Annotated in this window: 57 protein-coding genes and 1 tRNA gene (2 of these 58 cut by a window edge); 42 read left to right on the top strand and 16 right to left on the bottom strand. The window is 60.8% G+C overall.

Going from position 1 to position 55,605, the window contains the following annotated elements:
• Both IMX17_RS14215 and IMX17_RS14210 read left to right on the top strand, forming a co-directional pair.
• On the top strand, positions 1-1,160 hold the 3' portion of the coding sequence (locus IMX17_RS14215) for an MFS transporter (protein ID WP_182265077.1). Its footprint begins 16 nt before the window's first position; only the last 1,160 of its 1,176 coding nucleotides appear in the window; the start codon falls outside the window, past its left edge; it ends in the stop codon at positions 1,158-1,160.
• A gap of 241 nt (positions 1,161-1,401) precedes the next feature.
• Complete coding sequence (locus tag IMX17_RS14210) at positions 1,402-2,196, top strand: endonuclease/exonuclease/phosphatase family protein (RefSeq protein ID WP_025160092.1); 795 nt, start codon at positions 1,402-1,404, stop codon at positions 2,194-2,196.
• A 52-nt stretch (positions 2,197-2,248) separates the two neighbouring features.
• On the opposite strand, the gene mltD is transcribed toward IMX17_RS14210, so the two are convergent.
• Positions 2,249-3,631, bottom strand: a complete 1,383-nt coding sequence (gene mltD / locus IMX17_RS14205; RefSeq protein WP_033650995.1) for a murein transglycosylase D — start codon at positions 3,629-3,631, stop codon at positions 2,249-2,251.
• Positions 3,632-3,702: 71 nt separating this feature from the next.
• Entirely contained in the window at positions 3,703-4,458 is a 756-nt protein-coding gene (gene gloB, locus IMX17_RS14200) for a hydroxyacylglutathione hydrolase (RefSeq protein WP_193549873.1), read from the bottom strand.
• Between the two features lie 44 nt (positions 4,459-4,502).
• Here gloB and IMX17_RS14195 point away from each other — a divergent pair, with 44 nt between their 5' ends.
• The gene (locus IMX17_RS14195; RefSeq protein ID WP_046897628.1) at positions 4,503-5,222 is read left to right on the top strand and encodes a class I SAM-dependent methyltransferase; all 720 of its coding nucleotides are present in this window, start codon (positions 4,503-4,505) and stop codon (positions 5,220-5,222) included.
• Here the strand turns inward: IMX17_RS14195 and rnhA are convergent.
• Positions 5,219-5,686: a ribonuclease HI gene (rnhA, locus tag IMX17_RS14190; protein WP_193549872.1), complete on the bottom strand. Its 468-nt coding sequence runs from the start codon at positions 5,684-5,686 to the stop codon at positions 5,219-5,221. The two genes, IMX17_RS14195 and rnhA, sit on opposite strands and share 4 nt — an antisense overlap.
• Positions 5,687-5,758: 72 nt before the next feature.
• Here rnhA and dnaQ point away from each other — a divergent pair, with 72 nt between their 5' ends.
• Positions 5,759-6,502 (top strand): DNA polymerase III subunit epsilon, encoded by a 744-nt coding sequence (gene dnaQ / locus IMX17_RS14185; RefSeq protein ID WP_046897630.1) that lies wholly within the window; start codon positions 5,759-5,761, stop codon positions 6,500-6,502.
• Positions 6,503-6,646: 144 nt separating this feature from the next.
• Positions 6,647-6,723 (top strand) — tRNA-Asp (locus tag IMX17_RS14180).
• A 105-nt stretch (positions 6,724-6,828) separates the two neighbouring features.
• Here the strand turns inward: IMX17_RS14180 and IMX17_RS14175 are convergent.
• The gene (locus IMX17_RS14175) at positions 6,829-9,069 is read right to left on the bottom strand and encodes a TonB-dependent siderophore receptor (protein ID WP_193549871.1); all 2,241 of its coding nucleotides are present in this window, start codon (positions 9,067-9,069) and stop codon (positions 6,829-6,831) included.
• A gap of 229 nt (positions 9,070-9,298) precedes the next feature.
• On the opposite strand from IMX17_RS14175, the gene IMX17_RS14170 reads away from it, so the two are divergent.
• Complete coding sequence (locus IMX17_RS14170; protein ID WP_042783720.1) at positions 9,299-10,177, top strand: siderophore-interacting protein; 879 nt, start codon at positions 9,299-9,301, stop codon at positions 10,175-10,177.
• Between the two features lie 48 nt (positions 10,178-10,225).
• On the opposite strand, the gene hpxZ is transcribed toward IMX17_RS14170, so the two are convergent.
• From hpxZ to IMX17_RS14150, 4 genes are read right to left on the bottom strand one after another with little or no spacing between them, the layout of a single operon-like run.
• Complete coding sequence (gene hpxZ / locus IMX17_RS14165; protein WP_046897633.1) at positions 10,226-10,615, bottom strand: oxalurate catabolism protein HpxZ; 390 nt, start codon at positions 10,613-10,615, stop codon at positions 10,226-10,228.
• A 3-nt stretch (positions 10,616-10,618) separates the two neighbouring features.
• A complete protein-coding gene (locus IMX17_RS14160) occupies positions 10,619-12,013 on the bottom strand; it encodes an AtzE family amidohydrolase (protein WP_182265074.1) in 1,395 nt (464 codons plus the stop codon).
• Positions 12,010-12,201 (bottom strand): oxalurate catabolism protein HpxX, encoded by a 192-nt coding sequence (gene hpxX, locus IMX17_RS14155; protein ID WP_033634115.1) that lies wholly within the window; start codon positions 12,199-12,201, stop codon positions 12,010-12,012. Before hpxX ends, IMX17_RS14160 begins: the two co-directional genes overlap by 4 nt.
• Positions 12,202-12,225: 24 nt before the next feature.
• Positions 12,226-13,812: a gamma-glutamyltransferase family protein gene (locus IMX17_RS14150; RefSeq protein WP_046897635.1), complete on the bottom strand. Its 1,587-nt coding sequence runs from the start codon at positions 13,810-13,812 to the stop codon at positions 12,226-12,228.
• Between the two features lie 142 nt (positions 13,813-13,954).
• Here IMX17_RS14150 and IMX17_RS14145 point away from each other — a divergent pair, with 142 nt between their 5' ends.
• The 7 genes from IMX17_RS14145 (at position 13,955) to hpxK (ending at position 20,392) form a co-directional block, all read left to right on the top strand.
• Entirely contained in the window at positions 13,955-14,794 is an 840-nt protein-coding gene (locus tag IMX17_RS14145; RefSeq protein WP_182265134.1) for a MurR/RpiR family transcriptional regulator, read from the top strand.
• Between the two features lie 216 nt (positions 14,795-15,010).
• Positions 15,011-15,802, top strand: coding sequence for a transporter substrate-binding domain-containing protein (locus IMX17_RS14140; protein WP_046897636.1), 792 nt, complete (start codon positions 15,011-15,013; stop codon positions 15,800-15,802).
• A gap of 12 nt (positions 15,803-15,814) precedes the next feature.
• Entirely contained in the window at positions 15,815-16,480 is a 666-nt protein-coding gene (locus tag IMX17_RS14135; protein WP_046897637.1) for an amino acid ABC transporter permease, read from the top strand.
• Complete coding sequence (locus tag IMX17_RS14130; protein WP_033634111.1) at positions 16,480-17,136, top strand: amino acid ABC transporter permease; 657 nt, start codon at positions 16,480-16,482, stop codon at positions 17,134-17,136. Before IMX17_RS14135 ends, IMX17_RS14130 begins: the two co-directional genes overlap by 1 nt.
• Positions 17,117-17,860 (top strand): amino acid ABC transporter ATP-binding protein, encoded by a 744-nt coding sequence (locus tag IMX17_RS14125; RefSeq protein WP_033641954.1) that lies wholly within the window; start codon positions 17,117-17,119, stop codon positions 17,858-17,860. The genes IMX17_RS14130 and IMX17_RS14125 overlap by 20 nt, the downstream gene beginning before the upstream one ends.
• 46 nt (positions 17,861-17,906) lie before the next feature.
• Complete coding sequence (locus tag IMX17_RS14120; RefSeq protein ID WP_046897638.1) at positions 17,907-19,151, top strand: alanine--glyoxylate aminotransferase family protein; 1,245 nt, start codon at positions 17,907-17,909, stop codon at positions 19,149-19,151.
• Positions 19,148-20,392: an allantoate amidohydrolase gene (gene hpxK, locus IMX17_RS14115; protein WP_193549870.1), complete on the top strand. Its 1,245-nt coding sequence runs from the start codon at positions 19,148-19,150 to the stop codon at positions 20,390-20,392. Before IMX17_RS14120 ends, hpxK begins: the two co-directional genes overlap by 4 nt.
• Here the strand turns inward: hpxK and IMX17_RS14110 are convergent, their stop codons facing one another.
• Positions 20,393-21,166 (bottom strand): amidohydrolase, encoded by a 774-nt coding sequence (locus IMX17_RS14110; RefSeq protein WP_193549869.1) that lies wholly within the window; start codon positions 21,164-21,166, stop codon positions 20,393-20,395.
• Positions 21,154-22,314 (bottom strand): pyridoxal phosphate-dependent aminotransferase, encoded by a 1,161-nt coding sequence (locus IMX17_RS14105; RefSeq protein WP_182265071.1) that lies wholly within the window; start codon positions 22,312-22,314, stop codon positions 21,154-21,156. Before IMX17_RS14105 ends, IMX17_RS14110 begins: the two co-directional genes overlap by 13 nt.
• A gap of 164 nt (positions 22,315-22,478) precedes the next feature.
• Here IMX17_RS14105 and IMX17_RS14100 point away from each other — a divergent pair, with 164 nt between their 5' ends.
• From IMX17_RS14100 to IMX17_RS14090, 3 genes are read left to right on the top strand one after another with little or no spacing between them, the layout of a single operon-like run.
• On the top strand, positions 22,479-23,093 hold the full coding sequence (locus tag IMX17_RS14100; protein ID WP_046897642.1) for a methylthioribulose 1-phosphate dehydratase: 615 nt from the start codon (positions 22,479-22,481) through the stop codon (positions 23,091-23,093).
• Complete coding sequence (gene mtnC / locus IMX17_RS14095; protein ID WP_046688277.1) at positions 23,090-23,779, top strand: acireductone synthase; 690 nt, start codon at positions 23,090-23,092, stop codon at positions 23,777-23,779. The genes IMX17_RS14100 and mtnC overlap by 4 nt, the downstream gene beginning before the upstream one ends.
• Positions 23,776-24,318: an acireductone dioxygenase gene (locus IMX17_RS14090; protein ID WP_033641961.1), complete on the top strand. Its 543-nt coding sequence runs from the start codon at positions 23,776-23,778 to the stop codon at positions 24,316-24,318. The genes mtnC and IMX17_RS14090 overlap by 4 nt, the downstream gene beginning before the upstream one ends.
• A 16-nt stretch (positions 24,319-24,334) precedes the next feature.
• Here the strand turns inward: IMX17_RS14090 and mtnA are convergent, their stop codons facing one another.
• Positions 24,335-25,363 (bottom strand): S-methyl-5-thioribose-1-phosphate isomerase, encoded by a 1,029-nt coding sequence (mtnA, locus tag IMX17_RS14085; protein WP_046897643.1) that lies wholly within the window; start codon positions 25,361-25,363, stop codon positions 24,335-24,337.
• Positions 25,364-25,509: 146 nt separating this feature from the next.
• Here mtnA and mtnK point away from each other — a divergent pair, with 146 nt between their 5' ends.
• The 10 genes from mtnK to IMX17_RS14035 all read left to right on the top strand — a co-directional run bounded on the left by mtnK (position 25,510) and on the right by IMX17_RS14035 (position 34,706).
• The gene (mtnK, locus tag IMX17_RS14080; protein ID WP_193549868.1) at positions 25,510-26,709 is read left to right on the top strand and encodes an S-methyl-5-thioribose kinase; all 1,200 of its coding nucleotides are present in this window, start codon (positions 25,510-25,512) and stop codon (positions 26,707-26,709) included.
• A gap of 507 nt (positions 26,710-27,216) precedes the next feature.
• Positions 27,217-27,519: an urease subunit gamma gene (locus tag IMX17_RS14075; protein ID WP_025160087.1), complete on the top strand. Its 303-nt coding sequence runs from the start codon at positions 27,217-27,219 to the stop codon at positions 27,517-27,519.
• Positions 27,520-27,568: 49 nt separating this feature from the next.
• Complete coding sequence (locus IMX17_RS14070) at positions 27,569-28,015, top strand: urease subunit beta (protein WP_182265068.1); 447 nt, start codon at positions 27,569-27,571, stop codon at positions 28,013-28,015.
• Between the two features lie 3 nt (positions 28,016-28,018).
• Positions 28,019-29,734 (top strand): urease subunit alpha, encoded by a 1,716-nt coding sequence (locus tag IMX17_RS14065; protein ID WP_042783732.1) that lies wholly within the window; start codon positions 28,019-28,021, stop codon positions 29,732-29,734.
• Positions 29,735-29,746: 12 nt separating this feature from the next.
• Positions 29,747-30,343 (top strand): hypothetical protein, encoded by a 597-nt coding sequence (gene ureE / locus IMX17_RS14060; RefSeq protein WP_049189018.1) that lies wholly within the window; start codon positions 29,747-29,749, stop codon positions 30,341-30,343.
• Positions 30,340-31,026, top strand: a complete 687-nt coding sequence (locus tag IMX17_RS14055; protein WP_046897648.1) for an urease accessory protein UreF — start codon at positions 30,340-30,342, stop codon at positions 31,024-31,026. Before ureE ends, IMX17_RS14055 begins: the two co-directional genes overlap by 4 nt.
• A gap of 19 nt (positions 31,027-31,045) precedes the next feature.
• Positions 31,046-31,681, top strand: coding sequence for an urease accessory protein UreG (gene ureG, locus IMX17_RS14050; protein ID WP_033641969.1), 636 nt, complete (start codon positions 31,046-31,048; stop codon positions 31,679-31,681).
• On the top strand, positions 31,678-32,625 hold the full coding sequence (locus IMX17_RS14045) for an urease accessory protein UreD (protein ID WP_193549867.1): 948 nt from the start codon (positions 31,678-31,680) through the stop codon (positions 32,623-32,625). The genes ureG and IMX17_RS14045 overlap by 4 nt, the downstream gene beginning before the upstream one ends.
• 19 nt (positions 32,626-32,644) lie before the next feature.
• Positions 32,645-33,622: an urea transporter gene (gene yut / locus IMX17_RS14040; RefSeq protein ID WP_193549866.1), complete on the top strand. Its 978-nt coding sequence runs from the start codon at positions 32,645-32,647 to the stop codon at positions 33,620-33,622.
• A gap of 40 nt (positions 33,623-33,662) precedes the next feature.
• Positions 33,663-34,706, top strand: coding sequence for a HoxN/HupN/NixA family nickel/cobalt transporter (locus IMX17_RS14035; RefSeq protein ID WP_193549865.1), 1,044 nt, complete (start codon positions 33,663-33,665; stop codon positions 34,704-34,706).
• Between the two features lie 73 nt (positions 34,707-34,779).
• On the opposite strand, the gene IMX17_RS14030 is transcribed toward IMX17_RS14035, so the two are convergent.
• A complete protein-coding gene (locus tag IMX17_RS14030; RefSeq protein WP_193549864.1) occupies positions 34,780-34,932 on the bottom strand; it encodes a Hok/Gef family protein in 153 nt (50 codons plus the stop codon).
• Positions 34,933-35,216: 284 nt separating this feature from the next.
• On the bottom strand, positions 35,217-37,673 hold the full coding sequence (fadE, locus tag IMX17_RS14025; protein ID WP_193549863.1) for an acyl-CoA dehydrogenase FadE: 2,457 nt from the start codon (positions 37,671-37,673) through the stop codon (positions 35,217-35,219).
• A 246-nt stretch (positions 37,674-37,919) separates the two neighbouring features.
• On the opposite strand from fadE, the gene lpcA reads away from it, so the two are divergent.
• Both lpcA and IMX17_RS14015 read left to right on the top strand, forming a co-directional pair.
• The gene (gene lpcA / locus IMX17_RS14020) at positions 37,920-38,501 is read left to right on the top strand and encodes a D-sedoheptulose 7-phosphate isomerase (protein ID WP_004930220.1); all 582 of its coding nucleotides are present in this window, start codon (positions 37,920-37,922) and stop codon (positions 38,499-38,501) included.
• A gap of 102 nt (positions 38,502-38,603) precedes the next feature.
• Complete coding sequence (locus IMX17_RS14015) at positions 38,604-39,407, top strand: class II glutamine amidotransferase (protein ID WP_019454310.1); 804 nt, start codon at positions 38,604-38,606, stop codon at positions 39,405-39,407.
• On the opposite strand, the gene dpaA is transcribed toward IMX17_RS14015, so the two are convergent.
• Positions 39,342-40,109: a peptidoglycan meso-diaminopimelic acid protein amidase gene (dpaA, locus tag IMX17_RS14010; RefSeq protein ID WP_046897653.1), complete on the bottom strand. Its 768-nt coding sequence runs from the start codon at positions 40,107-40,109 to the stop codon at positions 39,342-39,344. The two genes, IMX17_RS14015 and dpaA, sit on opposite strands and share 66 nt — an antisense overlap.
• A 553-nt stretch (positions 40,110-40,662) precedes the next feature.
• On the opposite strand from dpaA, the gene IMX17_RS14005 reads away from it, so the two are divergent.
• Genes IMX17_RS14005 through nqrM form a run of 8 tightly spaced genes read left to right on the top strand, consistent with a single transcriptional unit; the run spans position 40,663 to position 47,772 of the window.
• Positions 40,663-42,012 carry a Na(+)-translocating NADH-quinone reductase subunit A gene (locus IMX17_RS14005; RefSeq protein ID WP_046897654.1) on the top strand — a complete coding sequence of 450 codons (1,350 nt, stop codon included), beginning with the start codon at positions 40,663-40,665 and terminating at the stop codon, positions 42,010-42,012.
• Positions 42,013-42,015: 3 nt separating this feature from the next.
• Positions 42,016-43,257 (top strand): NADH:ubiquinone reductase (Na(+)-transporting) subunit B, encoded by a 1,242-nt coding sequence (locus tag IMX17_RS14000; RefSeq protein ID WP_015376730.1) that lies wholly within the window; start codon positions 42,016-42,018, stop codon positions 43,255-43,257.
• On the top strand, positions 43,247-44,041 hold the full coding sequence (locus tag IMX17_RS13995; protein ID WP_015376731.1) for a Na(+)-translocating NADH-quinone reductase subunit C: 795 nt from the start codon (positions 43,247-43,249) through the stop codon (positions 44,039-44,041). The genes IMX17_RS14000 and IMX17_RS13995 overlap by 11 nt, the downstream gene beginning before the upstream one ends.
• Positions 44,034-44,663: an NADH:ubiquinone reductase (Na(+)-transporting) subunit D gene (locus tag IMX17_RS13990; RefSeq protein WP_004930232.1), complete on the top strand. Its 630-nt coding sequence runs from the start codon at positions 44,034-44,036 to the stop codon at positions 44,661-44,663. The genes IMX17_RS13995 and IMX17_RS13990 overlap by 8 nt, the downstream gene beginning before the upstream one ends.
• 6 nt (positions 44,664-44,669) lie before the next feature.
• Positions 44,670-45,266, top strand: coding sequence for an NADH:ubiquinone reductase (Na(+)-transporting) subunit E (nqrE, locus tag IMX17_RS13985; protein ID WP_004930235.1), 597 nt, complete (start codon positions 44,670-44,672; stop codon positions 45,264-45,266).
• 15 nt (positions 45,267-45,281) lie between these two features.
• Entirely contained in the window at positions 45,282-46,505 is a 1,224-nt protein-coding gene (gene nqrF, locus IMX17_RS13980) for an NADH:ubiquinone reductase (Na(+)-transporting) subunit F (protein ID WP_193549862.1), read from the top strand.
• Positions 46,506-47,537: an FAD:protein FMN transferase gene (locus tag IMX17_RS13975; RefSeq protein WP_046897655.1), complete on the top strand. Its 1,032-nt coding sequence runs from the start codon at positions 46,506-46,508 to the stop codon at positions 47,535-47,537.
• A 7-nt stretch (positions 47,538-47,544) separates the two neighbouring features.
• Positions 47,545-47,772 carry a (Na+)-NQR maturation NqrM gene (gene nqrM / locus IMX17_RS13970; protein ID WP_004930244.1) on the top strand — a complete coding sequence of 76 codons (228 nt, stop codon included), beginning with the start codon at positions 47,545-47,547 and terminating at the stop codon, positions 47,770-47,772.
• 32 nt (positions 47,773-47,804) lie between these two features.
• Here nqrM and IMX17_RS13965 read toward each other — a convergent pair whose 3' ends face one another.
• Positions 47,805-48,701 (bottom strand): glycerophosphodiester phosphodiesterase family protein, encoded by an 897-nt coding sequence (locus tag IMX17_RS13965; RefSeq protein WP_193549861.1) that lies wholly within the window; start codon positions 48,699-48,701, stop codon positions 47,805-47,807.
• Between the two features lie 183 nt (positions 48,702-48,884).
• Here IMX17_RS13965 and dinB point away from each other — a divergent pair, with 183 nt between their 5' ends.
• Positions 48,885-49,946 (top strand): DNA polymerase IV, encoded by a 1,062-nt coding sequence (gene dinB, locus IMX17_RS13960; RefSeq protein WP_033641978.1) that lies wholly within the window; start codon positions 48,885-48,887, stop codon positions 49,944-49,946.
• A gap of 42 nt (positions 49,947-49,988) precedes the next feature.
• Here dinB and pepD read toward each other — a convergent pair whose 3' ends face one another.
• Complete coding sequence (gene pepD / locus IMX17_RS13955; protein ID WP_193549860.1) at positions 49,989-51,449, bottom strand: beta-Ala-His dipeptidase; 1,461 nt, start codon at positions 51,447-51,449, stop codon at positions 49,989-49,991.
• Positions 51,450-51,788: 339 nt separating this feature from the next.
• On the opposite strand from pepD, the gene gpt reads away from it, so the two are divergent.
• The 5 genes from gpt to proA form a co-directional block, all read left to right on the top strand.
• Positions 51,789-52,247, top strand: coding sequence for a xanthine phosphoribosyltransferase (gene gpt, locus IMX17_RS13950; RefSeq protein ID WP_033651025.1), 459 nt, complete (start codon positions 51,789-51,791; stop codon positions 52,245-52,247).
• A gap of 141 nt (positions 52,248-52,388) precedes the next feature.
• Positions 52,389-53,636, top strand: coding sequence for an esterase FrsA (gene frsA / locus IMX17_RS13945; protein WP_049241373.1), 1,248 nt, complete (start codon positions 52,389-52,391; stop codon positions 53,634-53,636).
• Positions 53,637-53,696: 60 nt separating this feature from the next.
• Complete coding sequence (crl, locus tag IMX17_RS13940) at positions 53,697-54,098, top strand: sigma factor-binding protein Crl (RefSeq protein ID WP_033651027.1); 402 nt, start codon at positions 53,697-53,699, stop codon at positions 54,096-54,098.
• A 116-nt stretch (positions 54,099-54,214) separates the two neighbouring features.
• A complete protein-coding gene (gene proB / locus IMX17_RS13935; protein WP_193549859.1) occupies positions 54,215-55,318 on the top strand; it encodes a glutamate 5-kinase in 1,104 nt (367 codons plus the stop codon).
• A gap of 9 nt (positions 55,319-55,327) precedes the next feature.
• A protein-coding gene (gene proA / locus IMX17_RS13930) for a glutamate-5-semialdehyde dehydrogenase (protein ID WP_193549858.1) crosses the window boundary here: on the top strand, positions 55,328-55,605 show its beginning. It continues 976 nt past the right edge of the window; the window shows 278 of its 1,254 coding nt (coding positions 1-278); its start codon is at positions 55,328-55,330; its stop codon lies off the right edge, out of view.

Here is a 55,605-nt window from a genome sequence, read left to right as displayed (position 1 = left end):
TTGCCTTAACCATCAGCGCTTTTGCTATCGGCACGACCGAGTTCGTGATTGTCGGGTTGATCCCGACTATCGCGGAACAGCTTGGGGTGACCGTGCCGTCCGCTGGATTGCTGGTGACTATCTATGCCCTCGGCGTGGCCATTGGCGCGCCGGTGCTGACGGCCCTGACCAGCCGCATACCGCGCAAACTGCTGCTGGTTGGCCTGATGGTGCTGTTCACTCTCGGCAACCTGCTGGCCTGGCAGTCACCCAGCTATGAATCGCTGGTAGTGGCTAGGTTGTTGACCGGCCTGGCGCACGGCGTGTTCTTCTCTATCGGCTCCACTATCGCCACTAGCCTGGTGGCGAAAGAGAAGGCTGCCTCCGCCATCGCCATCATGTTTGGTGGCCTGACGGTGGCGCTGGTGACCGGCGTACCGTTGGGGACGTTCATCGGCCAGCAGTTTGGCTGGCGTGAGACCTTCCTGGCCGTTTCTCTGATTGGCGCTGTCGCCACGCTGGCCAGCGTTATTCTGGTACCGAGCAATATCAAGAACCAGGGCAGTGCAGGCGTGCGGGAACAGCTGAAAGTGCTGACTCATCCTCGTCTGCTGCTGATTTACGCGATTACCGCATTGGGGTACGGTGGGGTCTTTACGACCTTTACCTTCCTTGCGCCGATGATGCAGGAACTGGCCGGCTTCTCTGCTCCGACCGTGAGCTGGATACTGTTGGCTTATGGCGTCGCGGTGGCGGTGGGTAACATCTGGGGAGGCAAGCTGGCCGATCGTCATGGGGCCGTGTGTGCGCTGAGCTTTATCTTTGCCGCGCTGGCCGTTTTGTTGCTGGTGTTCCAGTTTACCGCCAGCCACAGTATTGCCGCTTTGCTGACGGTGATTGTGATGGGCGTGTTCGCTTTCGGCAACGTGCCGGGGCTGCAGGTGTATGTGGTGCAGAAAGCCGCGCAATACACGCCAAGTGCGGTGGATGTGGCGTCCGGTCTCAACATCGCGGCGTTCAACATCGGCATTGCGCTCGGCTCGGTGATTGGCGGCCAGACCGTTGCCTCACTGGGGCTGGCGCAGACCCCCTGGATTGGCGCGTTGATCGTGGTGGTTGCATTGTTACTGGTTAGCTTTAGCGGTCGCCTGGATAAAAAGTCTCAGCTGCAAACGGCTTAATACGTAAAACCCTTGCTGCCTGGCCCGCATTTTGCGGGCCTTTTCGCATTTTTCACCTATTACCCCTCACCTTTACACAGCTATACCGTCAGAAGATTGAAATCGCTGCAGGCGGCCCCTATAACTGAAAAGGTGATGCCCGCAAAAGCCATGCCCTCTATGCAGGGTAGGCGTATAATCAATTCATCGTTGGCGAGTGTTCATCGCCAGTTTTCATGTTAATGGGTAATAGGCGAATCGCGTGCCGAAACGAACTTATGCAATGAGGTATGTTGCAGGTCAGCCAGTTGAGCGAATCTTTCCTGGTGCCGTTAACCAGCCGTTGCCGCCAGGGGCGGCGCTGCCGACGACCGGCGCCCTGCGCGTCATGGTATGGAATATTTTCAAACAGCAGCGAGCCGACTGGCTTTCGGTGCTGAAAAACCATGGCAAAGACGCGCAGCTGGTATTGTTGCAAGAGGCGCAAACCACGCCGGAGCTGGTGAGCTATGCGACCGCCAACTATCTGGCGGCCGATCAGGTGCCAGCCTTTGTCTTGCCGCAGCATCCTTCCGGCGTGATGACGCTGGCTGCCGCTCATCCTGTTTACTGTTGCCCGCTGCGCGAGCGAGAGCCGCTGCTGCGGCTTTCCAAGTCGGCCCTGATCACCGTTTATCCGCTGTACAACGGCGAGCTGTTGATGGTGGTGAACATCCATGCGGTGAACTTTAGCCTGGGCGTCGACGTCTACAGCAAGCAGTTGGGGCCGATAGGCGAACAGATCGCCAGTCACCGGGGGCCGGTGATTATGGCGGGGGATTTCAACGCCTGGAGCCGCAAGCGCATCAATGCACTGTATGACTTTGCCGGAGAGATGGCGCTGCGCGAGGTGAGTTTCACCGACGACCATCGCCGCAAGGCCTTCGGTCGTCCACTGGATTTCGTATTTTACCGCAATCTGGGAGTGGTGGAGGCGTCGGTGCTGGTGACCAGTGCGTCGGATCACAACCCGCTGTTGGTGGAGTTTCATCCGGAAAAAGACTCGCCGGTATGGTGAATCGCAGCTAATAAAAAAGCACCCCGAAGGGTGCTTTTTTTGTGCCGAACATTTAAGTATCCGGCGTCATCTTGTTACCGACAAACAGGGTCAGCTTCAGACCTGGCTGCAGGTTGCCTTTGGCGAGCGTTGAATTCCAACGCATCACGTCGTTAATATCGACGCCGTGACGACGTGCGATACTGGCGAGCGAATCACCTTTACGAACCTGGTAGGTGATACTGCTGTTACTGCCAGTATTGCTGGCCACTTGCAGGGTTTGCCCAACTTTTAAGGCGCTCTTGGCGCGTAAGTTGTTCCAACTCTGCAAATCGCTGGTCTTAACGTTCAGCCGCTTGGCTATGGCCGATAAGGTGTCGCCGGAGCGCACTTTATACGAACTGCCACCGGACAAACCGCTGTTCTTCGCCAACTGCGTCGTTGGCTGAGTCACGGCGATCTGGCCATCGGCCAGCGAGTCTTTCAGCTGATCGGCATGCCCTTTGGGAACCATGATGTAATGGGGGCCGTTGGGTGCCGTAACGCCTTTTTTGTAGCCTGGGTTATACGCTTTCATCTTGGTGACTGAAAGCCCAGCCATCTCAGCCGCCTGAGTTAGCTGGATCTGCTGCCCGACATCGATACGCGCCAGCGCACGGGTTTCATCCGTTTTCGGGAGTTTCACGCCGTACTTCTTGCTGTTCTTGATGATGTCGCTCAGCGCCAGCATTTTCGGGACATAGATTGACGTTTCACGCGGAAGCGACAATGCCCAGAAATTGGTTGGCTTACCCTGGCGTTTGTTTGCCTTCACCGCTTGCATCACGCGGCCTTCACCACTGTTATAGGCGGCTACGGTCAGTAACCAGTCGCCGTTAAACATGCGGTTCAAGCGCTGCATCATGTTAAGCGCAGCGGTTGTCGAGGCGACGACATCGCGTCGACCGTCATACCACTGATTGTTTTTCAAACCATAATTGCGACCCGTTTGCGGCACGATTTGCCATAGCCCTGCGGCGTTGGCACTTGACGTGGCGTGTGGGTCAAAAGCGCTCTCCACTATGGGTAGCAGTACCAGTTCCATCGGCATATTACGTTTCTTAATCTGCCCGACTATCCAGTACATGTACGGCTCTGCCCGTAATGTTACATCGTGGAGATAGCTCTTACTTTTTAAGTACTTTCTTTTCTGATCACGGATCCGGGAATTTTCCGGAACCTCCATCTTCAGCTCGTCGCTAATGAAGTTCCACAGGTCCTGTTGCGCGGCGGGACTGTTGTTATCCAACCACCGCGCCGAGCTCGCTCGGCCATTACCTGTGTACTCTCCTGCTTCACCATCTTGACCAGCCGAAGACAAACTCTGTGCATGCTGTTCTGGCGCCGGTGCGTCCTGCCTGGACGACTGGCAACCCACTAGCAAGACCGAGGCGAGAAATATCGCTTTAGCCTTCATGTGTGTGTCAATGTAGTTGCTTAAAAGACGAGCAATAATACTTTGCTTCGCCAAATAACACAACTAAAAGCTTAGAAGTTATCTTTCCGCAGGCGTAATTCGGAAAAAACTGAATGAAGGCTTTCCGGTGGTGAATTAAAGCCTAATTTCTTTTGTAAATCAGCGTCATGGCAACGTAAAAACAGGTTAATTTTGCGCTCTAATTGCAACGTGGTCGGCACGCTAGCTTGGCCTTTTGCCCTTAACGCTTCAACATGTTGTTGATATGTTTCAATCTCTCGATCTTCCGGCAAAATAGCCCGCGCAAACTTAAGATTTGAAAGAGTATATTCATGCGCGCAGCAAATTAAGGTGTTATCGGGAAGTTGCGCGAGTTGTTGAAATGAGTCGTACATTTGTTTTGCGGTGCCTTCAAACAGCCTGCCGCAGCCGGCGGAGAAAATGGTGTCGCCGCAGAACAGATAAGGGGCACTATAGAATGCCACATGGCCCAGCGTATGGCCGGGAACGGCGATAGTCCTGTATTGGCGGCCATCGATATCAAAGGTGTCGCCGTCATGGACGATGTGGTTGGCGCCTTTGCCAGCGGTTTCCTGCGGCCCGTAGACCGCAAGATCCGGGTATTGCGCGACAATCTGCGCCACGCCGCCGACGTGATCGTGGTGGTGGTGGGTCAGCAGGATCGCCGACGGCGCCAGCTGCAGGCGTTGCAGCGCCTCGAGCACCGGCCGCGCTTCACCCGGATCGACGATAATGCAGCGCCCCTGCCGGTCATCCAATAACCAAATGTAATTGTCCTGGAAGGCGGGAATGCTGATAAGATTCATGGTGTACCTCTCGTTGGCAACGGCTTGAAAGAAGATAATAAATCATGAAACCAGCCCATACTCTACAAAAGCTCACCGGCCCGCAGTCCTGGGCTGAGCTGCCGTGGGGGGAGTACTATCGTGAAGCGCTCGAGCGGCAGTTGCAACCCTGGTGGCCCAAGCTGTTCGGTTTCCATCTGCTGAAGATGGGCATGCTCAGCGCCGAGCTGGCCACGGATAAATGCGCAATCTCCCATCAGGTCAACGTAGGGCTGGAGGGGGAAGGGCTGCAGGTGATCGCCGACGCCTATCAACTGCCGTTCGCCGCCAAGTCGGTGGATGCCTGCCTGTTGGCGCATACGCTGTCCTACGCGGACGATCCGCACCGCATGCTGCGTGAGGTGGACAGGGTGTTGATCGACGACGGCTGGCTGGTTGTCAGTAGCTTCAATCCGTTCAGCCTGCTGGGATTGGGCAAGCTGGCGCCCGGGTTGCGTCGTCGCCAGCCCTATGTCAGCCGCATGTTTACCCAGATGCGGCTGCTGGATTGGCTCAGCCTGCTGAATTACGAGGTGTTGCACCAGGCGCGTTTTCACGTACTGCCGTGGCACCGCAAGGGCGGCAAGTTTTTATGCACCCATTTGCCGGCGCTGGGCTGCATGAGCGTGATTGTGGCGCGCAAGCGCACTTTGCCACTGACGCCCACGCCGATGAAACTGGGGGCGAGAAAGCCGTCTCTCAGCCGCGCGGTGGGCGCGACCAAGAGCTATCGCAAGCTGCCTTAGGCTTCCGGTTGGTAGCCGATGTCATCCTGCGTCGGTTTACCGGCCGCTTCGCGCGCCAGCACGTCGCAGCGTTCGTTCTCCGGGTGGCCGGCGTGGCCCTTGACCCATTCCCATTTCACCTCGTGGCGCTGAATGGCTTGATCCAGCCGCTGCCACAGATCGACATTCTTGACCGGTTTTTTGTCGGCGGTTTTCCAACCGCGTTTCTTCCAGTTATGGATCCAGCTGGTAATGCCCTGGCGCACGTACTGGCTGTCGGTGCTGAGCGTCACGGCGCAAGGCACCGTCAGCGCTTCCAGCGCCACGATCGCCGCCATCATTTCCATGCGGTTATTGGTGGTCAGGCGAAATCCTTCGCTGAAGGTTTTTTCCGTCTGCTTATAGCGCAGTATCGCGCCGTAGCCACCGGGGCCAGGGTTGCCAAGGCAGGAGCCGTCGGTGAAAATTTCTACCTGTTTGAGCATCTCTGGTAGACTCTTCCTATCAGTTTTATAAAAGCCAAGTCTGACATAAACGAGCGCTGTGAGCACTGCAATATGATCTCTACAACCACCAGACAGATTGTCCTCGATACCGAAACCACCGGTATGAACAAGCTTGGGGTGCACTACGAAGGGCACCGCATCATCGAAATCGGTGCGGTGGAAGTGATTAACCGCCGCCTGACCGGGCGCAACTTCCACGTATACATCAAGCCGGATCGGCTGGTGGATCCGGAAGCGTACGGCGTACACGGCATCAGCGACGACTTCCTGGCCGACAAACCGACCTTCGATCAGGTTGCCGACGAATTCCTCGACTTTATCCGCGGCGGCGAGCTGGTGATCCATAACGCGGCGTTCGATATCGGCTTTATGGATCACGAATTCCGCATGCTGCAGCAGGGGATCCCGAAGACCGAGACCTTCTGCACTATCACCGACAGCCTGATGATGGCGCGCCGCCTGTTCCCGGGCAAGCGCAACAACCTCGATGCCTTGTGCAGCCGCTATGAGATAGACAACAGCAAGCGTACGCTGCACGGCGCATTGCTCGATGCCGAGATCCTGGCGGAAGTCTATCTGGCGATGACCGGCGGTCAGACGTCGATAGCGTTCCAAATGGAAGGCGACACCCAGCAAAACGATGCCGCGCAAGAAATACAGCGTATCGTCCGCCCGGCCACGGCGATGAAAGTGGTCTACGCCAGCGACGAAGAAATGCAGGCGCACGAGGCGCGTCTGGATCTGGTGGCGAAGAAGGGGGGCAGCTGCCTGTGGCGTGGGGCGCCGGCGGAATAACGGCGTTTTTGCACGAAAAAAACGCACCGGGCGACCCTTCGTTGAAAAACTGTGCAAACGGTTCATTTGCGGAGAAAAAGGCGTTGACGGAACCGCGAGGCGTCCGTAATATGCGCCTCGTTCCCCCGCAAGAGGGAATGGCGCGGAGCGGTAGTTCAGTTGGTTAGAATACCTGCCTGTCACGCAGGGGGTCGCGGGTTCGAGCCCCGTCCGTTCCGCCACTATTCAGAAGCACTGAGTTAGCGATAACTCAGGGCTTCGTCGTTTCCGCTCTCGGCAAAACGGTGCGGCCCAGGGAACGGGGCCGGCAGACCGGCCCCTTATCCTCAGAACAACACCGAGTAATTCAAACCGAAGGTGCGTCCGCGGCCTTTATAGCTGTAAAGCTCAGGCGAGCCGTAGGTCGGGCTGTACAGGATCGGCGCGCGTTGGCCCCAAACGGTGGTGTACTCCTTGTCCAGCAGGTTTTCCACGCTGAAGCTGACTTTCCCCACCGGCAGGGCATAGCTGCCGAGGAAATCGAGGGTGTTGTAGCCATCTATTTTGCGGCCTTGGGTGGAGTTGGCCTTGGTGTAATCGCCGTCGTCCGACACGTCGAAGGTTTGCTGCGACTGCAAGCGCAGATTCCAGTCGCCCGGCGCCCAGCCGACGTAAGCGGTGACTTTCGATGGGCTGGCGGTATCGACCACCAGCTTCTTCCATTCGCCGTTGACCTTGGTTTCAGAACGGATGAAGTTGAAGTTGGTGCCGGCGCTCCAGTCGCTGTCTTCGAAGAAGTAGTCCACCGCACCTTCCAGCCCATAGATGCGCCGCTTGTCCGCATTGACGTTAATGGTCATGTCGGTTTTGTTGATGGCGATGCTCTTGTCGGACAACGAGTAGTAGGCGGCGATTTGCGTGCGCAGGTTATCGCCGGTATAGCGCCAGCCCAGCTCGTAGGCGTTGACCTTGATGCCTTCCAGCTTGGAATCGCCGACGTTGACGCTCTTCAGTAACTGGTAATGGCCGCCGTTCAACGCGTAGGTGCCGTTGCCGTAATACTTGCCCGGATCCGGGATCTCGAAGCCCTGAGAGAAGTTGAACCAGGTTTGCTGACGCTCGGTCAAGTGCGCCAACAGACCGGCGTTGAACAACGCATTGTTGTAGTCGGTTTTCCCTCCTGGGATGGCGTCGGCAGAGGCGGCGGCGCCGGTGGCGATCGCCTGCTGCTGGTTATAGCCGACGAAGTCGTCGATCTTGTTTTCGGTGTACTGGTAACGCACGCCGCCGCTCAGGGTGAAGATGGGATTGATGTCGTAACTGGCCTGCAGGAACGACGCCAGGTTGCTGGTGGTATAGCTCGGGTAGCGGCCGGTGCCGTAAGCGTTCTCCAGCGTCATGCCGCCGGACTGTTGGGCCTTCGCCAGGTTGAAGAACTGCTGGTTGGCGTTGAAGCTTTCATGCTCGGCGTCGATGCCGTAAGTCAGCGTCAGCGCGTCTACAGGTTTGCTGTTTAACGTCAGTTTGCCGCCGTAAAAATCGGTTTTTTGCTGCGAAGCGCCAATGCTGCTGACGTAATAGTTCGGCGCTTTGCCCGCCAGCGTTGGGAAGGGGTAGAAGGTCAACGTTTCGTCGCGGTAGTAGACCTGCGCCACCAGATCCTGGCCGAGGAAATCGGTGTTGGAATATTGCAGGTTGATCAGGTGGCGCTCGGTGCCGGGGATGCGATCGGAGTTTAAGTTACCGCTGTTGTACGCCTTGGCGTTGCCGGTCACCGCCGCGAAGTTTTCCCCCAGAAACAGGCCGTGATCGCCGTCGGACTGGCTTTTGTAGTATTGGGTGGTCAACTGCAGCTGTTGATGATCGTCGATGTTGAGGGTGCCGGTGCCCATCACATCGAGGCGATTGGAATACTGCAGGCCGGTTTGAGTATTGTCGATCAGCACCTCGTTGCCTTTGCCGTCGTACCAGCCGCCGTAACGCTGGTAAGAAACGGACAGGCGCCCCGAGGCGTTGTCGTTGCCGCCGCTGACCGCCGCCGCTACGTTCTCGTCGTGATCGTTATGGCCGCCGAAACCGGTTTTGCCGCCGACCTGCAATTCGACCTGCTGCTCTTTCTGTCCTTTCTTGGTCACGATATTGATCAGGCCGCCGGTGCTGCCGCCGCCGTACAGTGCGGTCGCGCCGGAAATCACCTCAATATGGTCGATATTGAACGGGTCGATCGAATCCAACTGGCGGCTGTCGCTGCGCGACGAGTTCAGGCGTACGCCGTCGATCATCACCATCATCGAACGGCCGCGCATATTCATGCCGTAGTTGGTGCGGCCCTGGCCGCTGACGTCCATGCCGGGGATCAGCTGCGCCAACATGTCCTTGATCTCTTTGCCGCCCTGGACTTGCTGTTCGATCTCCTGACTTTCGATCACCCATGTCGTCTGCGCCATTTCCGCCGCGCTGCGGTGCGAACGGCTGGCGGAGACGACCACCTGCTCTTCGCTGCCGTTTTTCTGATCTTCTGCCCAGGCCGGCGGCGCAAGCAACGCCAGCAGACATGGGTTTAATACCCAAAGAGGTTTGCGTTTCATCGTTATTTCCCAGGTGATATTGTCGTTACGTTGTTTTTTGAGAATGCTTCTTTTATCAATAACGTTTCTTGTTATCAATAAAATCATGATATGATTTTTTGCGATGCATTAACGTAATTAATTAGTTTTATTAACATTTATCCGCTGCGCGATCGCGCGGCCACGCCGCCAACACGGCAGCCGATCGGTCATACGTAAAAGCGACAGCCGTTGCCGGAGAGTCGAGAACATGTCCGCCAGCTACAGAATTTTTGATATCACCCTGAAAAGCAAAACGCTGATTTCGCCCTCGCTGCTGCGCTGCGTATTTGAAGGTGCGGATGTTCATCGCATGAAGCTGGAAGCGCCTGACCAGCGCATCAAACTGCTGTTCCCGGCGGCGGACGGCAAGATCACGCCGTTGGCCAACGGCCCGGATTGGTACGGCGATTACATGGCGCTCCCCAAAGAACAGCGTCCGGTAATGCGCACCTATACGCTGCGTGCGCTGCGCCGCGAGCAGAATCAGATGGACGTCGAGTTCGTGCTGCATGGCGTGAACGGCCCGGCTTCAGCCTGGGCGACCCATGCCGAACCCGGAGACACGATTCAAACGGTCGCCCCCAACGGTGACTTCGACGGCGACAGCGGCGGTTACGAATGGGCGCCGCCGGCGCAGTTGCAACAGGCGTTGCTGATCGCCGATGAGACGGCGGTGCCGGCGGCGATGGCGATTCTGGAACAGCTGGCGCAGCAGGCCAATCCGCCGCGGGTGCAGGCATTTTTTGAGGTGCCGGTGGCGGCGGATTGCCTGGATTTGGCGCATTTCCCGTTCGCCGACGTTTATTGGCTGCCGCGCGACGTCGGCCGCCAGCTGGCGCACGGCACGCTGCTGGTGGAGGCGGTGCGCCAGCGGGTGGATATCCCCGCATCGGCCTGTGCGCAAGCGCAGTCCCTGGCGGAAAGCAGCCTGAGCGATGAGGTGTTGTGGGAGCGGGCTGCTGGCAGTAACGCTTTCTATGCCTGGGTGGCGGCCGAGTCTTCTGCGGTGAAAACGCTGCGGCGTTACCTGATTGGCGAACGCGATCTGGATCGCTCCACCGTCAACTTCATGGCCTATTGGTGCTGAGTCGGCCGCCGCCGTGCGCCTTCATCATGGGTTCTACCGCCTGGAGCCCTAAGACGCGTCGAGCAGGCTGACGTGCGCCGCTACGATGCGCCAGCCACAGGGCAGCTTGACCCAGGTTTGCATTTGCCGCCCCCTGCGGTTGCTGCCCGGCCGATGAAATTCCGTGCTGGCTACCGCCATATCTTCACCAAAAGTCGTGATTTGGGTGTTTTCCAACAGCCGCTCCAGCCCGTTGGCCGGGCGCCGTTGACGAAAATCGCGGATCTCGTCGATACCGTAGAGGCTTTCGGTGGCGCCATAGCGCACCGTGCGCGCGTCGTGCCAGAACAACTCGTCCAGCACATCGATGTCATTGCTGATTAACGCCTGCTCATAGCGGTAAAAGGCGGCGTTGACCTCCGCCAGCACCGCCGGCCGATCGATATGTTCACTGTTCATTGATTACTCCTGTTTGCAGACGCAAGTGGCGATGCCGGCGCATTCCAGCGCATAGGCGGCGCGCAGCGCCAAATCTTCGCGCCACGGCGGGGCGATCAGTTGCAGGCCGATCGGCAGACCGGATGCGCTTTTCAAAGGAACCGTCACGACCGGCAGGCCAAGGAAGGAAATCGGCTGCGTCAGCATGCCCATACTGGCGCGGATCGGCAGATCGACGCCGTTGATGCGCATCGTTTCCTGGCCGATCGGCGTGGCGCTGCATGGCGTCGCCGGGGCGATCAAAATGTCCCAGTGCTTGAACAGCGGCGCGGCTTGCCGGCGAAACGCGTGACGAAAGCGCTGTGCCTGCAAATACCAGGTGGCGGGGAGCATGGCGCCGGCCAGCAGTCGTTCTCGCGACAGTGGCTCGAAGCGTTCGGGTTGGCTGCGCAACTGCGGCAGATAGCGATGGCCGCCCTCTGAGGCGCTGAGGATAAAGGCCGCCGATCGGGCCAGCTCGGCCTGCGGCAGCTCGACTTCGGCGCTGGCTGCCAGCGCTTGCGCCACCTGGTTGACTGCGGCCTTGGCGTCATCATTGCACCATTGCAGGAAATAGCCGCCTAACACGGCGCAGCGCAGGTTCTGGCTGCCCTGCGCCAGCAACGCTTCGGTGCGGGAAATCGGTTGATCGCTCTGGAACGGATCCTCGGCGTCGATGCCCTGCATCGCGTCATACACCGTCGCGAGATCGTGCACCCGGCGGGCGAACGGGCCGATGTGATCCAGGCTGTCGACAAACGGCTGGCTGCCGCTGCGCGAAAGGCGGCCGAAGGTCGGTTTCAGACCATAAATGCCGCACAGCGAGGCGGGCACGCGTATAGAGCCATTGGTGTCGCTGCCGAGCGAGAAGGTCACCAGGCCGGCCGCCACCGCTGCGGCCGAGCCGCCCGAAGAGCCGCCGGCGATGCGCCCGAGGTCATGCGGGTTTCGGGTGGCACCGTAATGGCTGTTCTCGGTGGTGAAACCGTAGGCGTAGGCGTCCATGTTCAACATGCCGCAAAGCAACGCGCCTTGATCCGCCAGCCGGGAGACGCCCCAGGCGTCGCGGCCGGCCGGTGGCCGATCGCTGAACAAGCGGGCGCCGGCCAGCGTGGTTTCACCGGCGACGTCGAACAGGTTTTTTACCGCATAGGGAATGCCGGCCAAAGCGGGCAGCGTTTGCCCAAGCGCGCGCGAACGGTCGAGGCGATCGGCTTCTTTTTGCATGCGTTCCCGGGTGATGTGCGTAAAGGCGTTCAGCGCGGGATTCTGACGGTCGATGTGATCGAGCGTATGCCGGACGATCTCGCGCGCCGAGAGCGCGCCGCGTTCAAGGGCCGTACGGATCTCGGCGAGCGACAGGGCGCTTAAGGGATTCATGGGCGATATACCCCCGCGATTTCCTGGCGCGGATCCAGCGGTAAGGCCATCAGCGGTTCGGCCAGCGCGGCGATGCGTTCGATCTGTTTCAACAGTTCCCGGCGGCGGACATCGTCCAGTTCCACGGCCAGCACGGTTTCCATCTGGTGGATATAGGCCGCCCAATCGGCGGCGTGTTGATTGTTCATAAGCGATCCCGATAAATAAGAGAGTCAGAAGCCGGCGGCGCTGCCGTTGCTTCGCGGATCGAAAGCGCCTTCGAACATGCCGTTGGTGTGGCGTACGACGGCGCCGGCATGGCCGACCGTTTCGCTGAACGCCGGCAGCAGTTCAACGGCGTGGCCGCGCTGTCGCAGATAGTCGAGGGTCGCCGCGTTAAAGCGCCCCTCAAGCTTCAACGAGTCCGAACTTTCGCCCCAGGTTCGCCCCAGCAGCCAGCGCGGCGCGCTGATCGCCTGCTGCAGCGGCAGCCCTTGCACCACATGCCGCACGAATAACGCCGCTTGAGTCTGCGGCTGGCCGTCACCACCCATCGAGCCGTAGATCAGCGTGCGTCCGTCATACAGCCGGGCGGCGGCCGGGTTCAGCGTATGGAACGGCTGCTTGCCCGGCGCCAGCGCCAGCAGATGATCGGCGTCCAGGCTGAAAGAGGCGCCGCGGTTTTGCCACAGGACGCCGCTGTTCGGCAGTACCACGCCGCTGCCGAATTCGTGGTAGATGCTCTGAATGAAGGAGACCGCCAGGCCGCTGCTGTCCATCACCCCCATCCAGACCGTATCGCCGGGTCCTTTGCCCTGGCCCCAGTCGGCCGCTTTTTGGCCGTCGATGCGCCCGGCCAGCCTATCCAAATGTTCGGCCGCCAGCAGCGCCTGCGGATCCTGCGTCATGTGGCGCGGATCGGTGATGAAACGGTCGCGCAGATCGAACGCCAGCTTGGTGGCCTCGACCACGGCGTGCACCACGGCGCCTTCGCTCTGTCCGACCAGCGGCAGACGGTCGGTCAGCCCGAGGATGGCAAGCGACACCAGCCCTTGGGTCGGGGGAGCCAGATTGAATATTTCACCTTTTTGGTGTTCCAGGCGCAGCGGAGGACGGCGGCATGGCCGATAACTCGCCAGATCCTGAGCGGTAAGCGGCATGCCCAACATCGCCATGTCCGCCGCCATGCTTTCAGCCAGCGGGCCGCGATAAAAACTGTCGAGCCCGTCCTCACTCAGTGCGATCAGCGTATCGGCCAGCTGCGGTTGGCAGAATCGTTGGCCGGCAAGCGGGATCTTTCCCTGCGGCAGGTAAATGCGGGCGAAGGGGGCGAACTCCTCCAGCTCGTGGCGTTTGCTGCGCGTCGCCGCCTCTTGGGAGGCGGTGACCGGAATGCCGTCGGCGGCGTAGCGTATGGCGTCGGCGAGCAACCGCGACAGCGGCAGCGGCGTTTCGCCCAGTTCGGCCGAATAGGCCAACGCCTCCTGCCAACCGCCGACGGTGCCGGCCACGGTCAACGCCGCTTTTGGGCCGCGCTGCGGGATGCGGCTTTCTCCGGCGTACAGCGCCGGCGTCGCCAGCGAGCCGGCGGCGCCGCTGGCGTCGATGGTCAGCGGCTCGCCCTGCGGCGGCACGATCAGCCAGAAACCGTCACCGCCGATGCCGTTCATGTGCGGATAGACCACGGCGATGGTCGCGGCGGCGGCCACCATCGCCTCAATGGCGTTGCCGCCTTCGCGCAGCACCGCCAGCGCGCTTTGGCTGGCGAGATGGTGTGGAGTGACCGCCATGCCCTGTGGCGCGGTATTGCTGTTAATCATGTTTCTGCCCTTGTCTGAGGTGAGCGTTCGGGTAACAGAAGCAAGAGGCGTTCCACTTTTAATCAGGACGATTAATTGCTTGTCAGAGAGGGGCCGGGGCGTGCTATGTTCCGGTGAAACAAAAGTTACAGCGAGAGTGATGATGCAGCCCTTCGATGAACGCCTGCGCAACGAATATCCGCAATTGGCGCCGCAGGAACAGCGCGTCGCCGACTTTATCCTCGATCATTTCGACGACCTGATCAGTTACAACAGCGCCGAGCTGGCGCGCTTGAGCGGGGTTTCTAAAGCCACGGTCAGCAGGCTGTTCAAGCGGTTGGGGTATCGCAGCTACAAGGACATGCGCGCTGAGCTGCGCACCCTGCGCCAGAGCGGCATGCCGGTGACCGACGAGAGGCATGCGGTGCAGGGCAATACGCTGCTGGCGCGGCATTACAAGCAGGAAATGGCTAACCTCTCGCACTGGGTGAGCCATCTCGATGTGGAGCAATTCGGCGCGGTGATCGCCGCGCTGGCGCGGGCGCGGCGGGTCGCGCTGCTGGGGTTTCGCAACAGCTATCCGATAGCCATGCATCTGCGTCAGCAGCTGATGCAGGTGCGGGAGCGGGTGATGCTGATGCCGCAGCCCGGCCAGACGCTGGCGGAGGAGCTGGTCGATCTCGCGCCGCAGGATATGGCGGTGGTGGTGGCGTTTCGGCGCCGGCCGCGTCAGCTCAAGGCGATACTGACGCAGCTGCAGACTCGCCGGGTGCCGACGCTGTTGATCTGCGAACCGCAGGCGCAGGCGCTGATCCCGCTGGCGGACTGGCATTTGGCCGCTTCGCTGGACAGCGTCTCCGCCTTCGACAGCTATTCAGCCGCCATGAGCTTATGCAACCTGCTCAGCAACGCCCTGCTGCATGAGATGTTGGAGCAGGGGCGATCGCGTATTCATCATATTGCCGGTCTGTATCAGGATTTGGACGAACTGGAACCGCGCTAACCGGCGCTTTTTTGGTGCTGATGCACATTTTTGGTGCATCTCTGGCCTGCCTGCTTTCCCTTTCTCCGTCGCCGGCTCGCTGAGGTCGGCAGGTTTTTTCTCGTTAATCAGTGCCAGTTAAGGCATGGGTTCGACGTATTTTCGATTGGCACATTAGTTGCAGAGCTTGTGGTGTAAGAATCTTTTGTTTCATCTTTTCACCATCGGGGATACGCTATGAACATCAAAAAAACGCTGTGGACGGTTTTCACCGGGATCGCCTTGCTGGCGCAGGCCGCGCCGACCATGGCGGATCAATTGCAAGAGATCCGGCAGCGCGGCGTCCTGCGCGTGGCTGTGCCGCAGGATTTCCCGCCATTCGGCTCGGTGGGCACCGATCTGCAGCCCCAGGGTTATGACATCGATATGGCGCGTTATCTGGCCGATAAGATGAAACTTAAGTTGCAGTTGGTGCCGGTCACCAGCGCCAACCGGGTGCCCTATCTGCAGACCAATAAAGTGGATCTGGTGATCTCCAGCCTGGGCAAAAATCCGGAGCGTGAAAAGACCATCGCCTTCAGCCGCGCCTATGCGCCGTTCTTCCTGGGGGTCTTTGGTCCGAAAGACGGCGCGTTGGCGAACATGGCGCAGCTCGATGGCAAGACCGTCGGCGTCACGCGCGGTGCGGTGGAGGATATGGTGCTGAGCGACGGCGCGCCTAAAGGGGCGCAGATCAAGCGTTATGAGGATAACAACACAACGCTGTCGGCCTATCTCTCCGGGCAGGTGCAGTACATCGCCACCGGTAACATGGTGGTGAGCGCCCTGGCGCGCCAGAATCCGGGCAAGGCGCCGACCGCCAAGTTCATGTTGAAAGATTCGCCGTGTTTCGTGGGGTTGCGCCAGGGAGAACCGGCCTTGAAAGCGGCGGTGGATGCGCTGATTGGACAGGCGCTGGCGGACAAGACGCTGAATGGCCTGTCGGAGAAATGGTTGAAGGCGCCGCTGCCCGATGGTTTTGGCGCATAACGGGAGCGGCGGATGACCTATCAGCTGAATTTCTCCGCGCTCTGGCCCTACATGCCTGAGCTGTTGGCGGGGTTACTGACGACGATGGCGCTGACGGCGCTGGCGACGTTGATGGGGGTTGCGCTGGGCATTTGCGGCGCGGCGATCCGCAGCGGCCGGGTCGGCGCGCTGAGCCGCCTTTGGGGCGTTTACGTCGAAGTAGTGCGCAACACGCCGTTCGTCGTGCAGTTGTTCTTCATCGTGTTCGGCCTGCCGAGCCTGGGCTGGAAACTGACGGCCGGGCAGGCGGCGCTGCTGGCGATGGTGATCAACCTTGGCGCCTACAGCACCGAAATTATTCGCGCCGGCATTCAGGTCACGCCGAAGGGGCAGTGGGAAGCGGGACGCGTGTTGGGGCTCAGCCGCAGCCAGACCTTTTTACGCATCGTACTGCCGCCGTCGCTGCAGCGTATTTATCCGGCGTTGGTGAGCCAGTGCATCATTGTGATGCTGGGATCCTCGGTGGTGTCGCAGGTCTCATTCGAAGAGCTGACCTTCGCCGCCAACCTGATCCAGTCGCGCACCTTCCTCAGCTTCGAAGTCTATCTGGTGACGGCGCTGCTTTATCTGTTGTTGTCGCTGTTGATGCGTCAACTGTTGCTGGCCGCCGGGCGGCGTTTTTTAGGGAGCCGGAACTGATGCTGACGTTTACCGATTGGGACATCGTGCGCAATCTGCTGTTGGCGGCTCGCTGGACGCTGCTGCTGTCGTTGACGGCATTTTTCGGCGGCACGCTGGTGGCGCTGCCGCTGGTGTTGATGCGCCTGAGCAAGCGCCGCTGGGCAATGCGTTTTGTCCGCGTTTACGCGGAACTGTTTCAGGGCACGCCGCTGCTGATGCAGCTGTTTTTGGCGTTTTTCGGTCTGGCGCTGTTCGGCGTCGACGTCAGCCCATGGACCGCGGCCGCGCTGGCGCTGACGCTATTCACCAGCGCTTTTCTGGTGGATATCTGGTCCGGCAGCATCGCCGCCTTGCCGAAAGGTCAGTGGGAGGCAGCCCGTTGTCTCGGGCTGAGTTTCGCGCAGACGCTGATGCGCGTCATCACGCCGCAGGCGGTGCGTATCGCCATTGCGCCGACCGTCGGTTTCTCGGTTCAGGTGATCAAGGGCACCGCCTTGGCGTCGATCATTGGCTTCGTCGAGCTGACCAAGGCCGGCACCATGCTGAACAATGTGACTTATCAGCCCTTCAAGGTGTTTGGTCTGGTCGCGTTGGGCTATTTCCTGATGTGCTATCCCTTGTCGCGTTACAGCCATTATCTGGAGAAGAAATGCCATGCCGATCATCACCATTAATCAGGTTCAAAAATATTACGGTCAGAATCATGTGTTGAAGGGCGTGGATCTGGATATCGACATGGGGCAGGTGGTCTCGATCATCGGCCGCAGCGGATCTGGTAAAAGCACGCTATTGCGCTGCATCAACGGGCTGGAAGGGTATCAGGAAGGGAGCATCAAACTGGGCGGCATGACCATCACCGATCGCGATTCGCAGGCGCGTGAAATCAGCCGCTCGATTGGCATGGTGTTTCAGAACTTCAACCTGTTCCCGCATATGACGGCGCTGGAAAACGTGATGCTGGCGCCGCGCCGGGTGCTGAAAAAAAGCGCTGCCGAGTGCCGCGAGTTGGCCGAACAGATGCTGAACAAGGTGGGATTGGGTGAACGCATGCATTACGCGCCGGCCAACCTTTCCGGCGGGCAACAGCAGCGGGTGGCGATCGCCCGGGCGCTGGCGATGAAACCGAAGGTGTTGCTGTGCGATGAGATCACCTCGGCGCTGGATCCCGAGCTGGTGGGTGAAGTCCTGAAGGTGCTGGAACAGTTAGCGCGAGAGGGCATGACGCTGATTCTGGTCACTCATGAAATGAGCTTCGCCCGCGAGGTGGGCGACCGGGTGGTATTCATGCACCAAGGCAAGGTGTGGGAGCAGGGAAATAGCCGCACGCTGTTCGCCAATCCGCAAACGCAGGAATTGAAACAGTTTATCGCTTCTGTGCGCGGGTTGTCAGAAGCCTGATTTCGGCAAATAAAATGACAAGTTATTAAGCTGGTAAGGAAATAACATGCTAACTACTCCGCAATTCGAACAGATTAACCCGCCGGCGCGCCTGCTGATGGGGCCGGGGCCGATCAACGCCGATCCGCGCGTGCTGCGCGCCATGTCGAGCCAACTGATCGGCCAGTACGATCCGGCAATGACCGGTTACATGAATCAGGTCATGGCGCTATATCGCGCGCTGTTCCGCACCGAAAACCGCTGGACGATGCTGGTGGACGGCACCTCGCGCGCCGGTATCGAGGCGCTGCTGGTTTCTGCCATTCGTCCGGGCGATAAGGTGCTGGTGCCGGTATTCGGCCGCTTTGGACATCTGCTGTGCGAAATTGCCCGCCGTTGTCGCGCCGAGGTACACACGATCGACGCGCCGTGGGGCGAGGTGTTCAGCGCCGATCGCATCGAAGACGCGATTAAGCGGGTGCGCCCGCGCCTGCTGCTGACGGTGCAGGGCGACACGTCCACCACCATGCTGCAGCCGCTGCATGAGCTGGGCGATATCTGCCGCCGCCACGGCGTGCTGTTCTATACCGATGCGACGGCGTCCTTTGGCGGAAACCCGCTGGAGACCGACGCCTGGGGGCTGGATGCGGTCTCCGCCGGGCTGCAGAAGTGCCTGGGCGGCCCTTCCGGCAGTTCGCCGGTCACCCTCAGCCCGCAGTTTGAAGATATCGTGCGCCGTCGCAAATGCGTGGAGGAGGGGATCCGCACCGCCGAACATGCCGACGGCGACGACGAGATGATCTACTCCAACTATTTCGACCTCGGCATGATCATGGATTATTGGGGGCCGGAGCGCCTGAATCACCATACCGAAGCCACCAGCATGTTGTTCGCGGCGCGAGAATGCGCGCGAGTGATCCTCGAGGAAGGGCTGGATCAGGCCATTGCCCGCCACCGGCTGCACGGCGCGGCGATGCTGGCGGGCATCCAAGGCATGGGGCTGGCGGTGTTCGGCGATCTCAATCACCGTATGAATAACGTGCTCGGCGTGATGATCCCGCCGCAGGTGCATGGCGAGCAGGTGCGGCAGATGATGCTGAACGATTTCGCCATCGAAATCGGCACCTCGTTCGGCCCGCTGCAGGGCAAGATCTGGCGCATTGGCACCATGGGCTACAACGCGCGCAAAGATTGCGTGCTGCAAACGCTGGCGGCGCTGGAGGCGGTGTTGAACCGGTTGGGCTTCGCCACGCAACAGGGGGAGGCCCTCCAGGCGGCCTGGAACCTGTACGATGCAGGACGGCCAGAATGACGCCGCAGGAAGCGCAGCAGGCCGCCGCGCGGGTGATGGCACGCTGTGACGAGCTGGCGGCGATCAGCGCGGAGCCCGGTAAACTGACGCGTCTTTATCTGTCTGAGGAACATCGGCGCGCCAACGTTCTGGTGGGCGAATGGATGCGCGAGAGCGGCATGCGGGTGTGGCAAGACAGCGTCGGCAATATCTGTGGCCGTTATGAAGGGCTCACGCCCGGCGCCCCCGCGCTGCTGCTCGGTTCGCATCTGGACACGGTGCGCAACGCCGGGCGTTATGACGGCATGCTCGGCGTGCTCACGGCGCTGGAAACGGTGGCGCAATACCATCGCCAGGGGCGCCGTTTGCCGCTGGCGCTGGAGGTGATCGGCTTTGCCGACGAAGAGGGCGCTCGCTTTGGCGTGACGTTGCTGGGCAGCCGCGGCTTGACCGGCCAATGGCCGCAGGAATGGCTGGCGCAGACTGACGCGGACGGGGTGAGCATCGCGCAGGCCATGCGCGACTTCGGGCTGGAGCCGACGGCGATCGCGCAGGCGCGCCGCGCACCGCAGGAAATCCGCGCTTATCTGGAATTGCATATCGAACAGGGCCCATGTCTGGAGGCGGCCGACCTGGCGCTGGGGGTGGTGACGGCGATCAACGGCGCGCGTCGGCTTAACTGCGTCTTTAGCGGGGAGGCGGGCCATGCCGGTACGGTGCCGATGGGGCAGCGCAAAGACGCGCTGGCGGCCGCGGCGGAATGGATAACGGCGGTTGAAACGTTGACCCGCGCCGCCGATCCGCATTTGGTGGCCACCGTCGGCTGCATCGAGGGCCTGCCGGGCGCGGCCAACGTGATCCCGGGCGAAGTGCGATTGACGCTCGACGTGCGCGGCCCGCAGGATGCGCCACTGGCGGCGCTATTGGCGACGTTGCTGGCGCAGGCGCAGACGATCTGCGCACGCCGTGGAGCGCGCTTCGCCAGCGAGGAGTTTTACCGCATTGACGCCACCGCCTGCGATAGCGATCTGCAGCGCCGCTGGCAGGCGGCCGTCGAGCAGGTACAGGGGCAGTGTCTGGCGCTGCCGAGCGGCGCCGGTCATGACGCCATCGCCGTGGCGGCGCAATGGCCGGTCGGCATGCTGTTCGTGCGTTGCGCCGGCGGCGTCAGCCATCATCCGGCTGAAGCGGTGCGGCAGGCGGACGTCGCGCTGGCGATCCAGGCCTATTGCCTGACGATCGCCGGCTGGGATCGCGTTTAATCAATCAAGACGCAGAAAGCTGTCGGCATCGCGCCAGGCCGGGAAGGCGCTGCGGTAACTCTGCAGGCTTTCCAGCGACAGCTCGGCGTCCAGCCGCGCGGCTGCGCCGAGCTCGGCATCCGCCAGGATCTCGCCCTGCGGGCTGATGATCAGGCTGTCTCCGCTGTAGTTCAGGCCGTTCGGATCGTCGCCCACCCGGTTGCAGCCCGCCACATACACCTGATTTTCAATCGCCCGCGCCGCCAGCAGCGTTTGCCAGTGTTTGCTGCGTGGCGCCGGCCAGTTGGCGACGTACAGCGCCAGATCGTAATCCTGCTGATAGCGCGCCCAGACCGGGAAACGCAGGTCGTAGCAGATCTGCGGCAGGATGCGCCAGCCGCGCCACTCGACGATTTCGCGCCGGTTGCCGGCCTGGTAGTGCAGGTGTTCGCCGGCCATGCGGAACAGATGGCGTTTATCATAGGCATGCACCTGGCCGCCCGGCTCCACCAGCAGGAAGCGATTGACCGCGCCTTCGGCGGTTTTCAGCGCCACGCTGCCGCCGATCAACGCGTGGCTTTTCACCGCCCAGCCGTGCAGCCAGTCGATCACCTGCTGTTCGGGTAGGGCGCTCTCGCCGGCATCCATGGCAAAACCGGTGGTGAACATTTCCGGCAAGACGATGAGATCGCGCCCGACGATCGGCGCCAGCAACGCGTCGAAGGCGGCCAGGTTAGCGGGGCCGTCGCGCCAGACCAGAGGTTGCTGCAACAGGGTAATTTTTAAAGTCGACATAACCGCTCCGCAGCTGCATCCAGCGTGGCGTCCTGTTTAGCGAAGCACAGCCGGATCAATTTATGGGGGAAAGGATCGGCACAGAAGACCGACAGCGGAATGGCCGCCACGCCCACGTGCTCGGTTAACCAATGGCAGAACGCCACATCGTCCAGATCGGAGATGGCGCTGTAGTCCGCCAGCAAGAAGTATGTACCGGCGCAGGGTAAAATTTCCAGTCGGCTGCTCGCCAGCGCTTGCACGAAGCGATCGCGCTTGGCGCGGTAGAATGCCGGCAGCTGTCGCCAGTGCTCCGGCTCGGCGCGCAGGCTATCCGCCAGCGCCAGCTGCGCCGGGGTGTTGACCGAAAAGGTCAGATATTGATGCACCTTGCGCACCTCGGCGCTCAGCGCGGTGGGCGCCACGCAGTAACCCACTTTCCAGCCGGTCATGTGGAAGGTTTTACCGAAGGAGGACACCGCGATCGCCCGTTGGCGCAGCTGTGGGTGGGCTAATACGCTGGCGTGCCCGCCTTTGGCGAAGCAGATGTGTTCGTAGACTTCGTCGCTGAGCACGTAGATCTCGCGTTCGGCGATGGCGTGCCACAGCTGCTGCATGTCTTCCGCCTGCCAGGCAGTGGCGGACGGATTGTGCGGCGTATTGACGATCACCAGGCGGGTGCGCGGCGACAGCGCGGCGGCGAACCGTTGCCAATCCACGGCAAATGCGGGCGGCTGCAGGGCGAGGCGTTTGAGTACGCCGCCGGCCAGCGTCACCGCCGGCGCGTAGCTGTCGTAGCTCGGATCAAAACAGACCACCTCATCGCCGGGGCGCACCAGCGCCGTGATGGCGGCGAACAGCGCTTCGGTGGCGCCGGCGGTGACGGTCACTTCGCTGCCGGCATCCGGCTGCCAGCCATACAGCTCGGCGGTTTTGTCGGCGATGGCTTCGCGCAGCGCCGCCACGCCGGTCATTGGCGCATATTGGTTGGCGCCCTGGGCGACGTGCCAGGCCAGGCGTGCTTTCAGGTAGTCCGGCCCGTCAAAATCAGGGAAGCCCTGTGACAGGTTGATCGCCTGATGCTGCTGCGCCAGCGCGCTCATCTGGGTGAAGATGGTGGTGCCCAGGGCGGGCAGTTTACTGTCGGGAATCAATGCGGAAGTGCTCATAGCAGGTGAATACTCCAGGCGCTTATATTGCCGTCAATATAACACGATGCTAGTATTTGGCAATCAAGACGCTTAGATGGCTAAATGCGAAAAAGTGCTTAGCCTGTCGCGCAGCTGGCTAAGCTTCACCTGCTGACCGCTATACCGAACGGGAAACGATAACAATGACGGAGAATCCGCAACTTAAGGCATTACTGGCGGCCTGCCACTGGATTGGCGACAAAGGCTGGTGTCCGGCGACCGGCGGCAACATGTCGCTGCGCCTCGACGAACGCCAGTGCCTGGTCACCGAGTCCGGCAAAGACAAAGGGAGTCTGAGCGCCGCCGATTTTCTGCGGGTGGATATCGCTGACAATCACGTGCCGAGCGGCCGTACGCCGTCGGCGGAAACCGGGCTGCATACGCTGCTCTATCGCTTGTACCCGCACCTTGGCGCGGTGTTGCATACCCATTCCGTCAACGCCACCGTGTTGTCGCGAGTGGAACGCGGCGATGCGTTGGTGCTGCAGGGGTACGAAATGCAAAAGTCGCTCGCCGGTCAGCGCAGCCACCTGGACAGCGTGGCGATCCCCATTTTCGATAACGATCAGGACATTCCCCGGCTGGCGTCGCGCGTCGCGGCCTATGCCGAGGTCACGCCGCTGCAGTACGGTTTTCTGGTGCGCGGCCACGGTCTTTATTGCTGGGGAAGCCAGGTGGCGGAAGCCCGCCGCCATCTCGAAGGGCTGGAATTCCTGTTCCAGTGTGAACTGCAACGTCGCTTGCTGGAGGCGAAATGATCCGCGCTATTGTGACCGATATTGAAGGCACCACCAGCGATATTCGCTTCGTACATCAGGTGCTGTTTCCCTATGCCCGCGAGCGGCTGGCGGATTTTGTACGCCGTCACGCCACGGAGAGCGAAGTCGCCGCGCCGTTGGCGGCGCTGCGCGCTGAAATTGACCAGCCGCAGGCGGATCTCGACGCGCTGATCGCCGCGCTATATCGCTTTATGGATGAAGACCGTAAATCCACCGCGCTCAAGGCGCTGCAGGGCATCATCTGGCGCAGCGGCTATCGCGAGGGCGACTTCCGTGGACATCTTTATCCGGAGGTCGCCGGGCAGTTGGCCGCCTGGCAGCGCCAGGGGCTGAAGCTTTACGTTTATTCTTCCGGTTCGGTGGAGGCGCAAAAGCTGCTGTTCGGCCACAGCGACGCCGGCGATCTGCAGCCGCTGTTCAGCGGCTATTTCGACACCCGCGTCGGCGCCAAGCGTGAAACCGCGTCGTACCGCAACATCGCGCAGGCTATCGGTATCGCGCCCGACGAACTGCTGTTCCTGTCCGATATTCACCAGGAGCTGGACGCCGCGCAGGCCGCCGGCTGGCATACCTGCCAGCTGATCCGCGATGAGGCGGACGCACAGAGCCGGCATCCGCAGGTCAGCCGTTTTGATCACATCGATTTAGGGGAGTTTGTCTCATGAGTGGATTGACCATTTTCAGTGATACAGCACCGCAGCAGCCGCTGTGGCAGAGCCGCGACGCGCAGGAAATCCAGCGCCAGCTGGCGCAGATCGGCGTGCGCTTTGAGCGTTGGCAGGCGGATCGCGAGTTGGGCGACAACCCGCAGCCGGAGGCGGTGATCGCCGCCTACCAGCATGAGATCGACCGGCTGGTGGCGGAAAAGGGCTACCAGAGTTGGGACGTGATCAGCATGCGGCCGGACCATGAGCAGCGTCAGGCGCTGCGCGAAAAATTCCTGTCCGAACACACGCACGGCGAGGATGAAGTGCGCTTTTTCGTTGAAGGGGCGGGGCTGTTTTGCCTGCATCTGGACGGCAAGATCTTCCAGATCCTGTGCGAAAAGAACGATCTGATCTCGGTGCCGGCCAACACCCGCCACTGGTTCGATATGGGCTCGGCGCCGCACTTTACCGCGATCCGGGTATTTGACAACCCGGAAGGCTGGGTGGCGCATTTCACCGGCGACACGATCGCCGATGCCTATCCGCGCCTGGACTGATCTCAACCGGCGGGCGTTAACCCAGCGCCCGCTGGAAAATCCCCGCTTCAACCTGCTGCGGCGTGATCACGCCGCTATCGAACACCCACCCGCTGATGAGCTTGGCCGGCGTGACGTCGAACGCCGGATTGCAGACCGGCGCATCGGCCGGCGCCCACTGGCAGGCGCCGAAGCTGCCTGAAACGCCGGTGACTTCGGCCGCCGCGCGTTGCTCGATCGGGATGGCGGCGCCGTCCGGACAGTGCGGATCGTGGGTGGTATGCGGGGCAGCCACGTAGAATGGAATGCCATGGTAGTGCGCCAGCACCGCCAGGCTGTAGGTGCCAATCTTGTTGGCGACGTCGCCGTTGGCGGCGATGCGATCCGCGCCGACCCACACCGCATCGACCTGGCCCTGCGCCATCAGGCTGGCGGCCATCGAATCGCAGATCAGGCGATAGGGAATACCCAGCTCGCCCAGCTCCCAGGCGGTCAGACGGCCGCCCTGCAGCAGCGGCCGGGTTTCATCGACCCATACCTGTTGCACTTTGCCCTGCTGGTGGGCGCGCAGCAGCACGCCGATGGCGGTGCCGACGCCGGCGGTGGCCAACCCACCGGTATTGCAGTGGGTCAGCAGGCGGCTGCCGGGCTTGACCAGCCCAGCGCCGTGATCGGCGATGCGATCGCACAGCTGGCGATCTTCCTCCACCAGCCGCAGCGCTTCGTTCACCATCGCCGGCGCCCAGTCAGGCTCCGCCAGCGCCAGCTTCATGCGATCCAGATTGTTCATCAGGTTGACCGCCGTCGGGCGGGCGGCGCGCAGCGTGTGCAGCGCCTGTTCCAGCTCGGCGCGCGGCACACCGCGTTCCGCCAGCAGCGCCAACAGCAGGCTGGCGGACAGCCCGATCAGCGGCGCGCCGCGCACCCGCAGGCTGTGAATGTGCCCGACCAACTCCTCCACGCTGTCGCAGGCGCGCCACCGCTTTTCCTGCGGCAGGGCTTGCTGATCGAGGATCCAAAGGCGGTTGTCCCGCAGGGACAAACTGGTGGTGTTAAGCGCTTGCATCGGCGGTTAATTCCTTGTTGCGAGGTTATTGCATCTGAAACGCTATTCTGCCAACATGACTTCCAGATGTATAGACGTCCAAATGCTTTTACGTCTAAATAAACAGAATCGCTGGGGTCAGTGAAAGAGAACAGAGGGGTTGGGGAATGTCGCTTTATCGTACGTTTACGGCTGCCGATGCCGTTGAATACGCCCGCCAATACGGGCAGGTGGCCGATCCGCAAGCGCTGGTCAGCGCCGACGAGATCGGCGACGGCAACCTGAACCTGGTGTTCAAGATCCGCGATCGCGAAGGCGTGAGCCGGGTGATCGTCAAACAGGCGTTGCCATACGTGCGCTGCGTGGGCGAATCCTGGCCGCTGACGCTGGATCGGGCGCGCATCGAAGCGGAAACGCTGTTGATCCACGGCGGTTTCTGCCCGCGACATACGGTAAAAGTCCTGCACCACGATCCCGAGTTGGCGGTGATGGTGCAAGAAGATCTCTCCGATCATCGCATCTGGCGCAGCGAACTGGTGCAGGGGAACTATCATCCGCTGGCGGCCGGTCAGCTGGCGGAATACCTGGCGCAGACGCTGTTCCACACCTCCGATTTTTATCAGTCGGCGCAGCAGAAAAAAGCGGAAGTCAGCCGCTTCACCAACCCCGAGCTGTGCCAGATCACCGAAGATCTGTTCTTTACCGATCCCTATATCGACCATGAGCGCAATCAGTTTGAGGCGGCGTTGTTGCCGCAGGTGCAGGCGCTGCGTGAGGATGCGCCGCTGAAGCTGGCGGTCGCCGGCCTGAAACACCGCTTTCTCAGCAAGGCGGAGGCGTTGTTGCACGGGGATATCCACAGCGGTTCAATTTTCGTGGCGGAAGGGCGATTGAAAGCGATCGACGCTGAATTCGGTTTCTACGGCCCGATCGGTTTCGATGTCGGCACTGCGTTAGGCAATCTGCTGCTCAACTATTGCGGCCAGCCTGGGCTGTTCGGGCCGCGCGACGCCGCCGCCGGGCGCGAGCAGCGTCTGCAGGATGTGCGCGAGCTGTGGCTGATCTTTGCCGATCGTTTCCTGGCGCTGTGCCATCAGCAAAGCCGCGATGCGGCGCTGGCGACGCCGGGTTACGCCGAGCAGTTCCTGCAGCAGGTCTGGACTGATGCGGTAGGGTACTGCGGCACCGAGCTGATTCGGCGCACCATCGGCCTGGCGCACGTCGCCGATCTGGACAGCATCGCCGACGCCGACATGCGCCTCGACTGTCAGCGTCATGCGCTGGGTTTGGGGCGCAAGCTGATCGTCAATGCGCCGCAGATCGAGCATATCGACGCGCTGCTGGCGCGCATTCGTCAGCAAGGCTGAAGAGCCCGACAGTAATGAGGCAAACCCGGCTGCGGCCGGGTTTTTTTTTAATAACTTATTGGCATCAGTAACAGAACAGATAAATTTTTTTTAACTAAAAAGGTATTTTCACTCGCGTCTTATTTGTAAATTTAATTATATTTTTTGACCGTTGGTTACATGTCTTTAATGTTAATGCCATCCATAAAGATAGTGCTTATTTATCTGGCTTTCATGGCGGTGAGTAAAATAAAAAAACGGCATCCGTTCTTTTTTTGATCGTTTTATTGTGGGAGTGGGAAGGTGAAAAAAGACTTTTTATCGATAAAAGCTATCATGTCGTCGTTACTTTTTTAGGAAATGGGATGGCTCATGCTTGGGTTTGAATAAAGCAGCGGGTTGATTATCTCAATATTACCTCCTAGATTATTCGAGTGCCTGACAACCGTAAATAACGCAAGGTTATTAATTATAAGTAACCTTTGGCCTCACTTTGTCTGATTATTTCTATCGAGATCGGAGTGCTCCATGCAATTAACGCCAAGAGAAATCGAAAAGCTGATGGTCTATACCCTGGCTGACGTCGCATTAAAACGAAAATCCAGAGGGATAAAGCTTAATTATCCCGAGGCGGTGGCCATTATTACCACCGCGGCGCTGGAGGGCGCCCGCGAGGGAAAAACGCTGGAAGAAGTCATGAACGACACGCGGCAGGTTTTGAGCCGCGATGACGTCATGGACGGCGTGGCGGACTTGATCCCGCATGTGCAGGTCGAGGCGATATTCAGCGACGGCAGCCGCCTGGTGACGGTGCACGATCCGATCCAATAAGCGTGTCCTCTGAGAGCCACGGATAAACTTTATCAGCACAGGTATTCCGATGAAAAAGCATGACAAAGAAAAGCACGTGCCGCCAGGCGGCTATATCCTGTCCGAAAATCCCATCACCTTCAATGAAGATCGCGAGACGGTTATTTTAACGGTGCGCAATACCGGAGACAGGCCTATTCAGGTCGGCTCACACTTTCATTTCTTCGAAGCCAACAAAGCGCTGCAGTTCGATCGCGCCGCCGCCTTTGGTAAACGGTTAAATATCACCGCCACGACGGCGATCCGTTTTGAACCCGGCGATGAAATCGAGGTGGCGCTTATTGCCATCGGTGGCAAGCAAACGGTTTATGGTTTTAATAATCTGGTGGACGGTTGGGCGGGCGACAGCCCGGTAGCCGCCGGTGAAAGAGTAAAGAAAACTATAGATGTAAAGCGAGCTATTGAGCTGGGTTATAAAAACCGCGACCAGGCGCCCATCAAGACGGACGAGGAATAAAGCATGCCAACGATCTCCAGGCAGGAATATGCCGGGCTGTTCGGCCCGACCACCGGCGATAAAATTCGCTTGGGCGATACGCAACTGTTTATTGAAATAGAAAAAGATCTGCGCGGTTACGGTGAGGAATCGGTCTACGGCGGCGGTAAGTCGCTGCGCGACGGCATGGGCGCCGATAACCGATTAACCAGCGATAATGTGTTGGATCTGGTCATTACCAATGTGACCATTCTGGACGCCCGGCAAGGGGTGATCAAGGCGGACGTCGGCATTAAAAACGGCCTGATCGCCGGCATTGGCAAAAGCGGCAACCCGGCGATGATGAACGGCGTCACGCCCGGCATGGTGGTGGGGGTCAGCACCGACGCCATCTCGGGCGAACACCTGATCCTGACCGCCGCCGGCATCGATACGCACATTCATTTCATTTCGCCGCAGCAGGCCGCACATGCGCTCTCCAACGGCGTGACGACCTTCTTCGGCGGCGGCGTCGGGCCGACCGACGGTTCCAACGGCACCACGGTGACCGCCGGGCCCTGGCATATCCACCGCATGCTGCGCGCCTTCGAGAACATGCCGGTCAACGTGGGGATGCTCGGCAAGGGGCACGCTTCGCACGCTGCGCCGTTGGTCGAACAAATCGCCGCCGGCGTGGCCGGACTGAAAGTGCATGAGGACTGGGGCGCCACCAACTCCGCGCTGCGCCACGCGCTGCGGGTGGCCGACGACATGGATATTCAGGTGGCGGTGCATACCGACAGCCTGAACGAGGGCGGCTACGTCGAGGACACCATCGACGCCTTCGAAGGGCGTACTATCCACACCTTCCACACCGAAGGCGCCGGCGGCGGGCACTCGCCGGATATCATCAAGGTTGCCGCGCAGATGAACGTCTTGCCGAGCTCCACCAACCCCACACTGCCGTTCGGCATCAATAGTCAGGCCGAACTGTTCGACATGATCATGGTGTGCCACAACCTCAACCCCAATGTGCCGGCCGACGTGGCGTTTTCTGAAAGCCGGGTGCGGCCGGAAACCATCGCCGCGGAAAACGTGCTGCACGACATGGGCGTGCTGTCGATGTTTTCCAGCGACTCCCAGGCGATGGGGCGGGTTGGCGAAAACTGGCTGCGGGTGATGCAGACGGCGCACGCGATGAAAGCCGCGCGCGGCAAGCTGCCGGAAGATGCGGCGGAACACGATAACTTCCGCGTGCTGCGCTACGTGGCGAAGATCACCATCAACCCGGCGATCGCGCAGGGCATCAGCCACGTGCTGGGTTCGGTCGAGGTCGGCAAGATGGCCGATCTGGTGCTGTGGGAGCCGCGCTTCTTCGGCGCCAAGCCGAAGCTGGTGATCAAGGGCGGGATGATTAACTGGGCGGTGATGGGCGATCCCAACGCGTCGTTACCGACGCCGCAGCCCACGTTCTACCGACCGATGTTCGGCGCCATGGGCAAATCGCTGCAGGAAACCTGCGTCACCTTCGTCTCCGGCGCGGCGTTGCACGACGGCATCAAAGAGAAACTGGGGCTGGAGCGGCAGGTGATGGCAGTGCATAACTGCCGCGCGATCTCCAAGCAGGACATGGTGCGCAATGCGGAAACGCCGCACATCGAGGTGGACCCCGAAACCTTCGCCGTCAAGGTCAACGGCGAACACGCCACGGTGAAACCGATCGCCACCGCCGTGCTTAATCAACGCTACTTCTTCAGCTAGGAACCGCCGCTCATGATCGTGATTGAAAAGATACTCGGCAATATCAAACGGGATGCCGACTGGCGTGAGCGCTTGCAACACGCCTCGCTGGACGTGCTGGCGCTTTCGCAGTGGGAGGCGCAGAAAAGCCGCTGCCGCAAAACCACCCGCGATGGTCAGGATCTCGGCATTTCCCTCGATCGTCACCAGGTGCTGGCCGACGGCGATGTGCTGCTTTGGGACGAAGCGAACCGCAGCGCGGTGGTGGTGCAGATGAACCTGCGCGACGTGATGGTGATCCACCTGCAGTCGCTGTTGGCGACCGATATGGCGACGGTGCTGAAGACCGCGTTCGAATTGGGGCATGCGCTGGGCAATCAGCACTGGAAGTCAGTCATCAAGGGCGATCGCATCTTTATTCCGCTGACGGTGGCGACCAAGGTGATGGATTCGGTGATGAAAACCCACGGCTTTCATGCGCTGCCTTATTCGTTCGTGAAGGGTGAAAGCATTTTGCCGCATCTGACCCAGCCGGAAGCGCGCCTGCTGTTCGGCGGCGCGGAGGATTCCGCCACCCATGTGCATGTCGATAGCCCGTTTCTCGGCCAGCATGTGATCACGCTGAAATGAACGCCGTTCAGCTGATTCGCATCCTGCAATTTGCCGACTCGGTGCTGCCGGTGGGGGCGTTTGCCTTTTCCAATGGCGTCGAGTCGGCGATCCAGGCCGGCATCGTGCACGATGTCGACACGCTGAAATCGTTCACCCGCACCGCTTTGCAACAGGCGGCGGGCGGCGACGGCCGGGCGGTTGCGGCGGCCTGCCGGGCGCTGCAGGGGGGCGATCGCGAGGCGGTTATCGGGCACGACTGGGCGCTGTTCAACCGCAAGCTGAATGAAGAAGGCCGCAGCATGGTGGTGAGGATGGGAAAGAAGCTGGCGGAAATGACGGCGGCCATCTGTGATGAGCCCCAGGTGATCTGGTGGCTTGAGCAGATCAAAACCGGCCGCGCCGCCGGCACCTATCCGGTGACGCAGGCGGTAGTGATGACGGCGCTGGGCGCGGGGCCGCGCGAGGTGGCGGTGATGCACCAGTACGGCGTAGCGATGACCATGCTCAGCGCCGCCATGCGCCTGATGCGCGTCACTCATATCGACACCCAACGCATCCTGTTTCAACTCAACCGGGACATCGACGTTTTTTGTGACGAAGCCGAACGCGGCGGCGTTGAACAAATGGCCTCTTACGCGCCGGTGACCGACGTCCTGGCCGCGCTGCACGTCGGCGCATTTACCCGACTGTTCAGCAACTAATGACAAAGGAACGAGCAGAGTGAAGAAAATTACCCGCATTGGCATCGGCGGCCCGGTAGGCTCGGGCAAGACCGCGATTATCGAAGTCATTACGCCGCGCCTGATCGAACGGGGCATCAGCCCGTTAATCATTACCAACGACATCGTCACTACCGAAGACGCCAAACAGGTCAAGCGCACGCTCAAGGGGATCCTCGACGAGGAGAAAATTCTGGGCGTGGAAACCGGCGCCTGCCCGCATACCGCGGTGCGCGAGGATCCGAGCATGAATATCGCCGCGGTGGAGGAGATGGAGGCCCGTTTCCCGGACAGCGACGTGGTGATGATCGAGAGCGGCGGCGATAACCTGACGCTGACCTTCAGCCCGGCGCTGGCGGACTTTTACATCTACGTTATCGACGTCGCCGAAGGGGAAAAGATCCCGCGCAAAAACGGCCCGGGCCTGGTGCAGGCCGACATCCTGGTGATCAACAAAATCGATTTGGCGCCGTACGTCGGCGCCAGCCTGGCGGTGATGGAGCACGATACGCGCGTGGTGCGCGGCGAGCGGCCTTATATCCTCACCAACTGCAAAACCGGTGAAGGCATCGACGAACTGGTGGACATGATCATGCGTGATTTCCTGTTCACCCACGCGCCTTCGGCGGCGGTATGACAGCGGTCAGCGAAGCGGCGAGGCGCGTTGCGCAGCTCGGCGCCGACGCGCCGGAGTTGGCCGACTATCAGGATGAGCCGCCGCAGATGGCCAGCGGTGGCGTAGGCAAAACCGGTTATCTGCGGCTGGAGTTCGCGCTAAACGGGCATCGCAGCGTGCTGCGGCGGATGGAGCGGCGCGTGCCGTTTCTGGTGCAGCGGGCGCTGTATTGGGACGAGGCGCTGCCGCAGATGCCGTGCGTATTCGTCATCTCCACCTCGGGGTGCATCTTGCAGGGCGATCGCCTGACGCTCGAGGTGCAGGTCGCCCCCCAGGCCTGCGGGCATGTCACCACTCAATCGGCGACCAAGATCCACGCCATGGAAAATAACTACGCGGCGCAGATGCAGACGCTGACGCTCGAAGAGGGCAGCTATCTGGAGATGATGCCCGATCCGGTGATCCCTCACTGCGGCTCGCGCTTCATTACCGATACCCGCATTACGCTGCACCCCACGGCGACGCTGCTCTATGGCGAGATCCTGATGTCGGGGCGCAAACACCATCAGGCGGATCGCGGTTTCAGGTTCGACGTTTACTCTTCGCGCATCAGCGCCTGTCGCCCCGAGGGCAACACGCTGTTTGTCGAGCGCTATGTGCTGGAACCGCATAAACACCCGCTGAACGGGGTCGGCGTGATGGGGGCGTTCGATGTGTTCGGCAATGTGATCCTGCTGACGCCGCCCGAGCATCATCAGCGGATCCTCGATCGCATCGCGCCCCGCTATGACGAGGCTGAGGGGATCGCCAGCGGCGTCAGCCGGTTGCCCAATGAGTGCGGGCTGATCTTTAAGGCATTGGGCAAAGAGGCGCGCCAGGTGAAGGCGGCGGTTCGCGCTTTCTGGCGCGTCGCCCGGGAGGAGATCCTGGGCGTGACGCTGCCCGAGCCTTTTATCTGGCGCTAGTCTGCAGCGGGAAGCGGTCATGACGACAAAGTGGAGTTGGGCGGCGTTGTGCGCCCGCAGCCGAATAGCGGCGGTGACGGATGCGGTGCTGCGCGGCTGTTCGCAGGTGATGTTTCAAAATAACCCGTTGACTGGATTATTGTTTTTCATCGCCATTTTCGTGGGCGCCTGGGAAGAGGGGCTGCCGCAGGTGGCCTTCGGCTGCCTGCTGGGCACGGCGGCGGCGACGCTCAGCGCGGCGTGGTTGGTGGACGAGCGCGCAGCGTTGCGCACCGGTCTCTATGGCTACAACGGCTGCCTGGTCGGCGCCGCGCTGCCGACCTTTTTGCTGCCCTCTGTCTGGCTGTGGATCGGCGTGATCTTCAGCTGCGCGATCTCGGTGATCGTCACCGTCGGCCTCAATCGGCTGCTGCGCACCTGGAAGATCGCCGCGCTGACCGCGCCTTTCGTGCTGACCACCTGGACGGTGCTGCTGGCCAGCTACCCGTTCAGCCATCTGCGGCATGTGCGGTTGCCGCCGGCTGCCATCCCGGCCGACGGCGCGGTGTTCAACCCACATCCCGACCTGGCGGAGGTGTTGAGCGGCGCGTTGCACGGTGTCTCCCAGGTCTTTTTGTGCAGCAGCGTGAGCGGCGGCGTGCTGCTGTTGCTCGGGCTGGCGGTTTCGTCGCCACGCGCGATGCTGCTGGGTTTTTTCGGCGCCCTGCTGGCGGTGATCACCGCGCTGGCGATCGGCGCCGATCCGCAGGCGGTCTTCGCCGGGCTGTATGCTTTCAGCGCGGTGCTGACGGCGGTGGCGCTGGGTTCCGTCTTCAACCCGCCCGGCCGGCGGGTGCTTATCTATACGCTGCTCGGCGTGATTTTCACGGTGCTGGTGCAGGGGGCTTTCAATACCTTGCTGGCTCCGCTGGGAATACCGTCGCTGACCATGCCGTTCGTGATCGCGTCCTGGCTGTTTTTGAGCGCCAATCCGGCGGTGATCGCGGCGCGGCGCTAATCCATTGATTTCAACGTAACGAGAAAACGGGAGTGTGGGTATGGCGGTAATTACCGAAGGATTGCATGGCGCGGCCCGGCGGCGGGCGGTATCCCTGCTGCTGGGGCTGGTGGCGGTCAACGTCGTTGTCTGGCTGCTGGCGCTGGCGGTGTTCAAAGACAATGCGGCGCTGATGGGCACCGCCTTGCTGGCCTACAGTTTTGGTCTGCGCCATGCGGTGGATGCCGATCACATCGCCGCGATCGACAACGTGACCCGCAAGCTGATGCAACAGGGCAAAACGCCGGTGGCGGTCGGCACCTTCTTCTCGCTCGGCCACTCGACCATCGTGGTGCTGGCCTCGGCCGCCATTGCCGCCACGGCGATGATGTTCAGCCGACAGATGGGCTGGTTTCACGAAACCGGCGGTTTGATCGGCACGCTGGTGTCCGCGCTGTTTCTGCTGACGGTGGCCTTTATCAACCTGCTGGTGCTGATCTCCGTGTGGCGCGCTTTCCGGCAGGTGAAGGCGGGCGAGCTACCTGCGCATCAATCACTGGATCTGTTGATGAGCGGCGGCGGTGCGCTGGCGCGCTGCTTCCGCCCGCTGTTCAGGCTGGTGAATCAGAGCTGGCACATGTACCTGGTGGGCTTCTTGTTTGGCCTGGGCTTCGACACCGCCACCGAGGTCGGGTTGCTGGGGATTTCGGCTGCCGGCGCCGGCCACGGCATGAACCTGTGGAGCATCATGCTGTTCCCGGCGCTGTTCGCCGCCGGCATGGCGCTGATCGACTCCATCGACAACTTCGTGATGATTGGCGCTTACGGCTGGGCGTTCTCCAAACCGATCCGCAAACTGTACTACAACATGACCATCACGGCGGCGTCGGTGATCATCGCGGTGTTTATCGGCGGCATCGAAGCGCTCGGACTTATCGCCGACAAGCTGGCGCTGTCCGGCCCGCTGTGGGACGCCGTGGCGCGGCTCAACGATCATCTGGGGGAGATGGGTTATTGGGTGATCGCCGTGTTCATTTTCTGCTGGCTGGTGTCGGTGGTGAATTACCGCCTGCGCGGCTATGACAAGCTGACGGTCAGCGGCTGAAAAGGCGGGTGCTCGTGGATCCTGCCTGACACCATCCGCCAACGGGCGGGGCGAACCCCGCCGTTGGGTTGCCTTACCGTTCGGATTCGTAAGCCAAAGTGGCCGCAACCTCCGAGTCTCCCAACCTGATGCGCAGTTCGCACAGCGAACCGCGGGTTAGCCAGATGAACGCGATCAGCGTCATACAGACGATCACCAGCTTAAGCACGACCCGATTTTGCTGCATTTTTGACCTCCCTATCCTTGCCTTGCGGCGGGTAAGAGGCTAACCTGATGTTGCTTGGCATCAGAGTGGCCTCGGGTTGATAATATCGACTCGGGGCCTTTCTCTTTCTCTCCTTTGCCAAGGCGCCGGACAGAAAGATCCAGAGCACCCGCTGCGCAGTCTACCCGAACTTCCTTCCCGTTAAATCCGCCGCTGCGCCAACCTGCGGCGCGGTGCGCAGTTTGTCATGAAAGCAAAAGAAAAAGGGGCGATGATGATCGCCCCTTGGATGCGTGAAGTGAACGTTAAGCCGCTTCGGTCTGCTGCTGGCGCTTAGACTGCGCCGCCGGCTTTTCCGGCTTGGCGGCCGCCAACGCATCCGGCGCAAAGTCGTCCACGTTGATGGAGCGCAGGCGGCTCTCTTCGGCTTTCACCAGGATCTTCGCCTCGTCGGCGCTGATCTTGCCTTCTTCCAGCGCGCGCTCCGCCAAACGATCCAGACGGGTGAACGGCAGGTTTTTGCCGACCGCCTTGCACAGGCGTTCGTGAATCGGCTCGGCGGCCATCACGTCGGCCAGCGCCGCTTCCAGCAGGCCGATTGGGTTATGCTCGCTCGGCGTCAGGTACTGGCCGCGCCCCAGACGGCTGCGGGTGGCGGAAGGCACCTGCAGGATCTTGGCCAGCTGATGATCCAGGCGATCGGACGGTGCGGTATGCACGCGGCCGAACGGGAAGACCACGAAGCGCAGCGCGCCGGCGATAAAGCGGTTCGGGAAGTTGCGCAGCAGATCATCCAGCGCCTGTTCGGCTTTATGCAGGCTGTCTTGCACGCCCCAATGCACCAGCGGCAGATCTTCTTTCTGACGGCCTTCGTCGTCAAAGCGTTTCAGCACGGCGGAAGCCAGGTACATCTGGCTGAGGATATCCCCCAGGCGAGCGGAGATGCGCTCGCGGCGCTTCAGGCTGCCGCCCAGCACGCCCATGGAAACGTCCGACAGCAACGCCAGGTTGGCGCTCAGGCGGTTCAACTGCTGATAGTAACGACGGGTCGCGTCCTTGGTCGGCGTGGCGCTGGTGCGGCCGTTGGTCAGGCCCAGCCAGAAGCTGCGTACCTTGTTGCTGCCGACGTGGCCCAGGTGGCCGAACAGCGATTTATCGAAGGCGTTCAGATCGTTGTTCTGCGCCGCCGCCATTTCATCCAGCACATAAGGATGGCAGCGGATCGCGCCCTGGCCGAAGATCATCATGGTGCGGGTCAGGATGTTCGCGCCTTCCACCGTGATGGCGATCGGTGCGCCCTGATAAGCGCGAGCCAGGAAGTTGGATTCGCCCAGCATGATGCCTTTACCGCCGGCGATGTCCATGGCGTCAACGATCGACTGCTGGCCGCGGTGCGTACAGTGGTATTTGACGATGGCCGACAGCACGGCCGGTTTCTCGCCCTGCACCAGTGCATAGGTGATCAATGAAGCGGCGGCGTCCATCACATAGGTGTTGCCGGCGATGCGCGCCAACGGCTCTTCGATCCCTTCCATCTTGCCGATGGAGATCTTGAACTGACGGCGAATGTGCGCGTAGGCGCCGGTCGCCAGGGCGATGGATTTCAGGCTGCCGGTGGAGTTGGACGGCAGGGTGATGCCGCGACCGACCGACAGGCATTCAACCAGCATGCGCCAGCCCTGGCCGGCCATTTTCGGGCCGCCGATGATGTAATCGATCGGCACGAACACGTCGGTGCCGCGGGTCGGGCCGTTCTGGAACGGCACGTTCAGCGGGAAGTGGCGGTTGCCGATTTCCACGCCCGGCGTGCTGGTCGGGATCAGCGCACAGGTGATGCCCGGGGATTCGTTGTCGCTCAGCAGGCGGTTCGGATCATGCAGTTTGAATGCCAAACCCAGTACGGTGGCGACCGGCGCCAGCGTGATGTAGCGCTTGTTCCAGGTCAGGCGCATGCCCAGCACCTGCTTGCCTTGCCATTCGCCCATGCACACGGTGCCCACGTCCGGGATCGCGCCGGCATCGGAACCCGCTTCCGGGCTGGTCAGCGCGAAGCAAGGGATCTCGTCGCCGCGCGCCAGGCCCGGCAGGTAGTGGTTTTTCTGTTCTTCGGTACCGTAATGCTGCAGCAGTTCGCCTGGGCCGAGGGAGTTCGGCACGCCGACGGTGATCGCCAGGATGCCGGAAACGCCGGCCAGTTTTTGCAGCACCATCGCCTGAGCGTATGGGGAGAATTCCAGACCGCCGTACTCTTTCTTGATGATCATCGCGAAGAAGCGGTGTTCTTTCAGGTACGCCCAGAGTTCAGGCGGCAGATCGGCCAGTTCGTGAGTGATCTGGAAGTCGTTGGCCATGCGGCAGGCTTCTTCCACCGGGCCATCGATAAACGCCTGCTCTTCTGCCGTCAGATGCGGTTTCGGGTAGTTGTGCAGCTTGTTCCAGTCCGGCGCGCCGCGGAACAGATCGCCTTCCCACCAGGTGGTGCCCGCGTCGATCGCTTCCTTCTCGGTGGTGGACATCGGCGGCATCACTTTGCGGAAGGCGCGCAGCGCCGGCGCGGAGAGCAGAGAGCGACGCACAGAGGAAAGGTTCAGCGGCAGTAGCACGATAGCCAACGGCAGCAACAGCCAGAAGCTCCACAGGCCGATCGCGCCCATGGCGGCGGTGTACGCCACCAGTATCAGGCTGCTGAGGGTAAGGTTCACTCGGTGGTAGAACACCACGCCGAGGAGAGCCAGGAAAACGACGATACTAAGAACCATCATAAGAAGCTCCGAAGTAGTAAGAGGTCTGACCTGTTGTGTGTATGTAATAGGTTTTAGTACAAGGCAGAATTTTTATCAATGCGTTTACAGTTTAATTACAACTCAGGTCACAAACTGACAGCACCAATCATCAAAAACCTCTCCGCTTCCTTAACCGGCGCGCTGTTTGGCTGAGAATGCTTCTCGCTGTTTCCGCGATCCGGTACACTGCGGAGCGGAAGATTTGACGATAACAAGAGGTTCCTCATGTACCACGACCTTATTCGCAGTGAACTGAACGAAGCGGCTGATACTCTGGCGAAATTTATCAATGACGACGCCAACATCGACGCCATCCAACGCGCGGCGGTGCTGCTGGCGGACTCCTTCAAAGCCGGCGGTAAAGTGATCTCCTGCGGCAACGGCGGTTCCCATTGCGACGCGATGCACTTCGCCGAAGAGCTGACCGGCCGCTACCGTGAAAACCGCCCGGGCTACCCGGCGATTGCCATCTCGGACGTGAGCCATCTGTCCTGCGTCAGCAACGACTTCGGCTATGAGTATGTGTTCTCCCGCTATGTGGAAGCGGTGGGCCGCGAAGGCGACGTGCTGCTGGGCATTTCTACCTCCGGCAACTCCGGCAACATCATCAAGGCCATCGACGCGGCGCGCGCCAAGGGGATGAAAGTGATCACCCTGACCGGCAAGGACGGCGGTAAAATGGCGGGTTCCGCCGATGTGGAAATCCGTGTGCCGCACTTCGGCTACGCCGATCGCATTCAGGAAATCCACATCAAAGCGATTCACATCTTGATTCAGCTGATCGAAAAAGAGATGGTTAAGGCTTGATAGCCTTCGGGGGGCTGCGGCTCCCCCAGAAATAAGACAGTGGGCGCCGCATGCATGCCGCGCCCGCACAGCGTATGTCAGTGTGGTTAAGGAGTGCTGGCGATGTGTGAACTGCTCGGGATGAGCGCAAACGTACCGACCGATATCTGCTTCAGCTTTACCGGCCTGGTACAGCGCGGCGGCCGCACCGGGCCGCATAAGGATGGCTGGGGCATTACCTTCTATGAAGGGAACGGTTGCCGCACATTCAAGGATCCGCAGCCGAGCTTCAACTCGCCGATCGCCCGCCTGGTGCAGGACTATCCGATCAAGTCTTGCGCGGTGGTGTCCCATATTCGCCAGGCCAACCGCGGCGAAGTGGCGCTGGAAAACACCCATCCGTTCACCCGCGAACTGTGGGGCCGCAACTGGACCTACGCGCACAACGGTCAATTGAAAGGCTATCGCCAGTTGGATACCGGCACGTTTCGCCCGGTCGGCCAGACCGACAGCGAATACGCGTTTTGCTGGCTGCTGCATCAGCTGGCGTTGAAATACCCGCGCACCCCGAGCCAGTGGCCGGCGGTGTTCCGCTATATCGGCCTGTTGGCGAGCCAGCTGCGCAAGAAAGGGGTATTTAACATGCTGTTGTCGGACGGGCGCTTCGTGATGGCCTATTGCTCCACCAACCTGTATTGGATCACGCGCCGCGCGCCGTTCGGCAAGGCGACGCTACTGGATCAGGACGTGGAGATCGATTTTCAGCAGCAGACCACACCGAACGATGTGGTCACGGTGATCGCCACCCAACCGCTGACCGCCAACGAAACCTGGCACAAGATTGAGCCAGGCGAGTTCGCGTTATTTCACTTCGGTGAGCGGCTTGTTCTGAGCGAAGGGATTGGTGTTGGGCGTCGGGCTGGCTGACGCGTACTGCGTCATCTGGCCGCTGCTCATCAACGGTTGACCCAGCACATACTGGCCGTTGTCCACGGTCATCATCGGCGGCTGGTGGTTCTTCGCGAAGTAATCATAGCCCGGCTTCAGCTGGCGCCAGAAGGCGATATAGCTGGATGACGCATGGCGTTTGAGATTCTGATCGGTCATGCGGAACGGGTAGATGCTGATGTCGACGCGGCTTTGGCCATAGGCGAAGGCGGCTTCGACGTAGCGATAGATCTCATCCATATAGGTGTTGGTCATCGCGTAACAGCCGATCGATTTACATTCGCCGTGGATCATCAGATAAGCGCCGGAATAGCCCTGCGACTTATCGTAATCATTAGGGAAACCGATATTGATCGCCCGATAATACTTGCTGTCGGGTTTCAGATGGCGCGCGTCAACGCTATAAAAGCCTTCCGGACTTTTAAAGTCGCCTTCACGACGTTTAGGACCCAGCCCGCCGGAGAAATTACAGATCGGGAACGTATTGACCAAGCGGAATTCATTGCCCATTTTGGCATACAATTCCAGCTTGCGTTCCTCTTTGAAGATCTGAATATAGACCGGCGACCCCAATAATTGCTGTTTAACTACCGGCGCTTCGGGTACCTGCTCGCTGGCGCTGCAGGCCGTGATCATCGGCATAGAAACAAGCATCGCAAACAACAGCGCGATTTTGCTCATTATTATTCCTGCTTATATTTATCTGCCGGCGCAATGGGATTGGCCAGCGTGCCACTGATTATTGTTTTTACTGCTGCAAAACACCGCCAGATTACCAGCGCGTTTATTTTTAGCAATACGTGATATGTATAAAAAAACGACAAAGCTCGATAAAAGTGAAATGACCGGCAGATTTTAACGATAAGTAGTGAAAAACAGGCGAAATTTAATTGCGTTTGCTTGACCCAAGTCACGACGGAACGCAGAACAATGTTGCGAACAATGTTAATATTCCCTCTTCAATTTAACGCGCGATGGCGATTGAAGCGGCGGGGGTTATGGCATATAACCCGGCCGTTTTGGTGGTTATTTGGCTACAGACCGTTAACACATCGATTGTCACGCAAACAACGGAAAGGGGGAATCAAGGGAATGCGCGTTACCCCATATATTCACTGCGAGAAAGTTCATGTTGGGCGTGCCGTCGTGCGCACTGCCCGGCAATCCTGGCATCGTCCGCACCCGCCTCTGGGGCCGGTCAGACGTGTAAACCAAACTACATCGTATAAATCCTATGATTAAGATCAGAAAAGGGTTAGATCTGCCGATAGCCGGAGCCCCGGTTCAGGCGATCCAAGATGGCCCGAACATTCAGCATGTCGCCCTGCTTGGGGAAGAGTATGTCGGAATGCGTCCCTCCATGCTGGTGCAGGAAGGCGATACCGTTAAGAAAGGCCAGGCGTTGTTCGAAGATAAGAAAAACCCCGGGGTTTTCTTCACGGCTCCCGCCAGCGGCCGCATCGTCGCGATTAACCGCGGCGAGCGGCGCGTCTTGCAATCGGTGGTGATTGCGCTGGAAAACGGCGGCGACGATCAGCTCGAGTTCGCGCACTACCCGCTGGGTGAACTCAGCCAACTGCCGCGCGAACAGGTCGAAAGCGAACTGATCGCCAGCGGCCTGTGGACCGCGCTGCGCACCCGCCCGTTCAGCAAAACGCCAAGCCCCGGCAGTGAACCGCGCGCCATTTTCGTCACCGCCATGGATACCCAACCGTTGGCCGCCGATCCGCAGGTGATCATCGCCGAACAGCAGGCGGCGTTCAACGCCGGGCTGGTGGTCTTGGCGCGTCTGACGGCGGGTAAGGTACACGTATGCCACGCCGCCGGCGCCTCGGTTGGCCAGCAGAGCGGCCCGCAGATCGCCTACAGCGAATTTGCCGGCCCGCATCCCGCCGGGCTGGCGGGCACTCACATTCACTTCCTCGAACCGGTCAGCCTGAAGAAAACCGTTTGGCACATCGGCTACCAGGACGCGATCGCCATCGGCACCCTGTTCACCACCGGCAAGCTCGACACCCGCCGGGTCGTGGCGCTGGCCGGGCCGCAGGTGACGCAGCCGGCGCTGCTGCGCACTCGTCTGGGGGCCAGCCTCGATGAGCTGACCGCCGGCCGCCTGAAAGAGGGCGAGAACCGGGTGATCTCCGGTTCGGTGCTGAACGGCATGCACGCAGCCGGGCCGAACGCCTGGCTGGGCCGTTTCCACTCGCAGGTGTCGGTGCTGGAAGAAGGGCGCGACAAAGAGCTGTTCGGCTGGATCGTGCCGTCGCCGAACAAGTTCTCCATTACCCGCACCACGCTGGGCCACTTCCTGAAAAACAAACTGTTCGCCTTCTCGACCACCACTAACGGCGGCGAACGCGCCATGGTGCCGATCGGCAACTACGAGCGGGTGATGCCGCTGGATATTTTGCCGACGCTGCTGCTGCGCGATCTGCTGGCGGGCGACAGCGACAGTGCGCAGGCGCTGGGCTGCTTGGAGCTGGACGAGGAAGATCTGGCGTTGTGCACCTTCGTTTGCCCCGGCAAGTATGAGTACGCGCCGGTGCTGCGCGAGGTGCTGACCAAGATTGAGCAGGAAGGATAACCAATGGGCCTGAAGAATTATTTTGAGAAGATAGAGCATCACTTCACGCCGGGCGGCAAACTGGAAAAGTGGTACCCGCTGTATGAAGCGACCACCACGGTGTTTTACACCCCCGGCACGGTGACGCGCGGCGCTTCGCACGTGCGCGACGCCATCGATTTGAAACGCATGATGATCCTGGTGTGGCTGGCGGTGTTCCCGGCGATGTTCTGGGGCATGTACAACGTCGGCCAGCAGGCGATCCCGGCGCTGCACCATCTGTACAGCGGCGACGCGCTGCAACAGGTGCTGGCGGGCGACTGGCATTATCGCTTGGCGCAGTGGCTCGGCGCCTCGCTGGCGGCCGACGCCGGCTGGGTCAGCAAGATGGTGCTGGGCGCCTGTTACTTCCTGCCGATCTACGCCGTGGTGTTCGTCGTCGGCGGCTTCTGGGAAGTGCTGTTCGCCATCATCCGCAAGCATGAGGTCAACGAAGGTTTCTTCGTCACCTCTATCCTGTTCGCGCTGATCGTGCCGCCGACCCTGCCGCTGTGGCAGGCCGCGCTGGGTATCACCTTCGGCGTGGTAGTGGCCAAAGAGATCTTCGGCGGCACCGGGCGCAACTTCCTCAACCCGGCGTTGGCCGGCCGCGCTTTCCTGTTCTTCGCCTATCCGGCGCAGATCTCCGGCGACTTGGTGTGGACTTCCGCGGACGGTTTCTCCGGCGCGACGCCGCTGGCGCAGTGGAGCGCGGGCGGGGCGCACAGCCTGAGCAACGTCGCCACCGGCCAGTCCATCAGCTGGATGGACGCTTTCCTCGGCAACATTCCCGGCTCCATCGGTGAGGTGTCCACGCTGATGATCCTGATCGGCGGGGCGATTATCCTGTTCGGCCGCGTGGCCTCCTGGCGCATCGTCGCCGGCGTGATGCTCGGCATGGTGGCTTCCGCCATGCTGTTCAACGCCATCGGTTCGGACACCAACCCGATGTTCGCCATGCCGTGGTACTGGCATCTGGTGCTGGGCGGCTTCGCCTTCGGCATGATCTTTATGGCGACCGACCCGGTTTCCGCCTCCTTCACCAATAAGGGGAAATGGTGGTACGGCATTCTGATCGGCGTGATGTGCGTGCTGATCCGGGTAGTCAACCCCGCCTATCCGGAAGGTATGATGCTGGCGATCCTGTTCGCCAACCTGTTCGCACCGCTGTTCGATTACCTGGTGGTGCAGGCCAACATCAAGCGGAGAAAAGCCCGTGGCGAATGAAGCGAAAAACGACGGCATCGGTAAAACGCTGCTGGTAGTGCTGCTGCTGTGTCTGGTGTGTTCAGTGGTGGTGGCGGGCTCCGCCGTCGGCCTGAAGTCCAAACAGCAGGAGCAAAAGCTGCTCGATAAGCAGCGCAATATTCTCGACGTAGCCGGCCTGTTGCAGCCGAAAATGGAGAGCGAGCAGGTCAAGCGCCTGTACAGCGAGCGCATCGAACCGCGCCTGGTGGATCTGAACAGCGGCGAGTTTGTCGCCGGCAAGGCGGCGGCGTTCGATCTGGGCGCCGCGCTGCGCGACGACGCCAAAAGCGTGGCGCTGGCGGCGGGCGACGATCCGGCCGGCATCAAGCGCCGCAGCAACCAGGCGGAAATCTACCTGGTGCGCGATGAAAGCGGCCAGGTGAACAAGATTGTGCTGCCGGTATACGGCACCGGTCTGTGGTCGATGATGTATGCCTTTGTGGCATTGGATAACGACGGCAACACGGTCAAAGGCATCACCTACTACGACCAGGGGGAAACGCCGGGGCTGGGCGGTGAGGTCGAGAACCCGTCCTGGCGCCAGCAGTGGGTCGGCAAGCAGCTGTTCGACGACAACGGCCAGCCGGCGATCCGCGTGGTGAAAGGCGGCGCGCGCCAGGGGGATGTGCACGGGGTGGACGGCCTGTCCGGCGCCACGCTGACCTCCAACGGCGTGCAGCATACGTTTGATTTCTGGTTGGGCGAGCACGGCTTCGGCCCGTTCCTGAAAAAAGTTCGTGAAGGAGCGCTGAAAAATGGCTGATTCCAAAGAGATAAAGCGGGTCCTGCTGGGGCCGCTGTTCGACAATAACCCGATCGCCCTGCAGGTGCTGGGCGTCTGTTCGGCGCTGGCGGTGACCACCAAGCTGGAAACGGCGGTGGTGATGACCATTGCGGTGACGCTGGTGACCGCGTTCTCCAGTTTCTTCATCTCGCTGATCCGTCATCATATTCCCAACAGCGTGCGCATCATCGTGCAGATGGCGATCATCGCCTCGCTGGTGATCGTGGTCGATCAGCTGTTGCGCGCCTATGCGTTCGAGATCTCCAAGCAGCTGTCGGTGTTCGTCGGCCTTATCATCACCAACTGCATCGTGATGGGGCGGGCTGAGGCCTACGCCATGAAGTCGCCGCCGATCGAGAGCTTTATGGACGGCATCGGCAACGGGCTGGGTTACGGGGTGATCCTGGTGCTGGTCGGTTTCCTGCGCGAGCTGATCGGCTCCGGCAAGCTGTTCGGCGTTCCGGTGCTGGAAACGGTGCAGAACGGCGGCTGGTATCAGCCGAACGGCCTGTTCCTGCTGGCACCGAGCGCGTTCTTCATCATCGGCCTGCTAATCTGGGTGCTGCGCACCCTGAAGCCGGCGCAGATCGAAAAGGAGTAAAGGCCGATGGAACACTATATCAGCCTGTTTGTGCGCGCGGTGTTCGTTGAGAACATGGCGCTGGCGTTCTTCCTCGGGATGTGTACCTTCCTGGCGGTGTCGAAGAAGGTCTCGACCGCCTTTGGCCTGGGCATCGCGGTGACCATCGTGCTCGGCATTTCGGTGCCGGTGAACAACCTGGTCTACAACCTGATCCTGCGCGACGGCGCGCTGGTGGAAGGCGTCGATCTGAGCTTCCTCAACTTCATCACCTTCATCGGCGTGATCGCAGCGCTGGTGCAGATTCTGGAGATGATCCTCGATCGCTTCTTCCCGTCGCTGTATAACGCGCTCGGCATCTTCCTGCCGCTCATTACCGTGAACTGCGCCATCTTCGGCGGCGTGTCCTTCATGGTGCAGCGCGACTACAACTTCGCCGAATCGGTGGTGTACGGCTTTGGTTCCGGCACCGGCTGGATGCTGGCGATCGTCGCCATGGCGGGGATCCGCGAAAAACTCAAGTATGCCAACGTGCCGGCAGGGCTGCGCGGTCTGGGCATTACCTTTATCACCACCGGACTGATGGCGCTGGGCTTCATGTCCTTCTCCGGTGTTCAGTTGTAAAGGCGGGAAGAATTTATGGAAATTATTTTAGGCGTAGCGATGTTCACCGCCATCGTGATGGTGCTGGTGTTGCTGATCCTGTTCGCCAAATCGAAGCTGGTGAACACCGGTGACATCGCGGTGGAAATCAACGGCGATCTGGATAAGAGCTTCCATGCGCCGGCGGGCGACAAGCTGCTCAACGTGCTCTCCAGCCAGGGGATCTTCGTCTCCTCGGCCTGCGGCGGCGGCGGCTCCTGCGGCCAGTGCCGGGTGGTGATCAAAGAGGGCGGCGGCGATATCCTGCCGACCGAGCTCTCGCACATCAACAAGCGCGAAGCGAAAGAAGGGTGCCGCCTGGCGTGCCAGGTGAACGTGAAGCAGAACCTGAAGATTGAGCTGCCGGAAGAGATCTTCGGCGTGAAGAAATGGGAGTGCGAGGTTATCTCCAACGATAACAAAGCCACCTTTATCAAAGAGCTGAAGCTGAAGATCCCCGATGGCGAAGACGTGCCGTTCCGCGCGGGCGGTTTCATCCAGATCGAAGCGCCGGCGCACGACATCAGTTACGCCGACTTCGACGTGCCGCAGGAGTATCGCGGCGACTGGGACAAGTTCAACCTGTTCCGCTACCGTTCGACGGTGAACGACACCACGGTGCGCGCCTACTCGATGGCCAACTACCCGGAAGAGAAGGGCATCATCATGCTCAACGTGCGTATCGCCACGCCGCCGCCGAACAATCCGGACGTGCCGCCGGGCATCATGTCTTCCTATATCTGGTCGCTGAAGCCGGGCGACAAGGTGACCATCTCCGGGCCGTTCGGCGAGTTCTTCGCCAAGGACACCGACGCCGAAATGATCTTTATCGGCGGCGGCGCGGGCATGGCGCCGATGCGTTCGCACATCTTCGATCAGCTCAAGCGTTTGAACTCGAAACGCAAGATCACCTTCTGGTACGGCGCGCGTTCGCTGCGCGAGATGTTCTATGAAGAAGACTTCAACCAGCTGCAGGCGGAGAACGAAAACTTCACCTGGCACGTGGCGCTGTCGGATCCGCAGCCGGAAGATAACTGGACCGGCTACACCGGCTTTATCCATAATGTTCTGCTGGAGAACTACCTGAAGAACCACCCGGCGCCGGAGGACTGCGAGTTTTACATGTGTGGGCCGCCGATGATGAACGCCGCGGTGATCAAGATGCTCAAAGATCTGGGCGTCGAAGACGAAAACATCATGCTGGATGACTTTGGTGGCTAAATGCGCGCATTGGCGATGAAGAACTGGCTGACGGGCGTGGCGCTGAGCGCCACCCTGCTGCTGACCGGCTGCGGGCCGGAACAGGTGGACCTGACGGGTAAAACCATGGGCACCTCGTATTCGATCCGTTACGTGACCGGCGAAGATACGCCGTCGGCGCGCGAGATGCAGGCGGAGATCGACAAACGGCTGGAGCAGGTGAACGATCAGATGTCCACCTACCGGCCGGATTCCGAGCTGAGCCGCTTCAACGCCAGCCGCGACATTGACCGGCCGTTCCCGGTTTCGCCGGCCACCGCCGAAGTGGTGCGCGAAGCGCTGCGCATCAACCGCGTCACCGATGGCGCGCTGGACGTGACCGTCGGGCCGCTGGTCAACCTGTGGGGCTTCGGCCCGGAAGGACGGCCGGACAAAGTGCCGAGCGAGGCGGAGCTGGAGCATCGTCGCGCCTGGACCGGCGCCGACAAACTGTCGGTGCAGGGCAGCGCGCTGGTGAAAAGCATCCCTGAGCTGTACGTCGATCTGTCGTCGATCGCCAAAGGGTATGGCGTGGACGTGGTGGCGGAATACCTGCAATCGCAGCACGTGCAAAACTACATGGTGGATATCGGCGGCGAAGTGCGCACGCGCGGGCATAACGGCGAACAAAAGCCGTGGCGCATCGCCATCGAGCGCCCGACCGCCGGTACGCAGCAGCAGGCGCAGCTGGTGATCCAGCCGGGAGAGATGTCGATCGCCACCTCGGGTGACTATCGCAACTACTTCGAGCAGGACGGGGTGCGCTATTCGCACACTATCGATCCGGTTACCGGCCGGCCCATTCATCACCGTTTGGTGTCGATCACCGTGCTGAGCCCGACCTGCATGACCGCCGACGGCCTGTCCACCGGCCTGAACGTGATGGGGCCGGAGCGCGGCATGGCGCTGGCCAACCTGCTCGGCATCCCGGTGTTCATGATCGTGAAAACCGCCGACGGCTTTGAGGAGCGTTATTCAGACGCGTTCAAGCCCTATCTGAAAAAGCGTTCGTGAGGTTGCTATGTTGACGGTATTCGCCGCTACCTTCGTGTTGTTTCTGCTGATCGTCGGCGGCATGTCGCTGGGCTATGTGTTCAAACGCAAAAGCCTGCAGGGCAGCTGCGGCGGCATCACCGCGCTGGGTATGGAGAAAGTCTGCGACTGCCCGGAGCCGTGCGATGCGCGCAAAAAGCGCGAAGCCAAAGCGGCGCAGCGGCGCGAGCAGTTGGACAAGCACCGCATTCTGTAGCTGTAGCGAAAACCCGGCCTTGGCCGGGTTTTTTATTTCGCCTTGCGGAAGCTTTTCGCCTCGGCCGGGGAGTTAACCATCACGCCGTCGGCGCCCAGCGCCAGCGCCTGCTGATATTCCTGCGGCGAGTTGACCCCGAACAGGATAATGTGCGCCGGGCCCTGCGAGCGGAAACAGTCCATCGACTCTTTATCCCAGGTCAGAAACGCCTTCGAACGCCCTTCGCCGAGGGTATATTTCTCTACCACCTCCACCTCGCGCTTCAGCTCCAGCCCGTACCAGCGCGGCTGCCGGTTGTCCGGTTTGACGTCGCACTGGTGCGCCATGGTGACGTTGGCCAGCAGCGTGCGGGTCTCGTCGCGGTTTTCAAAGCGGGGGATGGCCGGCGGCAGCGCCTGCAGGTATTTGGCGTCGGTAGAGTAGACGCGGATGCGGTTCAGGCTGTCGGTGCTTTGCAACGTCGCCAGCAGCGCCTGGCCAAACTGCGCCGGATCGGCGTCCGGGGATTTGATGTCCAGATAAAAGGTGACGTGCGGAAACGCCTTCAGCACGTCGTCGAGGCGCGGAATGCCGATGCCCCGGCCGCGGAACGGGTGGGCGTCACCCTTGGCGAAGGCCCAGCCGGCATCGGTCTCGGCCAGCTGCGCGGCGGTATAGCCAGAGACCGGGCCCTGCCGGTTGGTCAACGCTTTCAGATCCGAGGGGCGGTACAGCACGATGACGCCGTCTTTGGATTCTTGCAGGGTGATCCAAACGGCGTCGGCGCCGTTTTTCAGCGCGGTTTCGATGGCGATGCGAGTGTTTTCCGGCGCATCGGCGGTGCCGCCGCGATGGGCGACGATCGCCGGCGCATGACCGGCGGCGGCGCTGGCCGCCAGCGCGCTCAGCGAGAGCGCGGAAGCCAGCAGCCAATGAGAAAATCTGATCATGTAGAGTACCTTGTCGTTATCGTTGTGGTGAGCCGCACGGGATGGCGGAAATCATACTATTGAAAAATTAAGCTTTTTTAACAACGCGGAAATATCTGGCGGAAACGGCGCTTTCATCGAAGCCTGCGGCCTTGAGCTTTCGGTATCTGACTGTATACTTATACAGTGTTACCGGAGGGTGCGATGCGTAAAATCATTCATGTCGATATGGACTGCTTCTTCGCGGCGGTGGAAATGCGCGACGATCCCAGCCTGCGCGATATTCCGTTGGCGATTGGCGGCAGCGCCGATCGGCGCGGGGTGATCAGCACCGCCAACTACCCGGCGCGGCGCTACGGCGTACACAGCGCCATGTCCACGGCGATGGCGCTCAAGCTGTGCCCGCATCTCACCCTGCTGCCGGGGCGCATGGCGGCCTATAAAGAGGCTTCGCTGCACATCCGTGAAATCTTCGCCCGCTATACCCCGTTGATCGAGCCGCTGTCGCTTGATGAAGCCTATCTCGACGTGACAGACAGCCCGCAATGCAACGGTTCGGCGACGCTGATCGCTCAGGAGATCCGTCAGGCGATTGCCGACGAGCTGAACCTGACCGCGTCGGCCGGCGTGGCGCCGATCAAGTTTCTCGCCAAAATCGCCTCCGAGATGAACAAGCCGAACGGGCAATACGTGATCACGCCGGCGCAGGTGCCGGCGTTTTTACAGCAGCTGCCGCTCAGCAAGATCCCCGGCGTCGGCAAGGTGACCGCCAAACGGCTGGAGGAAGTGGGGCTCATCACCTGCGCCGACGTGCAGCAATACGATTTGGCGCAGCTGCTCAAGCGCTTCGGCAAGTTTGGCCGGGTGTTGTGGGAGCGGTGTCAGGGCATCGATCGGCGCGAAATCTCGGCGGAGCGGCTGCGCAAATCGGTGGGGGTGGAGCGCACGCTGGCGGAAGACATTCACGACTGGGAAGACTGCGAAACGCTGATTATCGACAAACTCTATCCCGAGCTGGAGATGCGGCTGCGCAAGGTAAAGCCGGATCTGCACATCGCCCGGCAGGGCGTGAAGCTGAAGTTTCAGGATTTTCAGCAAACCACCCAGGAGCACGTCTTCCCGGTGTTGAACCGGCAGGATTTGCTGGAGGTGGCGCGGCAGGCGTGGCGCGAGCGGCGCGAAGGGCGCGGCGTGCGGCTGGTGGGGCTGCATGTGACGCTGCTCGATCCGCAGCTGGAGCGGCAGCTGGCGCTGCCTTGGGAATAAAAAAGCCGGCGAGTCGCCGGCTTTTTGCGTTAAGCGCGCAGATTACGCGCGCTCAGGGATCGCTTTCAGCAGCGAGGTCAGCAGCTTCCAATACAGACCGACGCTTTCGATATGCACTTGCTCATCCGGCGAGTGCGGGCCGGTGATGGTTGGCCCGATCGATACCATATCCATGTTTGGATACGGCTTTTTGAACAGGCCGCATTCCAGGCCGGCGTGGATCACCATGATGTTCGGCGTCTTGTTGAACAGCTCCTGATACAGCTCGCGCACCAGGTGCATCACCGGCGAGTCGGCGTCCGGTTGCCAGCCCGGGTAGCCGCCCTTCGGCGCCACGTTGGCGCCGGCCAGCTGGCCCAGCGCGGTCAGCATCTCGACCACGTAATCTTTGCCGCTGTCGATCAGGGAGCGGATCAGGCAGATGATTTCCGCTTCGTTTTCGCTGGTGGTGACCACGCCGACGTTCAGCGAGGTTTCCACTACGCCTTTGACCGCGTCGCTCATGCGGATCACGCCGTTCGGCGTGCCGTTCAGCAGCGCCAGGAAGCGTTGCTGGCTGTCGGCGCTCAGCGCCTGCGAAGCGCTGGTGGTCGGCTCCAGCAGCACGGTGATGTTCTTCTCTTTGGCGGAGAGTTCGTTCTGCAGCACGGCCAGGAACTCTTGGCTCAGCGCTTTCAGCGCGTCGGCTTTGTCCGCCGGCACCGCAACTACCGCGGAGGCTTCACGCGGAATGGCGTTGCGCAGGGTGCCGCCGTTCAGGTCCAGCACGCGCAGGTTCAGCGCCGCCGCATGGGCGAACAGGAAGCGCGCCAGCAGTTTGTTGGCGTTGCCCAGCCCGACGTGGATCTCGGCGCCGGAATGGCCGCCTTTCAGACCCTTGAGGGTCAGTTTCAGGGTTTGGTAACCGGCCGGCACCGCTTCGCGCTGCAGCGGCAGGGTGGTGATGAAGTCGATACCGCCGGCGCAACCCATGTAGATTTCGCCTTCCTCTTCGGAATCGGTATTGATCAGGATGTCCGCCTGCAGCCAGTTCGGCTGCAGCCCGAAGGCGCCGTCCATGCCGGCTTCTTCGGTCATGGTCAGCAGCACTTCCAGCGGGCCGTGCTCAACGCTGTCGTCGGCCAGCACCGCCAGGGCGGAGGCCATGCCGATGCCGTTGTCGGCGCCCAGCGTGGTGCCGCGCGCTTTCACCCACTCGCCGGCGATATAAGGCTGGATCGGATCCTTGGCGAAGTCGTGCACGGTGTCGTTATTCTTTTGCGGCACCATGTCCAGGTGCGCCTGCAGCGCGACCGGCTTGCGGTTTTCCATGCCTTTGGTGGCCGGTTTGCGCAGCAGGATATTGCCGACCTGATCGCGCTCGGCGTGCAGGTTCTTTTCTTTGGCCCAGGTGAGGATGTGCTGCGCCAGCGCTTCTTCATGATAAGAAGGGTGTGGGATAGAACAGATCTTGGCGAAAATATCCCACAGCGGCTGTGGCGAAAGCTGAGACAATTCAGACACTATAAGTCTCCTGTGACGGCAGGCTCCGACAGGACGGGCGTGCCGCGCGGTTAAGGTGAGTGGGCATCTGTGCGTCGTGGCACGATCGTCAGAGAATATCACTTTATTTCCGGCGGTGCGCGCCCCGTATTGTGCGGTTTAAGCGCTTGATCACACGGCTTCGCGGCGGGAACGCTCGTTTTTTCAGCATCAATCACCGAAAAGCCGCCCGGCGGAAATCGCGAGGTTTTCCTCGGTACAGCTGGAATTCAACGCGGCCAGTCTCTATAATCTCGCGCAACCTTTTTTCCCCTGAACTATAAAGTAAGCCGCTTCACCAGCCGGCTGGGACACGATTCTATGAGCGAAAAATACGTTGTTACCTGGGATATGCTGCAAATACACGCACGCAAGCTGGCGCACCGCCTGCTGCCTGCCGACAAATGGACGGGCATCATTGCCGTCAGCCGCGGCGGCCTGGTGCCGGCGGGTCTGCTGGCGCGTGAGCTGGGCATCCGCTATGTGGATACCGTCTGCATTTCCAGCTATGACCATGACAACCAGCGCGAAATGAAAGTGCTCAAGCGCGCCGAAGGCGACGGTGAAGGCTTCATCGTGGTGGACGATCTGGTGGATACCGGCGGCACCGCGAAAGCGATCCGCGACATGTACCCGAAAGCGCATTTCGTCACCATCTTCGCCAAGCCGGCGGGCCGTCCGCTGGTGGACGACTACGAGGTCGACATCCCGCAGGATACCTGGATCGAACAGCCGTGGGACATGGGCGTCAGCTTCGTTCCCCCTATCGGCGGTCGCTAAGCCCAGCCAGTTCCAGCCCAACGCCCGGTTATGCCGGGCGTTTGCGTTATCTTGGTTTATCCCGCCAGAGTTAGGTACACTACCTCCAGTTAAGTAGGCCTGTTGCGGCCTATCGCCAGATTTACGGAGGCTGTTGTTACCATGGCACAGGCCAACCTTTCTGAAATTCTTTTCAAGCCCAAATTCAAACACCCTGAAACCTCGACGCTGGTGCTGCGCGCGCGCAACAAAGTCAGCGCCGCCATGCATTCCGCATTGGAAGGCGACACTACCGGCAGCTGGTATCGCATGCTGAACCCGCTGCTGTGGGCCTGGCGCGGCGTCAGCCCGATCGAAATCCACGAAGTGCTGGCGCGTATCGCCGCCTCGGACGCCGAACGCAGCAATCCGCAGCGGCTGGATACCGTGGTGGGCTACCGCAACGGCAACTGGATCTACGAGTGGATCCATCAGGGCATGCAGTGGCAGCAGCGGGCGACGGAGCAGCAGGATCCGCTGCTCGGCGGCGAGTACTGGCTGAAGGCCGCGAGCCTGTACAGCATCGCCGGTTACCCGCACCTGAAGGGCGACGAGCTGGCCGAACAGGCGGAGATGCTGGCTAACCGCGCTTACGAAGAGGCGGCGCTGCTGTTGCCGTATCAGCTGAAAGAGCTGGAGTTTCGCATCGAAGGCGGCGGCAGCGTCACCGGCTTCCTGCACATGCCCGAGAAGGGCGAAGCGCCGTTCCCGACGGTGCTGATGTGCGGCAGCCTCGATACGCTGCAGACCGACTATCACCGTCTGTTCCGCGACTACCTGGCGCCGCACGGCATCGCCATGCTGACGCTCGATATGCCGTCGATCGGCTCCTCCTGCAAATGGAAGCTGACGCAGGATTCCAGCTACCTGCATCAGCAGGTGCTGATCCAGCTGGCCTCGGTGCCGTGGGTGGATCATCAGCGGGTGAGCGCTTTCGGCTTCCGTTTCGGCGCCAACGTGGCGGTGCGACTGGCCTATCTGGAGCCGCAGCGGCTGCGCGGCGTGGCCTGCCTGGGGCCGGTGGTGCATCGCCTGCTGTGCGACAGCAGCACCCAGCTGAACGTGCCGGACATGTATATGGACGTGCTGGCCAGCCGCATGGGCATGGCTAACGCTTCCGACAACGTGCTGAAGGTGGAGCTGAACAGCTACTCGCTGAAAATGCAGGGGCTGCTGGGGCGCCGTTGCCCGACGCCGATGATCTCCGGCTACTGGGAGCGCGATACGCTCAGCCCGAAAGAAGAGTCGCAGCTGATCGTCACCTCTTCGGTGAGCGGCAAGCTGATCGCCATCCCGCGCACCCCGGTTTACGACAGCTTCCACCGGGCGTTGCTGCAGATGTCCGGTTGGCTGAAGGATAAAATGCGTTAATTAGTTGCTAAATTTTAACAATTTGTTAAAAAGAGTGGTCTACATTGAGGAGGTTAGAGAATGACGTTACCGAGTGGTCACCCTAAAAGCCGACTAATGAAACGTTTTGCCAGCTTGGGGCCGTACCTGCGTGAAGGGCAATGTGAGAACGACCGGTTTTTCTTTGATTGTTTGGCCGTCTGCGTCAATGTAAAGCCCGCTCCGGAGAAGCGTGAGTTCTGGGGCTGGTGGATGGAGCTGCAGGCGGAAGAGGCGCGCTTCACCTATTCGTACCAATTCGGCCTGTTCGACAAGGAAGGCAACTGGACGACGCAAAACATTAAGGATGATGAAGTGAACGCCAAACTGGAAGACACCCTGCGCGACTTCCATCGCCGCCTGGGCGAACTGCTGGCGACCATGGAACTGGGGCTGGAACCCGCCGATGATTTCAAAGAAAAACTGATCAAACTCTCCGCCTGACCCCGTTTGACCACGTATTGTGCTGATTTCGCGTTGTGCCTGTTGGCATAACGCGTCTCTCCTGTTACAAAGACCTTTGCACTCTTCTTCTCATCATTACACACGGCAGAAATACTATGAACGGCAGCCAGACATTGGTTGTGAAATTGGGCACCAGCGTGTTGACCGGCGGATCGCTGCGTCTGAACCGCGCCCACATCGTCGAATTGGTGCGCCAGTGCGCGCAGCAACACGCCGCGGGCCACCGCATCGTCATCGTCACCTCCGGCGCCATCGCCGCCGGGCGCGAGCACCTGGGCTATCCCGAGCTGCCCGCCACCATCGCCTCCAAGCAGCTGCTGGCGGCGGTGGGGCAGAGCCGGCTGATCCAGCTGTGGGAACAGCTGTTCTCCATTTACGGCATCCACGTCGGGCAGATGCTGCTGACGCGCGCCGATCTGGAAGACCGCGAGCGCTTCCTCAACGCGCGCGACACCATGACGGCGCTGCTGGACAACCGCATCGTGCCGGTAATCAATGAGAACGACGCCGTCGCCACCGCCGAAATCAAGGTGGGCGACAACGATAACCTGTCGGCGCTGGCGGCCATTCTGGCCGGGGCCGACAAACTGCTGCTGCTGACCGATCAGCAGGGCCTCTACACCGCCGATCCGCGCAACAACCCGCAGGCCGAACTGATCCGTGAGGTGCACGGCATTGACGACGCGCTGCGCGCCATCGCCGGCGACAGCGTCTCCGGTCTGGGCACTGGCGGTATGGGCACCAAACTGCAGGCGGCCGACGTAGCCTGCCGCGCCGGTATCGACGTGGTGATCGCCGCGGGCAGCAAGCCGGGCGTGGTGTCGGACGTGATCGAAGGCAAACCGGTGGGCACCCGTTTCCACGCGCTGGAAACCCCGCTGGAGAGCCGCAAGCGCTGGATCTTCGGCGCGCCGCCGGCCGGCGAGATCACCGTCGACGACGGTGCGGTGGAAGCGATGATGGCGCGCGGCAGTTCGCTGCTGCCGAAAGGCATCCGCGAAGTGAAGGGCGACTTCTCGCGCGGTGAAGTGATCCGCATCCGCAACCAGGCGGGGCGCGATCTGGCACACGGCGTCAGCCGCTACAACAGCGACGCGATGCGCATGATCGCCGGGCACCACTCGCAGGAAATCAGCGAAATCCTCGGTTATGAATACGGTCCGGTGGCAGTGCACCGCGACGATATGATTGTCAGTTAAGGAGTGAGCATGCTGGAGCAGATGGGGAAGGCCGCCAAGCAGGCCTCCTGGCAGCTGGCGGTGCTGAGCACGGCGAAGAAGAATCAGGTGCTGTCGGTGATGGCCGACAGGCTGGAAGCCAACAGCGAAGCGATCCTGCTGGCGAACGAACAAGACATGGCGCAGGCGCGCGCCAGCGGCATGAGCGAAGCGCTGCTCGATCGCCTGCTGCTGACCCCGGCGCGGCTGGCGGCGATCGCCAACGACGTGCGCCAGGTATGCCGCCTGAACGATCCGGTCGGTCACGT

It is taken from the genome of Serratia sp. X3, from assembly GCF_014982455.1.
Taxonomy (GTDB): Bacteria; Pseudomonadota; Gammaproteobacteria; order Enterobacterales; family Enterobacteriaceae; genus Serratia; species Serratia ureilytica.
The sequence above is the reverse complement of the archived record's forward strand: the minus strand, read 5'-3'. Positions and strand labels throughout refer to the sequence as shown.

Coding starts and splice junctions, on each gene's coding strand:
- mltD (WP_033650995.1), bottom strand. CDS start 3,631: ATGAAGGCTAAAGCGATATTTCTCGCCTCGGTCTTGCTAGTGGGTTGC.
- gloB (WP_193549873.1), bottom strand. CDS start 4,458: ATGAATCTTATCAGCATTCCCGCCTTCCAGGACAATTACATTTGGTTA.
- IMX17_RS14195 (WP_046897628.1), top strand. CDS start 4,503: ATGAAACCAGCCCATACTCTACAAAAGCTCACCGGCCCGCAGTCCTGG.
- rnhA (WP_193549872.1), bottom strand. CDS start 5,686: ATGCTCAAACAGGTAGAAATTTTCACCGACGGCTCCTGCCTTGGCAAC.
- dnaQ (WP_046897630.1), top strand. CDS start 5,759: ATGATCTCTACAACCACCAGACAGATTGTCCTCGATACCGAAACCACC.
- IMX17_RS14175 (WP_193549871.1), bottom strand. CDS start 9,069: ATGAAACGCAAACCTCTTTGGGTATTAAACCCATGTCTGCTGGCGTTG.
- IMX17_RS14170 (WP_042783720.1), top strand. CDS start 9,299: ATGTCCGCCAGCTACAGAATTTTTGATATCACCCTGAAAAGCAAAACG.
- hpxZ (WP_046897633.1), bottom strand. CDS start 10,615: ATGAACAGTGAACATATCGATCGGCCGGCGGTGCTGGCGGAGGTCAAC.
- IMX17_RS14160 (WP_182265074.1), bottom strand. CDS start 12,013: ATGAATCCCTTAAGCGCCCTGTCGCTCGCCGAGATCCGTACGGCCCTT.
- hpxX (WP_033634115.1), bottom strand. CDS start 12,201: ATGAACAATCAACACGCCGCCGATTGGGCGGCCTATATCCACCAGATG.
- IMX17_RS14150 (WP_046897635.1), bottom strand. CDS start 13,812: ATGATTAACAGCAATACCGCGCCACAGGGCATGGCGGTCACTCCACAC.
- IMX17_RS14145 (WP_182265134.1), top strand. CDS start 13,955: ATGCAGCCCTTCGATGAACGCCTGCGCAACGAATATCCGCAATTGGCG.
- IMX17_RS14140 (WP_046897636.1), top strand. CDS start 15,011: ATGAACATCAAAAAAACGCTGTGGACGGTTTTCACCGGGATCGCCTTG.
- IMX17_RS14135 (WP_046897637.1), top strand. CDS start 15,815: ATGACCTATCAGCTGAATTTCTCCGCGCTCTGGCCCTACATGCCTGAG.
- IMX17_RS14130 (WP_033634111.1), top strand. CDS start 16,480: ATGCTGACGTTTACCGATTGGGACATCGTGCGCAATCTGCTGTTGGCG.
- IMX17_RS14125 (WP_033641954.1), top strand. CDS start 17,117: ATGCCGATCATCACCATTAATCAGGTTCAAAAATATTACGGTCAGAAT.
- IMX17_RS14120 (WP_046897638.1), top strand. CDS start 17,907: ATGCTAACTACTCCGCAATTCGAACAGATTAACCCGCCGGCGCGCCTG.
- hpxK (WP_193549870.1), top strand. CDS start 19,148: ATGACGCCGCAGGAAGCGCAGCAGGCCGCCGCGCGGGTGATGGCACGC.
- IMX17_RS14110 (WP_193549869.1), bottom strand. CDS start 21,166: ATGTCGACTTTAAAAATTACCCTGTTGCAGCAACCTCTGGTCTGGCGC.
- IMX17_RS14105 (WP_182265071.1), bottom strand. CDS start 22,314: ATGAGCACTTCCGCATTGATTCCCGACAGTAAACTGCCCGCCCTGGGC.
- IMX17_RS14100 (WP_046897642.1), top strand. CDS start 22,479: ATGACGGAGAATCCGCAACTTAAGGCATTACTGGCGGCCTGCCACTGG.
- mtnC (WP_046688277.1), top strand. CDS start 23,090: ATGATCCGCGCTATTGTGACCGATATTGAAGGCACCACCAGCGATATT.
- IMX17_RS14090 (WP_033641961.1), top strand. CDS start 23,776: ATGAGTGGATTGACCATTTTCAGTGATACAGCACCGCAGCAGCCGCTG.
- mtnA (WP_046897643.1), bottom strand. CDS start 25,363: ATGCAAGCGCTTAACACCACCAGTTTGTCCCTGCGGGACAACCGCCTT.
- mtnK (WP_193549868.1), top strand. CDS start 25,510: ATGTCGCTTTATCGTACGTTTACGGCTGCCGATGCCGTTGAATACGCC.
- IMX17_RS14075 (WP_025160087.1), top strand. CDS start 27,217: ATGCAATTAACGCCAAGAGAAATCGAAAAGCTGATGGTCTATACCCTG.
- IMX17_RS14070 (WP_182265068.1), top strand. CDS start 27,569: ATGAAAAAGCATGACAAAGAAAAGCACGTGCCGCCAGGCGGCTATATC.
- IMX17_RS14065 (WP_042783732.1), top strand. CDS start 28,019: ATGCCAACGATCTCCAGGCAGGAATATGCCGGGCTGTTCGGCCCGACC.
- ureE (WP_049189018.1), top strand. CDS start 29,747: ATGATCGTGATTGAAAAGATACTCGGCAATATCAAACGGGATGCCGAC.
- IMX17_RS14055 (WP_046897648.1), top strand. CDS start 30,340: ATGAACGCCGTTCAGCTGATTCGCATCCTGCAATTTGCCGACTCGGTG.
- IMX17_RS14045 (WP_193549867.1), top strand. CDS start 31,678: ATGACAGCGGTCAGCGAAGCGGCGAGGCGCGTTGCGCAGCTCGGCGCC.
- yut (WP_193549866.1), top strand. CDS start 32,645: ATGACGACAAAGTGGAGTTGGGCGGCGTTGTGCGCCCGCAGCCGAATA.
- IMX17_RS14035 (WP_193549865.1), top strand. CDS start 33,663: ATGGCGGTAATTACCGAAGGATTGCATGGCGCGGCCCGGCGGCGGGCG.
- IMX17_RS14030 (WP_193549864.1), bottom strand. CDS start 34,932: ATGCAGCAAAATCGGGTCGTGCTTAAGCTGGTGATCGTCTGTATGACG.
- fadE (WP_193549863.1), bottom strand. CDS start 37,673: ATGATGGTTCTTAGTATCGTCGTTTTCCTGGCTCTCCTCGGCGTGGTG.
- lpcA (WP_004930220.1), top strand. CDS start 37,920: ATGTACCACGACCTTATTCGCAGTGAACTGAACGAAGCGGCTGATACT.
- IMX17_RS14015 (WP_019454310.1), top strand. CDS start 38,604: ATGTGTGAACTGCTCGGGATGAGCGCAAACGTACCGACCGATATCTGC.
- dpaA (WP_046897653.1), bottom strand. CDS start 40,109: ATGAGCAAAATCGCGCTGTTGTTTGCGATGCTTGTTTCTATGCCGATG.
- IMX17_RS14005 (WP_046897654.1), top strand. CDS start 40,663: ATGATTAAGATCAGAAAAGGGTTAGATCTGCCGATAGCCGGAGCCCCG.
- IMX17_RS14000 (WP_015376730.1), top strand. CDS start 42,016: ATGGGCCTGAAGAATTATTTTGAGAAGATAGAGCATCACTTCACGCCG.
- IMX17_RS13990 (WP_004930232.1), top strand. CDS start 44,034: ATGGCTGATTCCAAAGAGATAAAGCGGGTCCTGCTGGGGCCGCTGTTC.
- nqrE (WP_004930235.1), top strand. CDS start 44,670: ATGGAACACTATATCAGCCTGTTTGTGCGCGCGGTGTTCGTTGAGAAC.
- nqrF (WP_193549862.1), top strand. CDS start 45,282: ATGGAAATTATTTTAGGCGTAGCGATGTTCACCGCCATCGTGATGGTG.
- IMX17_RS13975 (WP_046897655.1), top strand. CDS start 46,506: ATGCGCGCATTGGCGATGAAGAACTGGCTGACGGGCGTGGCGCTGAGC.
- nqrM (WP_004930244.1), top strand. CDS start 47,545: ATGTTGACGGTATTCGCCGCTACCTTCGTGTTGTTTCTGCTGATCGTC.
- IMX17_RS13965 (WP_193549861.1), bottom strand. CDS start 48,701: ATGATCAGATTTTCTCATTGGCTGCTGGCTTCCGCGCTCTCGCTGAGC.
- dinB (WP_033641978.1), top strand. CDS start 48,885: ATGCGTAAAATCATTCATGTCGATATGGACTGCTTCTTCGCGGCGGTG.
- gpt (WP_033651025.1), top strand. CDS start 51,789: ATGAGCGAAAAATACGTTGTTACCTGGGATATGCTGCAAATACACGCA.
- frsA (WP_049241373.1), top strand. CDS start 52,389: ATGGCACAGGCCAACCTTTCTGAAATTCTTTTCAAGCCCAAATTCAAA.
- crl (WP_033651027.1), top strand. CDS start 53,697: ATGACGTTACCGAGTGGTCACCCTAAAAGCCGACTAATGAAACGTTTT.
- proB (WP_193549859.1), top strand. CDS start 54,215: ATGAACGGCAGCCAGACATTGGTTGTGAAATTGGGCACCAGCGTGTTG.